We start from the raw sequence: 51,639 nt of genomic DNA on the forward strand, positions 1-51,639 counted from the left end.
GGGTCCTGGGAGAGTAGGACGCCGCCAAGCACAGATAACCACTGCCGATCTTTCGGCGGTGGTTTTTTGTTCATCCTATCATTCTGCCGGATTTCAATTTTACACTTGCTTTATATCGGATTATGTGATATTATATTTTTTGTTGTTCAAATGATATGGCCCGTTGGTCAAGGGGTTAAGACACCTCCCTTTCACGGAGGTAACAGGGGTTCGAATCCCCTACGGGTCATTTGCTAACGACGCGGGGTGGAGCAGCTCGGTAGCTCGTCGGGCTCATAACCCGAAGGCCGCAGGTTCAAATCCTGCCCCCGCAATTTATTTCCCCAAAGTGAAGGTATGCTTTGCAGCGTATTCCGATTCCTTTCCGGGGATACTAGAAACACCTTTGCCTCTTGGAACCGTGGTGTAGAGGCCTAACATGCCTGCCTGTCACGCAGGAGATCGCGGGTTCGAATCCCGTCGGTTCCGCCATTTAAGTACAACCCCATAGCAGTAAGCGGACGTGGCTCAGCGGTAGAGCATCGCCTTGCCAAGGCGAGGGTCGCGGGTTCGATTCCCGTCGTCCGCTCCATTTTGCGCCCTTAGCTCAGCTGGATAGAGCGTTTGACTACGAATCAAAAGGTCGGGAGTTCGAATCTCTCAGGGCGCGCCATTTTAATCATTCAACCAGTGTTCCAGCTCCTATAAGGAGCGGAGCACTTTTTTGTTATTCCGGCAAATCCGATGTACAAGGAGGAGGTTCTGCAATGGGTAAGGTAACGGTTGTAGGCAGTGCGGCGATGGATTTGACGGTGCATGTCCATAAGCGTCCGGCAGCCGGTGAGACAGTAATCGGCAGCCGGTTGTATTTGTCGCCCGGAGGCAAAGGGGCGAATCAGGCGGTGGCAGCAGCCAGGCTTGGCGCTGAGACCTTTTTTGTGGGATGCATAGGCAAGGACGGCTACGGCGAAATGATTCGCCGCAATCTCCTCTCGCAGGGTGTCGATGTCTCATGGCTGGAGGATACCGATGCTTGCGGGAGCGGGACTGCGCACATTACGTTATCCGAGGCGGACGGCGACAACAGTATTGTGGTGATCCAAGGAGCGAACGCGCTGGTAAATCCGGATTTGGTGAAACGGGCTGCCGTGCGCCTGAAGGAATCGGATGTAGTGCTCATTCAAAATGAGATTCCTGCCGATGCCATTGATTCGGTACTGGACTGCTGCCGCACCTGCGGAGTGAAGACGATTCTAAACCCGGCGCCCGCCGGAGGGCTGGCTCCGGAAACGCTGCTGAAGGCCACGTGGGTCATTCCGAATGAACATGAACTCCATGTCTGGTTCCCGGAGCAGAATTTGGAGGACGTGCTAAAGGCTAACCCCGGGCAGATGATTGTAACCTTGGGCGAGCAGGGCGCAGTCTACTGGGAGAAGGACGCGGTTGTCCGCATCCCATCCTATAAAGTTGAAGCTATAGATACGACTGGAGCGGGAGATACCTTCGTGGGAGCGCTCGGGGCGGCGTTAAGCGAAGGCCAGCCGATCAAGGAAGCTTTGAGGTTCGCGAATGCTGCCGCTGCTCTGTCTGTTCAACAACTGGGAGCACAAGGCGGCATGCCGGTCCGGGAAGAGGTGGAACAGTTGCTGAAAGGGTAGAAGATACGCATATTTTGTCAGCGGCAGGGCACAATTTAGGAAAAAGCAGAATGAAGGGATGTTCATGTTCCACGCTTTTAGCCTGAAAAAACAGCTCTGGCGCCGTTGGAAACGGTGGAAAAGTGCTCCCTGGGTGGGAGCCTGCTGCGCCTGCGCTTCGATTCTTCTCTTTGCCGGGCCCGGAGCCTGGATCCCGGAACGCATGACGAGTCTGCTGGAGACGCGCCGTCTGCCGGAAGCTTCTCTCATGGAGAATGGCCCCGCTGCCGCTGTCTTCCTGCAGGAAGCTCTGCCTCCTGCGGACGAGTCCGGCGGCCCTGATGCCAAGGTCTATGAAGAAATCAGACAAGTAATCGGAGACGATGCCGCCGCGAAGCGGCGTGTGCACTACCGGACGGTGTACGCAAACGGTGAAGAAATCCGGACAGAGCCCGGGCTGCTTGATTCGAAATTCGTTCTGCTGCTGATGGAGCGGCATTCCGACTGGAGTCCCCGGTTGTCTGAAGACGGAGATGTATGGCTGGAAAAGCGGATCGATGACCTGTCGCCGGGCTGCAAGAACAATGCTTATATCGGCATTGATGCGCTGGGGCGGCTGACTCTGTTCCAAGGGCCGCCGCGCCGGGACAGGGCGCTGCGGACGTTTTACGAAATCGATCAAGGGGCGCTCAAATCTTCGCTGCCGGAAGAAATGTGGAGGCAACTGAGAGAAGGGATTCGCATTCAGGATGCGGATGAATACCGGAGCGTATTGTCGACCTTCAGCGATTACGCCCGGGACGGGTCGGAACAGGCGCTGTATGGGCAGCCCGGTCTGCGGAGAGATTGAAGCGCAGTGACGCAGAAGGCGAACAGCCGTGTCTATCGCACGGCTTTTTTGCTGTGTCCGGAACGGAAGCGGCGGGCAGAATTCGAAAGTTTATCCACCCGCTCGGGTGGATTTTTGCTATAATGAGTGAAAGGAATACATATGTTCGCTTGTGGGACGTATGCCGACAGAGGAGAGTACATCCATGCGTATTTTGGGAATTGATCCGGGACTGGCCATTGTCGGTTTCGGTTTTGTGGATAAGAACGGCAGCAAGCTGACGCCGGTTCAGTACGGCTGCATTCAGACAGAGGCGCATACGCCGGAGGCGGAGCGCCTGTCGCATGTCTATGACGGCATGATCCAACTGATTGACCGGTACAAGCCGGATGCGGTGGCGATGGAGAAGCTGTATTTCAGCCGCAACGTGACGACGGCTCTTCCGGTGGCGCAGGCTCGGGGCGTGCTGGTGCTGGCTGCGGTGCAGCGGGGACTGCCGCTGTCCGAGTATACGCCGATGCAGGTGAAGCAGGCGATTGTCGGATACGGAAAGGCCGAGAAGAAACAGGTCCAGGAGATGGTGCGCATGTTCCTGAAGCTCAGCCAGATCCCGAAGCCTGACGACGTAGCGGACGCCTTGGCGGTGGCGGTCTGCCACGCGCACTCTTACACGCTGAATTCGAAGATAAATGAGGTATTGGGACGATGATTGATTTTTTGCGGGGAACGGTTGAACATCTGGAATCCGAATACGTAGTGATCGAGGTGCAGGGCGTCGGCTACCGGGTCTTCTGCCCTAATCCTTTTGCGTTCGCCAAGAAGGAAGGCCCGGTGACCGTCTATACACACCATCATGTGCGGGAGGACGCGATTCTGCTGTTCGGCTTCCCGACGCGCGAAGAGCAGCGGCTGTTCCGCAAGCTGATCGAGGTGTCGGGGATCGGTCCGCGGGTGGCACTGGGCATCCTGGGCGGCGGAACGCCGGATCATGTGATCTCGGCGATCTATCAGGAGAATGTGACGTTCCTGACGAAGCTGCCCGGCATCGGCAAGAAGACGGCCCAGCGGATGATTCTCGACCTGAAGGACAAGCTGGACGGTCTAAGCGGTATTACAATGCAGACGGGATTGTTCGCGGCGGAACCGGAAGCCGGCAATGCCGAGCCATGGCAGGAAGCCAAGGACGGCCTGCGGGCTCTGGGCTATACGGAGAGCGAGCTGGACCGCGTATGGTTGACGCTGAAGAAGAGCGGGGAAGACGCGGGTTCGGTCGATGTTCTGATGAAGAAGGCGCTCAAGCTGCTGTATGTGGCGAAGTAGTTCGCCGGACCGGCGGCGATTTCATAGGAAGTGGAGCGATGAATGATGGAGGACCGGATCATATCCGCGAATTTGATGATGGAAGACCAGGCGGTGGAACTCAGTCTGCGTCCCCGCTATCTGGCTGAATATATCGGACAGAACCAGGTCAAGGAGAACCTGAAGATTTACATTGAAGCGGCCAAGATGCGCAAGGAAGCGCTCGATCATGTGCTGCTGTACGGCCCCCCGGGTCTTGGCAAAACAACGCTGGCGAACATCATCGCCAACGAGCTTGGCGTCAATCTCCGGACCACGTCGGGTCCGGCGATCGAGCGGCCCGGCGATCTCGCTGCGCTGCTGACGAATCTGCAGGAGGGCGATGTGCTCTTCATCGACGAGATTCACCGGCTTCACCGAACGGTGGAAGAGGTGCTGTACCCGGCGATGGAGGATTTTGCGCTCGATATTATGATCGGCAAAGGGCCGAGCGCCCGTTCGGTCCGGCTGGACCTGCCGCCGTTCACGCTGGTAGGCGCGACGACACGGGCGGGACTGCTGTCCGCTCCTCTGCGCGACCGCTTTGGCGTGGTCAGCCGCCTGGAATTCTATTCCGTGGATGAGCTCAGTTACATTATTTCCCGGGGCGCCGATATTCTCGGCGTCGAGATGGTCGGAGACGCTGCCGACGAGCTGGCGCTGCGCTCGCGGGGGACTCCCCGTATCGCCAACCGGCTCCTGAAGCGGGTGCGGGACTACGCACAGGTACGGGGCGACGGCATTATTACGCCGGAAGTGGCGGGCGAAGCGCTTAAGATGCTTCAGGTTGATCCTAGGGGCCTGGACAGCATTGACCACAAGATGCTGTATTCAATGATAACGAGCTTCCGGGGCGGTCCCGTCGGATTGGATACCATAGCTGCGACCATCGGCGAAGAAAGCCAGACCATTGAAGACGTCTACGAGCCTTATCTGCTGCAGATCGGATTTCTTCAGCGTACGCCGAGAGGAAGGATCGTCACTCCGGCAGCCTATCAGCATTTGGGACTTCCCATGCCGGAGCAGAACGGCTCTTCCGGCCGTTAATAACGGATTGACCATAAGGAGGACAAAGGATGGAAGCAGGACGCAGAAAACGCGGCATAAGACGCGCCGGAACACTGCTGCTCGGTCTGGCGGTAACGGCGGGAATCTTAATCCCGTCGGCCGGGACAAGTCTGGCGGCCGGCGCCGACATTCGGGTAGCCTTATATGCCGATCTTGGCAGCAAATATAAATCGACGACGCCCTTCGTGACGCTCCAGTCCGCACAGGGCTGGAATCTGGCCGAAGCGGGAGGCGGAGCGGCGCTTCTCCCGGTGGCCGCCACTGCGAAAGTGCGAATCAGCCTGGATACCTACCGGGTCAAAGTCCTGGAGACGGCGAGTTGGTCCGAAGCTGCGGCTGCGGCGAAGATCCTGCAGGGGACAAGCGATAAGCCGCAGCTGTTCCGCAGCGCCAAGAACGGCGGGACGGTCTATCAGCTGTACACCGGGCCTTACGCCAGCGAAGCGGCCGCCAAGGATGGCGCGTCCCGTGTTGCCGCATCCGGAATCTCGCTTCCGGGCGGACAGACGCCGGCCGTCCGCGGCGGCAAGCATTTGTCGGCCGGCAGCTATCCGACTCTGGCGGAAGCCGATGCGGCCCGCCTGACCCTGGCTGCGTCGGGACTGGATGCCTGGACGGCAGCAGTGCCCGGCGACGGTGCCGCCCGTTATGAGGTATGGGTCGGCGAAGCGGCCAATGAAGCCGACCTCGCGGCAGCCAAAACGCTGCTTCAGCAAGCGTTCGCCCAGCTGCCGCTCGTCAATTCCGGCAGCGGAATTCTGGTGAGAACCGACAGCGGAGGTGACTGGAGCAGCGAAGTGCAGCTTCCACACTACCAGATCTCGGGCAGTGGAGCGGCCTTTGCCGCGGCCGGCAACGAAGCCGGTATCCAGCTGGCCGAGCGCTCCAAACGGACATACCGCGGAGATATAGAGCTAAGCAGTATGAACGGATCGCTGGCGGTCGTTAACGAAGTTCCGCTGGAGCAGTATCTCTATGCCGTTGTAGGTGGAGAGGTGTCGGCAAGCTGGCCGGAAGAAGCGCTCAAGGCACAGGCGGTAGCAGCCCGGAGCTATGCTCTGGCACAGGGCAACCGGTTCGACATCGCCAATGTGGTAGACACGACGCTGAGCCAGGTCTATAACGGAATCGGAGCGGAATCGGCCTCGATCATCAAGGCGGTAGATGCCACAGCCGGCGAAGTGCTGATGAGCGGCGGCAAAGTGGTGGAGACGGTCTTCTCCTCCAATGCCGGCGGCGTTACTGCCGACCCGTCGGAGGTATGGGGCAGCGGCAGCGGTTCGGTATTTGCGAGCGTGGACAGCTCGGGTGACGCTGCGGCTTCGGCCACCGCCAAGAAGTGGTACTATGTACTGCTCCCGAGCGGAGCGTCCGGATACGTGCGGGAAGACAATGTGAAGCTGACCGGCACGAAGACAGCGGGGGGCTTGGCCAAGCTTACGGCAACGGTGAATGATGTCAATGTGCGGCCGCTCCCTGTCGTTCAGAGCGGAGTATCCCCCGTAGGCAAGATGAATGCCGGGGAGACGGCGGTGGTGCTGAACCAGACGCTGGAATCCGGCAGCTACAGCTGGATCAAGGGACCGTATACGTCAGCCGAAATTCTCAAGAGCCTTAGCGGGAAGACGGGCAGCACGCTGCCGTCCTCCATTACGAACCTTCAGGTGACCGGACGCGGGCCTTCCGGTCGGGTCGTTCAGCTCAAGGCCAACGGAACCGTGGTCGAAGTGAAGTACCCCGATTTGTTCCGCTCGGCGCTCGGCGGACTGCCGAGTACACGGTTTGATATTGTGCCGGCGGCCAGTTATACTGTACTAGGCGCCGATGGCAAGACGGTTACGGCCGGAAGCTCCCCAGCCCAAGGCGTATTGTCGGCTTCCGGGCTGACGACGGGCGGTGGCAACGGAACGGTCATCTTGAACGGCGGGGGCGAGGCCCGTGTCGTCGAGAAATCGCCGGGGTTCTATTTTATCGGCTGGGGTAACGGCCATGGCCTGGGCATGTCCCAATGGGGCGTGAAGGGTATGGCGGATGAAGGCCGGACGTACCGGGATATTTTGCAGCATTATTTTCACAATGTCACGATAGTTAAGGAATGAAGATACAGATGAAAGTGGATTTGTATGATTTTGATTTGCCGGAGTCGCTGATTGCGCAGACCCCGCTCAAGGAGCGCAGCGCCTCCCATCTGCTGATGCTGGACAAGTCGACCGGCAAGACGGAGCACGGGGTCTTTACGGATATTGTCGATCGGCTTCAGCCCGGCGATACGCTGGTGCTGAACGATACGCGGGTCATTCCGGCCCGCTTGTTCGGCGTGAAGGAAGACACGGGCGCCAAGGCGGAAGTGCTGCTGCTTCAGAATCTGGGCGAGGACCGCTGGGAGGCGCTCGTGAAACCGGGCAAGAAGCTCAAGACGGGCTCGGTTATTGTGTTCGGCGACGAACTGAGCGCGGTAGTCGAGGAGGAAGGCGAAATGGGCGGGCGGACCATCCGGTTCCGGTACTCAGGGATTTTCCAGGAGATTCTGGACCGGTTGGGAACGATGCCGCTGCCTCCTTATATCAAAGAGAAATTGGACGACCGTGAACGTTATCAGACGGTCTATGCCCGTCATGAAGGATCGGCGGCGGCGCCGACGGCGGGTCTTCATTTTACGGAAGAGCTGCTGAAACAGATTGATGCCAAGGGAGTGACCCTTGCTTATATCACGCTTCATGTAGGGCTGGGAACATTCCGGCCGATGTCGGCGGAGACGGTTGAAGAGCATGTCATGCATGCCGAGTATTACAGCCTGTCCCCGGAAACGGCGGAGGTGCTGAACCAAGCGAGAGCCGAGGGCCGACGTATTGTTGCTGTAGGCACTACCTCCTGCCGGACGCTGGAGACGGTGGGCACCCGCTTTGGGAAGAATCCGCTGGAAGCTTGCAGCGGCTGGACCGACATCTTCATCTATCCGGGGTATGAGTTCAAACTGGTCGATGCGCTGATTACTAACTTCCATCTGCCGAAATCAACGCTGGTCATGCTGGTCAGCGCGCTGGCGGGACGCGAATCCGTTCTGTCCGCCTATCGGGAAGCGGTTGAGATGAAGTACCGGTTCTTCAGTTTCGGCGATGCAATGTTCATTTATTAAGCTTAAGAGCTAGAGGATGGTTGACGAAAATATGGCAGCAATTACTTATGAACACATCAAGACCTGCAAGCAGTCCGGCGCCCGGCTGGGCCGGGTTCACACCCCCCACGGCGTGATCGAGACGCCTTGCTTCATGCCGGTGGGCACACAGGCGACCGTCAAGACCATGAGTCCCGAGGAACTGAAGGCGATGGATGCCCACATCATTCTGAGCAATACCTATCACCTCTTCCTGCGCCCGGGGCATGAGATTGTGCGCGAAGCCGGAGGCTTGCACAAGTTCATGAATTGGGACCGTCCGATTCTGACGGACAGCGGCGGCTTTCAGGTATTCTCGCTCGCTGAAATGCGCAAGATTTCGGAAGAAGGCGTTCATTTCCGTTCCCATTTGAACGGAGACAAGCTGTTCCTCTCTCCGGAAGTGGCCATGGAGATTCAGAACGCGCTGGGTTCCGATATCATGATGGCGTTCGATGAATGTCCGCCGTATCCGGCGGAGTATGAGTACGTGAAGAAATCAACCGAGCGGACGTCCCGCTGGGCCGAGCGCTGTCTGAATGCCCACGGCCGGAAGGAAGACCAGGGGCTGTTCGCAATTGTACAAGGCGGTATGTACGAAGACCTTCGCCGTCAGAGCGCAGCAGATTTGACTTCCATGGATTTCCCGGGGTATGCTATTGGTGGACTGAGCGTAGGGGAATCGAAGGAATTGATGTATGAAGTTCTGGATTATACCGTGCCGCTTCTTCCCGGGAACAAGCCGCGTTATTTGATGGGCGTAGGTTCGCCGGATGCGCTTCTTGAAGGCGCTATCCGCGGGGTAGACATGTTCGATTGCGTGCTCCCGACCCGGATTGCCCGTAACGGTACCACAATGACGAGCCAGGGAAGACTGGTTGTCCGCAATGCTCAATATGCCCGTGATTTCGGGCCGCTTGATCCGGAGTGCGACTGCTATACATGCCGCAACTATTCGCGCGCCTACCTGCGCCATCTGATTAAGGCGGACGAGACGTTCGGACTGCGGCTTACGACCTATCACAACCTTCATTTCCTGTTGAATTTGATGCGCCAGGTGCGCCAGGCGATTATGGAAGACCGGCTTCTGGATTTCCGCGATGAGTTTTTTGCGCAATACGGGTTAAATGATAATCCGAAAGGTTTTTGATATTTTCGTGTTGTCGGTTTATCTGTAGAAAGGGGGGAAAATGATGTTCCAATATGCGAGTACACCTACGGGGGGCAGCAGTTCGATCTATGGATTGATCCTGCCGTTTGTTCTGATGTTCGTGGTCTTCTATTTCTTGCTGATTCGTCCGCAGCAGAAGAAGACCAAGAACCGCAACGCTATGCTGAAGGCGCTGTCCAAAGGCGATAAGGTGGTGACCATCGGCGGCTTGCACGGCACGATCGTAGAAATTACCGACGATATCGTGATTTTGAAGGTTAATGATGTGACGAAGCTTACCTTTGACCGGGGGTCTATCAGCCACTCGATTACGGAGAGCAACTAACTTCTAATAACGGACAAGTTCCAGCCAGCTCAGAATTTATTCTGGGCTGGTTTTTTTGCGTTTTACGGCATGGAATGAACAGAACTTGAAGTTTTGAATTGTTTTTAGGAAAAATCAGTAAATATTTATATGATCAAAAGTAACCAAGATAATCTTTTAAATATAGGAATTAATATAATTTAATTTGAATTAAAGGAAAAAAATGTTTACAAATAATTCGGCGAGTTTTATACTATCCCATGTAGTGAAAAAAAGTACAAATATTGAAACGATAACCATATTCCGTGATGACGAGGTATTCTACGATGAATGGTCTTTTTGTAAAAAAGGATCTCGGGTTGCTTAAACGATGTCTGGCCTATCTAACCGCCTACAAGATTAAAGTAACGGCAACCTTTCTGTGCATTGGCGCCTCGTTGGCTCTGCAGATTGTTCAGCCGTGGTTGATCGGGAAAGCTATCGGGTTTCTCTTCACGAAGAATCTGAATCAGCTTGGCCATATGTTGATCTATCTTTTTGTGGTGGAACTCGGTGTGGCGAGTCTCAGTTTTCTTCAATCCTATTTATTCTCCTCCTTAAGCGAGTACATCATCTATGATCTGAAGAATGATATGTTCCAGAAGATCATTGAGCTACCCGTGAAATTGTTCGATCGCATGAAGGTTGGGGAGTTGATTTCCCGTCTCCAGGGAGATACGGCCATTGTAGCCGATATCCTCACCAATCAGTTCATAAATACTGTGATTGATATTCTTAAAGTACTGATTATGAGCTTTGCCGTGTTTCGGATCAGCCCTCTTTTATCTCTAATAGTAATCGCAAGTTTTCCTCTCACCCTCTTCATATTCACGTATTCAGGCAAAAAAGTACGTCTGCAGAGTCAGGAACTGGCGAAGTGCAATGACCACTACTTTGGAAATCTTCAGCAATCCATTGCTGGGGTCAAGGAAATCAAGAGTCTGGGGATCATTCCCAATACCCTCTATCAATTCCGTAGGTTGGGGCTGAACCTTCGAACCAAGAACATCACCATAAATGTAATCAGCACAATGGCCAGATCATTGTCTCAAGTCATTTCTTTTGTTTCTCAAATTGCCATTATTGCGTTGGCTGGCTATCTGATTGCAAAAGGCAAGCTTCAGATTCCATACTTCATCGCCTTCCTATCCTATTCCGGTCAGCTAACATCTTCGCTGATGAACTTGACACAAGTCAGCAGTACTTTCCAGAGAGCAATGACTTCGCTGGAGCGAATTTTTGACCTGCTCGATGACTTCGGAATGCAGAAAGAGCGATTCGGACCGATCAACAGTCCTATTGAAAAGGGAGCCATCGCATTTCGGAATGTTTCCTTCGGCTACGAAGATCAAAGGAAAATTCTGCATCATTTGAATTTCTCCATTCCAAGCAACTCGATAACGGCAATCGTAGGCAGCAGCGGCAGCGGCAAATCCACTCTGATGAATCTGCTCCTACATTTCTACGGAGTGGATGAAGGGGAGATTCAAGTGGATGGCGTTAATCTCAATGACTACTCCGAAGCTGTAGTGAGAAGGCATATCTCCATTGTCCATCAATCTCCCTATCTCTTTAATTCTTCGTTCTCGGAGAATATGCGGGTAGCCAATGCCGACGCTACGGAAGAAGAAATGATCGCGATATGCCAGAAGATCAATATTCATAATTACATCACCAATCTGCCCGATGGTTACAACACGATCATTGAAGAGAATGGGGCGAATTTATCCGGCGGACAGCGACAGCGGGTCGCAATCGCAAGAGCGATGCTGAAGAAATCCAAAATCATTTTGTTCGATGAAGCCACGTCTGCTCTGGATAACGAAACCCAGCAGTCGGTTAAAGATTTAATCCAACAGATCGCTTCCAATCATACGGTAGTGGTCATCGCACACAGGCTCTCCAGCATCATAGACGCCGACCAGATTCTGGTTATTGAGGCAGGAAGATTGGTGGGACAAGGTACCCATCGCAGTTTGCTGGGAGAGAACGCCACTTATCGAAAATTGTATGAGCACGAGCTGGAGTATTCAGCGGAATTAATCAGTTGATATATCTTCCCGGGATCATCCCAGGAATTTATATACCTTGCATTTCATTAAGAAGAAGGGAGGAAAAACGAATGAAAAAGCTTCACAAAAAGAACTTTTCGCATACCCAAACTATTGAGGCCTATGCAGACTGCAGCATGTCCTGCGCCTGTTATTGTCCGACCTGCAGTTGTTCGGGATGGGATTGGATTCACTGGAGCGATACCAAGGTAACTTCCAACAGTATTGCTCAGAACTATACGCCTACGGCAACCGCTCAAGTCAGATAATCAGACCAACACTGGGGTCGATGAAGAATTATGTTCATACGGCCCTGGTGCTATCTAAATGTAAGCAAAGGAGATAGAACTGTGGCGATGGAATCCGATAAACCGCTCATCTATTCGTTTGAGAATATGAACCGTTTTTATTTTTTTGATGTGAACACAAATAAAATTATTAATATAGATGAAGAGACCTACAAAGCTTTAAATGATCCTGATCCTGCACGTGCGGACGAGCTTCCCAAGGTTGGAAGGCTCAAAAAGGAAGGGTTTCTGTCCAGTAACCGTGTCGAGAAAATTGTTCATATCAACAGTGGAATGCTTGAGGAAATTCTAGGTTACAATTTGCGGAAGATTATTCTGCAGGTTACGCAAAACTGTAATTTTAGATGCAATTATTGTGTATATTCAGGTTCTTATGTTAACCGGACGCACAGCAACAAAAGAATGGATTTGGCTACTGCACTGAGCGGCATAGATTTTCTGATCGCCCACTCCAAGGATTCCAAGGAAATCGACATCGGTTTCTACGGCGGCGAGCCGCTGCTGGAGATTGACTTGATTACAAAATGCATGGATTACGCAATCGAAGCAGCCGAAGGGAAAAGCGTTACTTTCAGCTTAACAACAAACGGAAGTTTGCTGAACGAGACCAATGTTCAACGATTGCTGGGCTATAAGCTGAGAATAACGGTGAGCCTGGACGGCCCTCAGGAAATCCACGATAAGAACCGGACCTTTGCGTCCAACGGTTGCGGTACTTTTAACACAGTCTACCGAAATATCCAACGGATTGTGGACAAGTACCCGGAAATCAAAAGAAATCTCTCCTTCTCCATGGTAATTGATCCCGCTGCACAGTTTAATTGCCTGGACGAGTTTATAGCGGATCAAGACGAGTTTTTTAGTGAATCGGCGGTTCTCGGAAGCTTTATCTCCAATGTATACCGGGAAGATGAACAACTGCAATTCAGCGAAGACTTTGTAGGGCAGTGGGAATACAGCAAGTTTAGATTTTTATTGTTTATGCTGGGAAAAGTGTCGGCCGCCAATAACTCGCAATTGATTCGCGCTGCCTACCGGGAACATTTTGACTACATCAGCAATTCGCATCGTAATGTCGCACCGATGGCTCAGGAAGACCATCATGCAGGACCTTGTGTTCCGGGACAGATCCGCTTGTTCATGAGTGCAGACGGCAACCTTTATCCTTGCGAGAGAGTCAGCGAAACCTCGGATATTATGAGAATTGGAACGATTGAAGACGGTTTCTACCTGGATAAAGTGGAGGAACTGCTGAATGTCGGAAAGTTAACCGAAGAGAGCTGCAAGGATTGCTTTGCCTTCCGCAATTGCCGTATTTGTGCTTCCTTATCTGATGATGGCACCAAATTGAGCAAAGAGACAAAGCAAAAAGCCTGCCAGGATGTTCGATTCAATGTGGATGAAATGCTAAGGGATGTCTGCACGCTGAAAGAATGCGGATTTACCAAAGATATGATTCAGATGAGAACCGGATTTTAAAGGAGCGAGAAGACTTGAATAAGGACAGAGTATTAGTATTTCCCTATGATCTGCAATTCACTCCTTTACTGAGACAGAAGAGCTTTGTTGACAGATATGCGTCCATTCGACTCTGTTCATTGCCAGGCTGGGGCCTGTGTGAACGGGATGCAGGTTATGCGGACGGTGGGGAACCCTTGAATCTGGAGGTCGAACAGGATTTCGAGGGGGTACTGGGGGAGGTCGATGCCGTCATTTTTGCCGACGCTGACAATCGGTATCATTTCGAAGAGATGATCTATCCGAAGATTCTCGCAGCCATTGCGGCTAAGAAGAAGATTGTGACCTTGCTTCCGCTCGGTGAGAAGCTGGAGGAAATCCGAATCAAGTGCGATGAGAACGAGGTTATGTTCAGAAGCTATGTCCATGGACCGGAACAGGAACCGGTTGCCGATTATATCGCGCAGATGAGACAGGAAGAGCGAAAAGACATCATGGATTCTAGAACCCCGATTCTGGCAGTGATCGGTTTGGCGGAACACACCGGAAAGTTTCAGCTTCAATTGGCTCTCAAAGCCAGTTTTGAAAAGCTGGGATACAAAATTAGCGTGATAGGTTCGCGTTCCTATTGCGAATTCCTTGGATTCCACTCCTTTCCTTCCTTTATGAAGTCTGCGATGAGCGAGACCGACAAGGTGCTGTGCTTCAACCGCTATATCAAAGAGATTGAAGCGAAGGAGCAGCCGGATCTCATTATGGTTGCTGTGCCTGGCGGGTTCATGAGATATAACAACAAAATCATTAATGATTTCGGGATTACGGCCTATGAAGTATTTCAGGCGGTGGTGCCCGATGCCGTCGTGTTGAGTTTGTTCCATGAGAAATACAATGCTGATTTTATCAATGAGCTTCTGCAATCGACCAAGTACAAGCTCGGACTTGAAGTCGATGCGCTTCATCTTTCCAACCGGCAAATCGACTGGGTGGAGATGACCAATTCCAAACCGGATTGCATCAGCACACTTACAATAAATCCGGAATATTTGAAGAAGACGGTTGAAGAGTGCTCAGCGCAATCCCCTATTCCGGTCATTAATCTGATGGAAGAAGGCGACGAAGAACGTCTTGCCGGGCTGATCGTCGATAAGTTGTCAGAGGCCGAGATGGCCGTGCAATTTTAATTAACAGGAGGAAGATCAGGATGGGGATTGCCAGCCAGAGACAGGATAAGAGCCTTGAGACCATCGCACAGACGGTCGAGGATTTGATTAACAACAAGCTGCGTATAAATACGAGTGAGTGGTCCGATAAGTACGACCAGAACTTTCTGGACTCCAAAACGCAGTTCCGAGCCAGACATTTGCTCATGCTCTATTTCGAAATTGAACAACGCTTTGGCATTGCCATTCCGGAAGAAGATATTGTTTCGGGGCGTTTTTGCACCATCCGGCAGATTGCCTCCATACTCGTGAGAGAGTTAGAAGCCAAGAGCGTCTGATCATGCCGGAGCAGGTGAATCTATGTATCATCGACGATGGTGTGAACGCGGAGCTATTGTCTATGGGACCTCTTACATTCAACAAAGAGGTGACTGCGAAAGGCTGCCGCGTTATCGAAAGGGCCAAGGGAGATCCTCCGGTTCTGAGCCACGGTACAGTGTGTGCAGGGATAATAAATTTGTATGCGCCGTCTGCCAGGCTATCGAGTATTAAAATCTTGCAGGCCGGAAGCGATCCGACAGGTTCGGTCAATCAATTAATCGCGGCCTTATACTGGTGCGCGGAACATGACATCCGAATTGCGAACCTGAGCCTCGGAAGCACCTGTTACAGAGATTTTGAACCTATTACTCGCTGTATTAATGAAGTAACCGCCAAAGGGTTGATTGTTATTGCCGCCGGCCATAATAATCAGCTTTTTACTATGCCTGCCAGTCTGACTAATGTGATCGGCGTAAAAAGCGCTAAGCTCCCGGCCTCGACCTATCAATTCGATCCTTATCCGATGGATGGACAGGAAGTGAGGACAAGCGGAGAGCATACGCTGATTGATCGAGGCGGGAAGAAGATAGAGACGCAGAACTATAACAGTTTCGCGGCTCCGTATATAAGCGGTCTGGTGTATCACATGATCGGTGAGAATCCGCATTATCGAGTCGAAGAAGTGAAGAAGGAGCTTCACGACCGTGCAGAAGAGAGCGTTCCGAAAGCATATAATCCCTTTCTATGTGTAAATCGGGATTGGATGAGTGTGAAATCAGCAGCTCCAAGGGAGAAGAAGATCTGGGATGAGCCATTGTACGTGGAGCAATTGACTCGATGGATGAACGAAGGGGAATGCCAAGGCAGCTGCGAAATACCGGTTCTATCCATAGTGGGAGCCCGGGACACCGAGTGGATCGGGCAACTAGGCGAGTTGTTCTGTGACGACGGGTATTTCGCAAAATGGGTAACCCCTTACCCGCAACAAGGATACTCGAGTGCGGAGTATTTGCCGCCGGGAACCGATCCTGGCCGTTATTTTCAATTGTTGGTCAAAAAGTACGGATGCGATCTCATCCTGTATGACAACAGGCTGTCTTCCGGACCGCTGTCCTCTTATGACTATGATGTCGTCGTCGATTTAAGCGCAGTTCCCGTCCGAATCAACGGAAGACCTGTTAAGGGCGGAATGAAGAAGATATACCGGCATTTGCTTGGAATCCTGACGGACTAATCTATTCTTCATAAGAATAGGGTCTGCGGGATTTCAGCGCCTTGCGCTGGACTTGAAAGTCCTTGCTCTGGAGCGTCACCTTGGCGAGCTTCATGGCCAGAGAGGAAGCAGTAACTGCCAGCACAGTACCGCCCAGCATATCCATTAGCCAGTGAATGCCCAGGTAAAAGATCCCGAAGATAATCACCGCAGCGGTCACGGTAGTAATGGCGATCCAGCGGCGGTTGCCTGAACGCCAGGCCAGCAGGGCCATCGTCATTGAGATTGCCGTGTGCAGACTGGGAAAGCAATTATTCAATCCAGACAGCGCCCGGTATTCCTGCTCGAAATTGGGGAATACGTCCAGCATCAGGAAGCGGACCCCGGCCGGAGCGTAAGACCAGGCCTCATTGACCGGGAAGAACAGGAAGAACGGAATGGCGATTGTATAGATAATGATGACCGCATAGCAGGTCGCATAGACCATCAACCGGTTCTTGTTATTGAGGTAGACGCCGATTGAGGCTGCAAGTACGGATTGGAGCATAAAGACATAGAAAAAGACGATGACGGGTGTCAGCCAGGAGGCATAAAAAAGGTCCTGGAAATGACGGACGAAATGTCCCTCAAAACCGAAAAACAATCCGGTGTAATCCGCCGAAAGGTTCATCTTTGTCTCAAACTGCAATTCATATTTGTTCAGAACCAGCACGCCGAACATACAGACGAACAGGACCAGGAATTTGTAGGAATGAAGCATTTCCCGGCCCATCTGAACCAGTGCCAGAAACGGATTGCGAAGGGTGGCCAGCCAGATCAGCAGGATGACGCAGACTACGGTGAAGATTACTACAGTATTCATGGAATGGTACAGCAAAGGGATCAAAGCCTCCTTGATAGCCAAAACAGCAGATGAGGACAGTGTACCACAATTTCCAGGAGTCGGTTTCGATTTTTCGCAGATTAACTTAGGCTTTCTGAAAATTCACACCGAACATTCCGCCAAGCGCTCCGATTCCGCCGGCTGCGGCAACCAGCAGGGCATCCAGCGGAACCAGCTTGCTGTCCAGCGCAAGGAATCCGATCAACAGAATCAACACGCCATAAATTAGCCCGGTCAGGCTCCCCTGATACCAGCCTTTGCGATCGGTTCGGTTCCCTGCTCTCCAGCCCCCAAGCATAGCGGCCACGGCATGGACCACATACGTATAGACGGAGAGGTCCTGTTCACTCAATCCGCTGCTCCACAGCAACAGGGACAGAACCAGAGCGCCAAGCAGCATCCAGGTAAAGGACCGGCAAAGACCGGATAGAACAGGATTTCCAATCTTCCATGAGAAAAGACGGCGCAGCATATACATAGGCTTTCCTCCTTTATCGACTCACCATCGTTCATCTTCATTCTATGGGGCAGCTTGCCCCATTAGTACAACCCCAGAGCGCGGAGAGCGAAAGATTGCCAGGAATTGATACGGAAGCTTCGGAATGCCTGCGGCAGGGCCAGGCCAGAATAAAGGGAGATTCCCATCCACATTTGAATGCGCGAGGCTTGTGAGAAGCCGGCGGAACAAAGGAGAGCGAAGCAACTATGTTTCGGCACCTCGGAGCCCTTGTGTTACTGACCTTGCTGATGTATTCCTTGATTCTCCTGAGCATGCGCATTATGGGGAAGCGCGAGATCGGCAAGCTGTCGGTGTTCGACCTGACCATCTCCATTCTGATTGCGGAAATTGCCATCTTTGTTATCGAGGACCCCAGTCGTCCCTTGTATGAAGGGCTTGTTCCCATGGCAACGCTCGTACTGACCCAGGTCCTGCTCGCCCTCATCAGCCTGAAGAGCCGAAGACTGCGCCTGTTCATGGACGGCCGTCCCAGCATTCTGATCGCCGACGGCAAAATTCAGAAGAAGGAGATGCGGAGACAGCGGTACAACCTGGACGACCTGCTTCTGCAGCTGCGCGGCCAGAACGTTTCCAGTCCTGCAGATGTCGAGTTCGCCATTCTGGAGACAACCGGGCAGCTTACGGTGATTGAGAAGAACGGAAGCTTGTCTTCGTCCAATCAAGCAGGCAACAGCGGCAAGAATGCGGAAGGGGCTTCCAAATCGGGCATGGCTCCGGCCCGCCTCACCCACGAGGTGAAGGGGCGAATCCGGTATGAGGGACTGCCCATCCCGCTGATCATGGACGGCAAAGTAGAGGATGATAATCTGGAATTGATCGGTAAAACCCGGTTCTGGCTAAGACGGCAGATTCGGCAAAAGGGAGCGCAGGATTTCCGCGATGTCTTTCTGTGTTCGATCGACCATAAGGGACATCTGTATGTCGATCACAGCCGGTCCCGTTAAGCTAGCGGCGTCTGGGCCGCGGCAGCCGGCCCAGATCGCGGGGGGAGAGCAGGCCCGATAACAGGGCAATGCCGATATAAAGCGCGCCTCCGGCGACGGCCGGGATCAGAAACCGGACAGCTTCAGGTCCGGGAAGGGCGAAATGCGAAGACATGTACGTCATGCCGGCAGCCATGATGACCATGGCTGCCGCGATGCGCAAGAGATCGCTCAGGCGCAGCTTGAGCGACAGCAGCGAGACGACGCTTGCGCCGTGAAGAAGCGTGACCAGTACGCTGTTGACAATGATGGCGAGAATGGCCCCGGTGATCCCGTACTCCGGACGGGAGGCGAGCAGAAAGATGAGCACAATTTTCACGACCGCGCCGATCAGGGTATTCATCAAGGCGCGGCCGGGCCGGTCCAGAGCCTGCAGCGCGGCTTGCAGAGGAGCCTGGACGTAGAGCAGGACGGCGAATGGCGCCATCAGCCGCAGCATGGGCGCGGTCTCAGCACTGCCGTAGAGCAGCCGGCAGAGCGGCTCGGCCAGCACATACATAATTACCGCGAACGGAGCGCCCGTGACCAAGGCCAGACGAAGGGCCTGATGCATGCGCTTGTGGACGGTTCGGTGGTCTCCCCGGGCGGTAGCCTCCGAGAGGGAAGGGACCAGAGAAACGGCTAGTGAACTGGTCAAGGCGCTCGGAAGCAGCAGCAGGGGAATAACCATGCCCTGGAGCGCTCCGTACTGGGCGGTCGCAACCGAAGTGGCCACTCCTGCCAGAGCCAAGCTTCGGGCTGTAACGATGGATTCCAGCAGGTAGGAGAACGAACCTACGAGTCTTCCCGCGGTTACCGGCACCGAGATGCGAAGAAGGCGGCGAAGCGTCCGGGGAGAGGGATTTTCTCCAGCGGATGCTTTTGGCGTGTCTGCCGGTTCTTTGGGAGTAGCTTCTCCCGGGGCGCTTCTGAAGTACTGAACGAGCAGCACGAGCATCCCGGCAATTTCACCGGCTGTCACGCCGAGCATGGCTCCTGCAGCCGCATATTCGATTCCTTTGGGAAGAAGAGCGAGCGACAGCCATAGCATGAAGACAATGCGGGCAACGGTCTCCAGTACAGACGACAGCGCCGACGGAATCATATTCTGCTTTCCCTGGAAGTAGCCCCGGTAGACCGCCGAAATCGACACAATGGCAATCATGGGCGACATGGCAATGAAGGTGTAGTAGACCCGCCCGTCGGTCAGGATGGACGTGGAGACCCAGGACGCCGCGAGAAAGGATACCAAGGTAAAGAACACGCCCAGCCCGAAGCTGAGTCCAAGGGCGGTACGGAGTACGGATTTGGTGCGTTCCGGGTGATTGCCGCTCTCCGCTTCGGCTACCATTTTGGCGACGGCCAGGGGCAGCCCTCCGGTAATGACGGTCACTAGAACCAGAAAAAACGGATACCCAAGCTGATACAGTCCTACTCCTTCGGTTCCGATGACCCGGGGCAGAACGATTCTCGGGATAAATCCCAGCATGCGGTTGATCAGGCCAGCGGCAAGCAGGATCATGGTTCCCTGGATAAAACTCTGTTTATGCGATTTCTTCAAAAGGCATCCCTCTTCCGCTGGTAATGAACGGCAGCCCGACAGGTCTTCTGTATGATATGCGCCGAACTCGGGCGGACATGACCGGCATGTACGACAAATTTGCGGGATTCAGGCAGGATACCCCGTGAAGAGGTCGAATGTAATAATGGAATCACGCACAGTTAATGCATCTGGACAAGGGAGGCTAGGGACACATGGAACCGGGACGCGAACACGAGGAGCTCAGCCGAGAGTTGGAGGACATGTGCCGCAGCAAAGCCGAGGAGTTCCGGCTGCTGGGATACGAATATGTGAACGCCCGGGACATTTGGGAATACGTCAGCCGCAACTACGCGAAGGAGGGGACGCCGCCGCTATACCGGGTCGTTAACGATATCTATTCCCTCAAAGCGAATGCGTATATGAACTATTTGACAATATCGGCCTATAAAGGGCTGTAAAACGGCAGCAAGGTCAAATTTTCATTTTGCAAACGGCTTCACCAAGGCGTAAAGTAGAAGGGTGACGCTGTGGACAGCGGCAGCCGGCCGGGAGCCCTGAGGCTTGCTTCCTTCAGGCGAGTGGCCGGTCTTTCTTTGAGCTGTCCGCAGGCGAATCGCCACAAGTGTCAATGTCTGCTTGAATTGACGCTCTTTTGGCACGTGGCTATAATAGGAATATTGAAGTTATGAAAGGGGAACTAGCAAGAGCATGAAACGATTCTTGAGCTTCATCCTTACCGTGCTCGTCCTAACGGCGGTCATGGCAGTCAGCACCCCCGGTCTGCTCGACAAAGTCCGCCTAGGCCTTGACCTGAAGGGCGGATTTGAAATTTTGTACCAGGCTTCGCCGATGGAGAAAGGCCAGGAGATTACACGCGCCTCTCTGATCCGAACGGCCGAGAGCTTGGAGAAACGGGCCAACGTACTGGGAACAAGCGAGCCTGAAGTGACAACCGAAGGCACCGACCGCATCCGGCTGAAGATCGCCGGCGTAACCGATGAGGCGGAGGTTCGCAAGAAGATGAAGGAACCGGCCCAGCTGACGTTCCGCAGCGCTGCGCCAGGCGACCCTGAAGGAACCTTCAGCAAAATTGAGCTTGTGGGCAGCGACTTTGTAGAGAACGCGGCTACTATCGGCCGCGACAATCTCAATAACATCGAAATCAGCATCAAGGTTAAGGATAAAGATAAATTTGCGGAAATTACGAAACGTCTGCTCGGTCAGAGACTGGCCATTTATCTCGATGATGTGCTCTTGTCCGACCCGCCGGTAGTCCGGGCGGTTCTGACCGACGGCAAAGCTTCGATCTCCGGCAACTACAGTCTGAAAGAAGCGCGCGAGCTGGCGGATACCATCAACCTCGGCGCCCTTCCGCTGAAGCTGACGGAGAAATACTCCCAGAGTGTGGGTGCAACGCTCGGCAAGCAGTCGCTGGATGAGACAATCCGGGCCGGTCTGGTCGGTTCCGTCATCATTCTGCTTTTCATGATTATCATGTACCGGATTCCCGGTCTGGTTGCCGGATTTGCGCTGATTGTTCATACCTGGCTTCTGATTCTTGTGTTTGTGTTGGCGGACTTTACTCTAACGCTCCCCGGCATTGCGGCCTTTATATTGGGCATCGGGATGGCGGTTGACGCCAATATCATTACCAATGAGCGCATCCGGGAAGAAATGCGCAACGGCAAGAGCATTATGTCTTCGGTTAAGGCAGGGAATAAAACTTCCTTCCGTACCGTCATGGACTCCAATATCACGACGATTATCGTAGCGGCCGTTATGTTCGCATTCGGTACCGGCGCGGTAAAAGGCTTCGCTCTGATCCTGATTGTCGAAATTCTGCTCAGTATCCTGACGAACCTCTATTTTGCCCATTGGATGCTCGGAGTTTTGGTTAAATCCGGCAAGCTTGCGAAGCCGAAGCAGTTCGGGGTAAAGGAGAGTGAAATCAGTGCGCTTTAAGAAAAAAATGGACTTTGTCCACTTGAGCAAATATTTTTATATCTTTTCTGCGGCTCTTACCGTTCTGGGGATTGTATTCCTCGCCATCTTCAATTTGAATTACAGCGTTGATTTCAAGGCCGGGTCCAATGTCGACGTATCGCTGTCCAAGAATTTGACCTCGGAGCAAGTCAAATCGGCGCTGCAGCCGCTGAATATCGGCCATGACCCGGAATTGACCACAGGCGAGAAACGCGTCAATATCCGGTATGACTCGGTGCTCTCCAGTGATCAGGATGCCGCCATTCAAACGGCCATCAAGAAACTGGACAGCCAGGCTTCCTTCGAGATCAACACCGTGGATACCGAAATGGCGAAGGAGCTTGCGCGGAACGCAATCTATGCTGTTCTGCTGGCTTGTATCGGGATTATCATCTATGTTAGTATCCGCTTTGAGTGGAGATTTGCAGTGGCCGCCATCGTGGCGCTGCTCCACGATGCTTTTATGGTAGTCGCGATCTTCTCCATCTTCAGGCTGGAAGTGGACTTGACCTTCATTGTGGCCGTGCTGACGATCATCGGTTATTCGATCAACGATACGATTGTTATCTTTGACCGCATCCGGGAGAATCTGCGATTCGGCAAGCAGAAAACGTATGAAGATCTGAAGAATCTGGTCAACCAGAGTGTCCAGCAGACGCTGATGCGTTCCTTGTATACGGCTTTCACCGTATTCATTGCAGCTTTCTTCCTGATGGTGCTCGGCAGTGAATCGATTCGGATGTTCTCGCTGGCTATGGTTATCGGTCTGCTGTTCGGCGCCTATTCTTCCATCTTCATCGCCAGCCCATTGTGGCTGGTCCTGAAGAAAGGGCAGAAACAGAAAGTCAAGAGCAAACCGGCCAAAGCCTAAACATAAGCAGACAAAGCCGCGTCCAGCAACGACGCGGCTTTGAAGCCTCTTGGCATCGGCGGGCAGAAGGCGTCTGGTCCGCCGCCAGGCAGGATTGACAGGAAAGTGGCAAGGAGGGAACCGGATGGGCACTGGACAGCTGCCTCATGGCGATAAAGTGAAATGGACAGGGATATGCAGTGATCTGTCTTTGGCGATCGGCAAGGGAATTGCCGGGTATTTTACAGACAGCAAGGCGCTGCTCGGAGATGCCCTGTACACCGGAGCGGACGCCGCGACCCGGTTCGCGGAAGTGTTCCAGAAACGAAATGGAAAAGGAAGCTCACCAAGGGCGCGTTCTCTTGTGCGCGACGAGAAGAAAGGCGCAGAGCCGCTTCTTGGGATTGTGCTTGCTGTTCTTATTCTGATGGGCGGACTGCAGATTGCTTTCTCTGCGATCCGCGAATTGAACCGCGGACATATGTCTGCCCCGAGCCAGTATGCGCTGCTGGCGGTCTTCGTTCCGCTGCTTATCCGGGAAGCGGTATTTCAGTACCAGTACCGCTATTTCCGCAAGCTGGGCAATGGCAGCCATGCGGATTATGCGGACAGTCACCGGTACAGCATCTATACGTCGCTGACGGTCATTCTCGGCATTGCGCTGGCTATGCTGGGCGGATACCTCAATCTGCATCCGCTGCTCTATATGGACCCGATAGCCGGACTGCTGGCGGCCTGTTTTGTTCTTCGCAAAGGCTTTATGATGATCCTGATTACTACGCAACGCAAAGAAACTCAAGAGCTTCCTCATGAGGATGCGGTGAGTTTCATAGATACGGTTCAAAAGGTACACGGCGTTATCCGGGTAGAGCAGATGAAGGCTCTGGAACAAGGACGGCATGTCAATCTGCAATGCACCATCAGCGTCAATCCGCGTATTTCGGTGGCCGAAGCGCATGAAATTGCCGATTGTGCCAAGAAGCTGCTTCAACACCGCTTCGTACACGTCGGGGATGTGCATATGGATGTCGTTCCTTATGATCCGGGATATCCATACAAAACGAATTACGAACTGACCGACAGCGAGATGCCGACTCTGCTGCAGTAGGGAAAGGCTTGGAAGAGAAGGTGAAAGACAATGCTGCGTTCAAAGTCGACATGGAAGATTCCGCCCGCTGATGCTGCTGCGGCTGCGAGACTGTCCAAGGGATTGGCGGTTTCTCTGCTGATGGGACAGCTGCTATCCGCGCGGGGAATAACCCGCCCGGAAGATGCGCTGTCATTCATGGAGAGTGAAGGCGGACATGATCCCTTTTTGCTCAAAGGGATGAAAGAAGCGGTTCCGCGGATTCGCAGGGCGATTCAAGAGGAAGAACATATTCTGATCTATGGCGATTACGACGCCGACGGCGTATCCAGTACATCGCTGATGATTTATCTGCTCCGTCATCTGGGGGCTTCATTCGATATTTATATTCCCCATCGATCCAACGAGGGGTACGGGCTGCACAACCACGCGATTGACTGGGCGCTGACCCAGGGCGTGTCCCTGATTATTACGGTGGATACCGGGATAAGCGCATGCACCCAGATTGCTTATGCCAACGAACGGGGCATAGAGGTGATTGTAACCGATCACCATGAGCCGCCGGAGGAGCTCCCTCCGGCTTATGCTCTGATCAATCCGAAACTTCCCGGCTGTCCGTATCCTTTTAAGGGACTTGCGGGGGTAGGGGTTGCCTATAAGCTGGCGGAAGCGCTGCTGGACGGCGATGTTCCTCCCGAGTGGACCGAGATTGTGGCTATCGGAACGGTTGCGGACCTCATGCCGCTTACCGGCGAGAACCGGGCCTTGGTGCGCCGCGGAATCGAGAGCATGCGCAGCTCCCGGTTCCCGGGAGTCCGTGCTCTGCTGGAAGTGAGCGGAGCTTCTCCCGGTGCAGTGAACTCGGTTCATATTGCTTTTGGCATGGCGCCGCGCATCAACGCCAGCGGCCGGCTCGATCACGCCGGGAGAGCCGTCTCTCTGCTGACCGCAGAGCATATGGAAGAAGCGGTTCAGCTCGCCGGCGAATTGGACATGCTGAATAAGGAACGCCAGCATGTTGTAGAGCGGATTACGGAAGAGGCGGTCGCCCGGCTGGAAGCGCTGGAGGCCCTCCCGCCGGTCATTGTGCTTGCGGGCGAAGGGTGGAACGTCGGAGTAGTCGGCATCGTGGCTTCCAAAATCCTGGAACGGTATTACCGTCCGGTCATTATCCTCGACATTCATCCCGAGACCGGGATGTGCAAAGGCTCGGCCCGTTCTATACCGGGCCTGGACATTTACGCGGCGCTGACTTCATGCCGCGAGTGCATGGATCATTACGGCGGCCATCCGGCAGCGGCAGGCATGAGCCTGCACCGCGACCGGCTGGAGGAGTTCGCGGCGGCGCTTGCCGCCTACGCCTCCGAAGTGCTGGAGCCGGAGCATTTCGTGCCGGTCACCGAAACGGACGGCGAGATCCCTCTCGGAGCGCTGACGCTCCGGGCCGCTGATGAGCTGGACCGGCTGGCTCCTTTTGGAATGGGCAATCCGCTTCCGCGATTTGTCATCCGGGGAGCAGTCGTCAAGGAAGCCCGTACGATGGGCCAGGGCAACCGTCACTTGAAGCTGGCTTTGCAGCAAGGGGGAGACGTGATTGAGGCAGTGGCTTTTGGCAGAGGGGCGCTGATGGATCTGCTTCCTGTCGGCACTTCAGTCGATGTGCTGGCCGAGCTGTCGGTAAATGAATGGAACGGCATGCGCAAGCCGCAGCTTATGGTGCAGGATCTGGCCGTGCCGGAAGCCCAGTTCTTTGATTTCAGAGGCTCGGCTTCGGCCTTCGCCAAGTCCCGACGGTTGTTCGAACTTCTGCAGTGCGGAGAACCGGACCGAACCGCCGTGGCCATTGTCCGGGGAGAGAGTGCCCGGCAGGGCAGGGACTGGGAAGGATTCGAGCTGTGGCGATATGACAATAACGGCAGTCTTCATCCGCTTCAGGCAGGCAAGAAGGAAGCGCCGGCTGCTCCGTCGCTGCTCTGTCTGCTGGATATGCCGGAGTCGCCGGAGGAGCTGGAGGCGATTCACCGGCTTTTTCCTGAGGCCGAGAATGTAGCGCTGCTGCATCCCATCCGTTCCGGACGGGAGCGTCTGCAGCCGCCTTCGCGGGAAATCTTCAAGCTGCTCTATCAGCAGCTGGCCGCATTGACTGCTTCGCCCTTGCCTGAACGCGAGGTGCTGGCCGCGCTCTGCCGCCGCTGCTCCCTGAATATAAGGATGGTGGCCAGCATGCTCGATGTGTTCGAGGAGCTGGAGTTTATCCGCCGGGCCGACGGGCAGATTACCTTTGTCGTGTCGCCGGCTTCCCGGAGCTTGACGACTTCATCCCATTATCAGCGGCTGGGGCAGATGGCTGAAATGGAGCGTGTCTTCATGGAGGGCAGTGTACCGCAGCTTCGAGAGTGGCTGAGGGAACGTCTCTACCGGGTATCGGTGTCTTAAGGGATACCGGTAATGCTAGTTTCAAGGAAGCGTATGCTATGCAAAACTTAAGATTATGCTTCCGAAGCAGTTTTGCCGGAGAAAGCTCAAGGAAGCGTATGCTATGCAAAACTTAAGATTATGCTTCCGAAGCAGTTTTGCCGGAGAAAGCTCAAGGAAGCGTATGCTATGCAAAACTTAAGATTATGCTTCCGAAGCAGTTTTGCCGGAGAAAGCTCAAGGAAGCGTATGCTATGCAAAACTTAAGATTATGCTTCCGAAGCAGTTTTGCCGGAGAAAGCTCAAGGAAGCGTATGCTATGCAAAACTTAAGATTATGCTTCCGAAGCAGTTTTGCCGAAGAAAGCTCAAGGAAGCGTATGCTATGCAAAACTTAAGATTATGCTTCCGAAGCAGTTTTGCCGAAGAAAGCTCAAGGAAGCGTATGCTATGCAAAACTTAGCCTATGCTTCCGAAGCAGTTTTGCCGAAGAAAGCTCAAGGAAGCGTATGCTATGCAAAACTTTTAGGAGGAATCAACTTGGACTTCAAAGAAATCATTCGGGTCATTCCCGATTTCCCGCAGGCGGGGATCAGCTTCAAGGACATTACGACGCTGCTTATGGATGGGGGGGCGTATCACCAGGCCATCGACGCGCTGCGGGAGCGGGTAGCTCATCTTCAGATCGATCTGATTGCCGGACCGGAAGCCCGCGGCTTTGTAATCGGCGCTCCGCTTGCTTACGCCCTGGGCGTCGGCTTCATCCCGATTCGCAAGAGCGGCAAGCTCCCTTACGAGACCATTGAGGTCGGCTATGACTTGGAGTACGGCAAGGACCGGCTGGCTATGCACACCGATGCGGTCAGACCGGGCCAGAACGTGCTGATCGCCGATGACCTGCTGGCAACGGGCGGTACGATTTCGACTGCGGTTAACCTGGTCCGCCAGCTTGGCGGCAATGTGGTCGGGGCGGCGTTCCTGATCGAACTGGAAGAATTGAACGGACGGGCGAAGCTGCCCGACGTAGAGATTATTTCGCTGCTCAGCTACGACGCATAAGCGGGCCGATATTTTCCGGGAAATAAGAATTTCCCATAACAAAAGCCGAGGTGTCCGTACAACGTACGAACAACCTCGGCTTTTGTTTATTGCGGACAGACCAAGATTCGCCGGAACCGGCGGCTAACCGCGGTTATACATCGGAAGCTTTGGCCTGCTCCAGTTCTTCCTGGTCGTTCGACCAGCCGAGCGCCTGGAACAGTCTGAACAGGAGAGACAGAACGATGCCGACGATGGTGGCGAGAGCCATGCCCTTCAGTTCCACGCCGTAGATGACCAGCTTCGTGCCGCTGATGCCGACGACCAGAACGAGAGTAGCGAGAATCATATTGGTCGGTTTGGCAAAATCGACTTTTTGCTCCACGAAGATTCGCAGACCGGAAGCGGCAATGACGCCGAACAGCAGCAGAGAGACGCCGCCCATAACGGCAGGCGGAATGTTGGAGATGACCGCAGAGAACGTGCCCGAGAACGAGAGCAGGATAGCAATCACGGCTGCGCCGCCGATCACGAATACCGAGTAGACCTTGGTCAAGGCCATGACGCCGATGTTCTCGCCGTATGTCGTATTCGGCGTGGAGCCGACAAAGCCGGAGAGAATGGTAGAGATCCCGTTCCCGAGCAGCGAGCGGTCAAGGCCGGGGTCCTTGGCAAGGTCTTTGCCGACAATATTGCTGGTAACGAGCAGATGGCCGATATGTTCAACAATAACGACGAGAGAAACGGGAATAATGGTGAGAATGACCTTCCAGTCGAACGAAGGCGTCGTAACGGTCGGCGTATCGAAGAAATGGGCGGCCGAGATGTTGCCGGTGTTGACGGCGCCGAGGAAATAGGCCAGCACATAGCCGGTTACGATGCCAATGAGGATATGAATGATTTTTGGGAATCCGCGGAAAAGAACCGAGCCCAGTACGGTTACACCAAGCGTAACCATGGAAATCGTGATGGTCTTGGGGTCCGGCGACCAGTCGGGTGATCCGTCCGTTGAGATTAATCCTGCCATGCCGGCGGCCACCGGAACAAGCTCCAAGCCGATAGTAGCGACAATAGCGCCCATCACCGCGGGAGGAAATACAACGTCGATCCAGGCCGTTCCGGCGAACCGGACAATGAGAGCAACGGCGACAAAGATAATGCCGGTTACGATAAAAGCGCCGAGCACGAGCGAATAGCCGTGGGAATGGTCGTTCTTGTAATTCAGGAGTACGGATGTGACCGGAGAAATGAAAGCGAAGCTCGAGCCCAGGTAGGCCGGGATTTTTCCTTTGCAGATCAGGATATACAGCAGGGTGCCGATGCCGTTCATCAGCAGAATCATCCCCGGATCGACCCCGAACAGGTTGGGCACCAGGACGGTGCTGCCGAACATGGCGAACAGATGCTGCAGACTCAGCAGAAAACCGGGTCCCAAAGGCAGCTTCTCATTGACTTGAATTTCGCGTTGCAAACCATTCACTCCTCATCATGTTATGGATCATAACGTTCTCTGTGCGCCAAAGCGCCTTTATCAGCTTAATGAGAACCTGTCCATTTGACAACTGTCTTTTCGCGTATTCTGTGAAAAATATTCGATAAAACGGTCGGCGGGACGCCGTTTTTCCAGTGCCTGGCAAGTGTTGACGTAATCAGGTGCAAGCGTCATAATTATAGACAACTTAAATTCCGGCCCCGACGGGGCATGACGGATTTATTATAGAAAGGAAACGGACACGACACGTATGGGCATAGAGCGTTTACTGGAAAAGGCCGGGGCCTACATACACGATAAGGATCTGCACCGGATTCGCGAAGCGTACGATTTCGCCGATCAGGCCCACCACGGGCAGGTGCGGAAATCGGGAGAACCCTATATTCTGCACCCGCTGGCGGTAGCGGAGATTGTCGTGAGCATGGAGATGGACGTCATCTCCATCATCGCGGCGCTGCTGCATGATGTGGTAGAGGATACTACGGTATCCCTGGAACAGATCCGGGAAGCGTTCGGAGATACCTGCGCCATGCTGGTGGACGGATTGACCAAGCTGGAGCGCATCCGTTTCCGCTCGAAGGAAGAACAGCAGAACGAGAATTACCGCAAGATGTTCATCGCGATGGCCCAGGACATCCGGGTCATTGTGATTAAGCTGGCCGACCGGCTGCACAATATGCGGACCCTGAAATATCAGTCGGAAGAGAGCCAGCGCCGGATTTCCTATGAGACGCTGGAGATTTTTTGTCCCATCGCCGACCGGCTCGGGATTTCCGCGATCAAGTGGGAGATGGAGGACATTGCCCTCCGTTACTTGAATCCGCAGCAGTACTACCGGATCGCCAATCTGATGCACAAGAAGCGGGCCGAGCGGGAACAGTTCATCGACAGCGTCATCGGTCGCATCCGCACCAAGCTGGAAGAGATGGGGATTGAAGGCGACCTTTCGGGCCGTCCCAAGCATATTTACAGCGTCTACAACAAGATGAACACGAAGAACAAGCAGTTCAACGAAATTTATGACCTGCTGGCCATTCGGATCATTGTCGATAATATCAAGGATTGTTACGCGACGCTCGGCATTATTCATACGCTGTGGAAGCCGATGCCGGGACGCTTCAAGGACTATATTGCCATGCCGAAGGCCAATATGTACCAGTCGCTGCATACGACGGTGGTGGGACCCGGAGGGGAACCGACGGAAGTTCAGATCCGCACCTGGGAGATGCACCGGACGGCCGAGTTCGGCATCGCCGCGCACTGGGCATACAAGGAAGGGACGGCGGGTACGGCCCCCAATCCCGAGAACCGGATGCCTTTTTTCCGCGAGATTCTGGAGCTTCAGCATGAGGCGAAGGATGCCTCGGAGTTTGTCGAATCGCTGAAGATGGATTTCTTCTCCGACCTGGTCTTTGTGTTTACGCCAAAAGGCGAGGTTATCGAGCTGCCGGCCGGCTCCGTTCCGCTCGATTTCGCTTTCCGCATCCATACCGAGGTCGGCAACCGGACCATCGGCGCCAAGGTCAACGGACGCATCGTGCCGCTTGACCACAAGCTGAAGACCGGAGATATTGTCGAAATTCTGACGTCGAAGCATTCCTACGGACCGAGCCGGGACTGGCTGAAGATCGCCCAGTCTTCGCATGCGCGAAGCAAGATCAAGCAGTGGTTCAAGAAAGAGAAGCGCGAGGAGAACGTCGAGAAGGGCCGGGAAGCCATCGAGCGGGAACTGAAGCGGCAGGGCTTCGAGCCGTCCGACTTCATGGCCGACGACAAGCTGACCGAAGCGGCCAAGAAATTCGCGTTCAATGATATTGAAGACATGCTGTCGGCCGTCGGCTTCGGCGGAATTACGGCGGCTCAGATCGCTACGAAGCTCACGGAGAAGATCCGCAGAGAGCAGGAGGAAGCGGCCAACCATCTGGAGCTGACGCAGGAGATCAAGGAGATTAAGGCTCCGGCGGAACGCCGGAACCAGCCGACGAACGGCGTCCGTGTCAAGGGAATCGACAATCTGCTGGTTCGTTTTGCGCGCTGCTGCAATCCGGTGCCGGGCGATGATATCGTCGGCTACGTAACGCGCGGCCGCGGCGTCTCCGTTCACCGCACCGACTGCCCGAACATTCGGGCCGAAGGCGAGGGGGAAGAGGCCGAACGGGTCATTGAGGTGGAATGGGAAGAGAGCGTGGAAGCGAACTACAGCGTCGACATCGAGATTACCGGCCATGACCGCAGCGGCCTTCTGAATGAAGTCCTGCAGGCGGTGTCCGAGAGCAAGACGAATATCTCGGCGGTGGCGGGCCGTTCCGACAAGAACAAGATGGCGATGATCCATATGACGATTCTGATCCGCAATACCGATCATCTGCATTCCGTCGTCGAGAAAGTCAAACGGGTCAAGGATGTCTACACGGTTCACCGGATCATGCAGTAAGCGGGAGGAAGAGAGATGAGAGCGGTTCTGCAGCGCTGCAAGGAAGCGCGGGTTGCCGTAGACGGCGAGGTTATCGGCGAGATCGGCGAGGGGCTGATGGTGCTGCTTGGCGTGACGCACGGAGATACGGAGAAGGATGCGCAGTATGTCGCCGCCAAGATCGCCGGACTGCGGATATTTGAAGATGAAGCGGGCAAAATGAACCACAGCGTCATCGACGCCGGCGGATCGGTGCTGTCCGTGTCGCAGTTCACCCTGTACGGGGACTGCCGTAAGGGCAGACGGCCGAACTTCATGGCGGCCGCCCGGCCGGAAGAAGCCGAGGCGCTCTATGAGCGCTTCAACGCCGAACTGGCCGCAGCGGGCCTTCCGGTGCAGACCGGACGGTTCGGCGCCATGATGGAGGTGTCGCTGGTCAATTCCGGCCCGGTGACGCTGATTATAGACAGCAGGGATTAAGAAGAACAAGAGAGGGTCCGTATTCCGAAGAGGAATGCGGACTTTTTTTGCGCCGGATAGCGGGCAGCCGGTTGGGACAGGTTATAGAATTATAAGGATGTCCCATTCGAAGAGAAGGAGCCGGTGTGCGATGCATGAATCAAGAAGAGCCCAGATCCGGCGGGCGCAGGCGGCGGAGCTGACCTGCTGGAGAGAAGCGGCGGCGCAGGCGGCGGAAGAGAGGCGGCAGGCGCCGGAAGCCTGGCCGAGTCTTCGCTGGCTGGCCGTGCCGCGTTCGTGAGCAGAGCCGCCTTTTGGCCCGTGAAAGTGCTTATAAAGGGAACGGAGCGGGTAATAGAAGAACGAGACCTTAGAACAACAGGAAGGAGAGGGAACTCTCATGAGCAAGGTAGCATTTTTGCTGTCCAGCGGCTTTGAAGATTCGGAAATGAAGGTGCCTTATGACGGAGTGACGGGCGCCGGACACCAGGCGGACATCATCGGCCTGAAGCAGGGCGAGAAGCTGGTAGGAAAGAAAGGCGAGGCCGTCTATACAGCTGACAAGGCGATTGCCGACGTGCAGGCGGGCGACTACGACGCAGTTGTCATTCCGGGCGGATCTTCGCCGGAGAATCTGCGGCTTGACAGCGAAATTCTTCGTTTCGTCAAGGAGGCGGACGGAACAGGCAAGCCGATTGCGGCGATCTGCCACGGACCGCAGATCCTGATCAGTGCCGAACTGCTGAAAGGACGGACGGTCACCTCGTATCCGCCGCTGCAGGACGATGTCGTCAATGCGGGAGCCCAGTTCAAGGACGAAGAGGTCGTCGTGGACGGCAACTTCATTACGTCGCGGACGCCGAAAGACGAACCGGCTTTTGTGCGCGAGATTCTGAAGGCTTTACAGCAGTCGGCGCCTTCACGCTGAAGCAGCGAAGAGGCATCGGCCGCTTTCTATAATATTCTGGAGGAGGCCAAGATCATGAGCAAACATATTCAAGCCTATTTCAGGTCCGAAGACGAAGCGGAAGGCGCCAAGACCGCTCTGCTCGGCTACAGGACAGATTCTCTGGAAATGTCGCCGCTGACGGAACCGCTTGGACAGGGGCGGACGCTGCTGGTGCCGATTATCCCGTACAACAGCGCCAGCATCGGCGGGACGGGAATCGGTTCCTCCTATAATGCTCCGGTGGGGCCTATCGTCGCTGCGGCGGCGACTGCGCCGGATGACCAGGTGGACGGACGCGATTCGGTGGACAAGGATCATGTGATCGCACCCGGCAGAGAGTATACCGATGCGGATCTCAGCGAACTGCATTATGTCATGAGCTTCCGGATCGGCGATGCCGATGAGGCGGATATTGTGAGCGCGCTGCGCAGCAAGAACGCGTTTGTCGAAGTGCTCGATTAGTCAACAAAGGCCGTCCTGCGGGACGGCCTTTGCGTATGGAAGAGGAATGGACGCTTGAATATTAAGCGCTTTCTTTATTGTAATGTTCCCGTAATATAACGATCATGTTTCTTTAATATAGCCGGTTTATAATAACAGCATGACCCCCTTTTTTATAATATATGTGATGGACCTTCAGCGGTATGCTGAAGGTCACTTTTTTTTGCAGAGGCTTGATGCTTGACTATGACGCGGTGTTCCGCTAAAATCGAACAATATACGTAATAGCTGTTTTGATGACGGGACCAAGTAATTCGCCCCCACATCCCCAGAGAGGATTCCCGCTTGCTGGAAGGGAACCGTTGATGAGCGAATGAATGACTTCCCCGAGAACGCACGGCGAACGGTGTCCGCAACCGAATGAGCGGGCCATTCAGTAGCCGCGGCGCGTAGGCGGGCGTTAACCGCTACTGAAGCGGAGCAAGGGGTACAGCGCAAGAATCGGCTGGCCGCGGTTCCGGAATGTGGGTGGCACCACGGGAGATAGTCGTCAACGACCATCCCTCGTCCCTAGTTGTGATACACAACGGGGATGAGGGATTTTTTGATTGCAGAAGGAGGAAGCTAGCTGTGGCAAAAGAACGATTCGAGAAGCCGACTGGCACACAGGATGTGCTGCCTGGCGCGGCGGAGAAGTGGCAGGCGGTAGAAGAGAAAGCGCGCGATCTGTGCCGCCGGTTCAATTACCGGGAGATCCGGACGCCGATGTTCGAGCATACCGAGCTGTTCGAGCGCGGCGTCGGCGAGACGACCGATATTGTGGAAGGCGAAATGTACACCTTCAAGGACAAGGGAGAACGGGATTTGGCGCTTCGTCCCGAAGGAACGGCAGGCGTCGTCCGCGCTTATGTGCAGAACAAGCTGTACGGGGAGCCGGATGTCAGCAAGCTCTACTATATGGGGCCGATGTTCCGGTACGAGCGTCCGCAGGCCGGCCGCTACCGGCAGTTCCACCAGTTCGGCGTTGAAGCCTTCGGGGCTGTCGATCCCGCCATCGACGCCGAGGTGATCTCGCTCGGCTACCAGTTCTGCAGAGACCTGGGCCTTGCCGGGGTACGCGTGGAGATCAATTCTGTCGGCAACGCCCCGAGCCGGGCGGCTTACCGGGAGACGCTGCTGGGCTTCCTCCGGCCGATGAAGGACACGCTGTGCGCGGACTGCCAGCGCCGGATGGAACGCAACCCGCTGCGCGTGCTGGACTGCAAGGTGGATCAGGCAAAGTTCACGGACGCGCCGTCCATTCTCGACAGCCTTGATGAGGAATGCACCATGCATTTTGCCCGGGTGAAGGCTCATCTGGATGCAATGGGCGTCGACTACTCCGTCAACACCCGGCTCGTCCGCGGTCTGGATTACTACACGCACACCGCATTTGAGTACAAGGCTGAAGGGATCGGCTCGATTGATACGGTCGGCGGCGGCGGACGGTACAACAGTCTGGTGCAGGAGATCGGCGGGCCGGATCAGCCGGGCATCGGCCTGGGCATCGGATTGGAACGCATTCTCCTTATTCTCGAGCACCAGGGGATTGAGCTGACCAAGTCGGCGCCGCTGGATGTCTATCTGGTTGCGCTGGGCGAAGCGGCGGATACCGAAATCTCGAAGCAGCTGTTCGTGCTGCGGAGCCGGGGCATCTCGGCCGAGCGCGATTATCTCGGACGCAAAATGAAAGCCCAGATGAAATCGGCGGACCGGCTTGCCGCCCGCTACACGGCCATTCTGGGCGAAGACGAACTGCAGCGCGGCGAGATCGCGCTCAAGGAAATGGCGACCGGCGATCAGAAGACGGTCAAGCTGGAGGAATTGGCGGAGCATCTGAAGCCGCAGGCTTAGGCTGCTGTACCGCGATTTTATATAAAAAAGGGGTAGATCAAGGATGAAAAGAACTCATAACTGCGGTCAACTGACTCAGGAGCATATCGGACAGACTGTAACCCTGAACGGCTGGGTGCAGACCCGCCGCGACCTCGGAGGCGTCCTGTTCATCGACCTGCGGGACCGCAGCGGTCTGGTCCAGATCGTCTTCAATCCGGCATATTCCGGCGAAGCGCTGACCACGGCAGACAAGGTTCGCAGCGAATACGTGATCGCCGTAACGGGAACCGTCGTTAAGCGCGATCCCGAGACAGTCAATCCGAACCTGCCGACAGGCGAGCTGGAGGTCCGGATTACAGAGATTGAAGTGCTGAATGCGGCCAAAACGCCGCCGTTCTTCATCGAAGACGGCGTAGAAGTCGACGAGACGCTACGCTTGAAGTACCGCTACCTCGATCTGCGCCGTCCGGAAATGCAGAAGACGCTGCTGCTCCGCTCCAAGGCGTCGAAGGTATTCCGCGACTTCCTCGACGGAGAAGGCTTTATCGACGTGGAGACGCCGATCCTGACCAAGAGCTCGCCGGAAGGCGCCCGCGACTACCTCGTGCCAAGCCGCGTACATGAAGGTGAGTTCTTCGCCCTGCCGCAGTCGCCGCAGATCTATAAGCAGCTCCTGATGGTCAGCGGCGTGGAACGCTATTACCAGATCGCCCGCTGCTTCCGCGACGAGGATCTGCGGGCCGACCGCCAGCCGGAATTCACCCAGGTCGACATCGAGACCTCGTTCCTGGACCAGGAAGATCTGCTGGGCATGATGGAACGCCTGATGCAGCGCCTGTTCCGCGAGACGGTCGGAGTCGAGTTGGAACTGCCGTTCCAGCGTCTGACTTACGCGGACGCCATGGGCAAGTACGGCTCGGACAAGCCGGACCTGCGCTTTGGCCTGGAGCTCGTGGAGATGAACGACATCGTGGCAACAAGCGGCGTCAAGGTGTTCGCCTCCGTCATCGAGAAGGGCGGGGAAGTGAAGTGCCTGAATGCCAAGGGCTGCGGCACCTGGCCGCGCAAGGAGATCGATGATCTCGGTCCGTACGCCGCGCGTTACGGCGCGAAGGGCCTGGCCTGGATTCAGGTGAAGGAAGGCGAATTCCGCGGTCCGATCGTCAAGTTCATGTCGGAAGACGAAATCGCCGCCATCAAGGAACGCACCGGCGCCGAAGACGGCGACCTGCTGCTCTTCTCCGCCGATAACAAGAAAGTGGTCGCCGACGTGCTCGGCGCGCTGCGCCTGAAGATCGGACGCCAGCTCGGACTGATTGACGACAGTGTATTCAAGTTCGTGTGGGTGACGGATTTCCCGCTTCTCGGCTACGACGAAACGCAGAAGCGCTATGTGGCGGAGCACCATCCGTTCACGCGGCCGCGCGAAGAAGATCTGCCGCTGTTCGACACCGATCCCGGTTCAATTCGGGCCCAGGCCTATGATATCGTGCTGAACGGCTACGAAGTCGGCGGCGGTTCAATGCGGATCTACAAGCGCGACGTTCAGGAGAAGATGTTCAAGACTCTCGGAATGAGCGATGAAGTGGCCCATGACAAATTCGGTTATCTGATGGATGCCTTCGAATACGGCACGCCGCCGCACGGCGGCATCGCCTTCGGTCTCGACCGTCTGGTCATGCTCCTGGCCGGCCGGAGCAACCTGCGCGAGACGATCGCTTTCCCGAAGACGGCCAGCGCTACCGATCTGCTGATGAACGCACCGTCTACGGTGGAGCCTGTCCAACTGGAAGACCTGCACATCAAGCTTGCGCTGAAGCCGGCCGCAGACAAGAAGCCGGCCCAGGCCTAAGGAGGAACGCCCTTATGCTGCATCAGTTCTCGCGGACCGAGCTGGCTATCGGGCCGGAAGGTCTGGAGCTTATGAAGAACAGCACCGTGGCCGTGCTGGGCATCGGCGGCGTCGGTTCCATTGCCGTCGAAGCGCTGGCCCGCACGGGCATCGGACGCATCATTCTGATCGACAAGGATGCCGTCGACATTACCAATATCAACCGCCAGATTCATGCCCTGACGACGACCGTCGGGCAGAAGAAAGCGGACTTGATGGTGGAGCGGGTCAAGCTGATCAATCCCGAATGCGAAGCGATCGCGCTGAATATGTTCTACACCGAGGAGACGTACGAGGAGCTGTTCAAGTACAAGCTGGATTATGTCATCGACGCTTCGGATACGATCTGCTACAAGATTCATCTCATTAAGGAATGCCTGGCCCGCAAAATCCCGATGATCTCCAGCATGGGCGCGGCCAACAAGATGGACCCGACGAAGTTCCAGGTTGCCGACATCTCCAAGACGACCATGGACCCCATTGCCCGGGTCATCCGGCAGAAGCTGCGCAAGGACGGCATCAAGAAGGGCGTCAAGGTGGTCTTCTCCACCGAAGAGCCGATGAAGCCCCGGCAGGACGTGACGGACAAGATTGTCTCGCCGAATGCGCCGGATATCCGCAAGGCGAAGCAGCCGCCGGCAAGCAACGCCTTTGTGCCGCCGGTCGCCGGTCTGATTATGGTGAGCGTAGCCGTGCGCGAGCTGCTGGAGCGCGGCGGAATCCGCCTGTAAATTTAGGCGCCGCTCAGGTATAGAGTTGCCGAATTACACGCATACAGGAATAGTAGGGGGCGAGTCGCCGGTAACCGGCGGCTCGTTCTTTTTGGGAGGGCCGCCCGGGCCCGTGTTTGAACCCTGGCAGAACCGGGTAATGAGCCAGCGGAATTGTATCGGAGGTTATTCTAATGACAAGCCATTTTTGGCGCGGCCCTCTCGGCCTGCAGGCAGAGGACAACTGGAAGCGGGAGTGGTCGGCAGGCATACTGTCGTACTTTGCATCCGTCTATATTGTCATGGTCAACGCTAACATTCTCCACGACGCCGGCATGCCGCTGCGGGCCGGTATGGTCGCGACCCTGCTGACCTCCATCGCAGGCTGCCTGCTGATGGCTTTTATCGGCAAAACGCCCATCGTCGTGGTGCCCGGCATGGGCATCAACGCCTTTTTTACCTATACGCTCGTCCATTCCATGCAGCTCGATTGGCGCGAGGCGCTGACCGTTGTCGTCATATCGGGGGTGCTGTTCGCCGTTGTGGCGTTTACTTCGCTCTACCGGATTCTCAGCGATGCCATTCCGCGGAATCTGCAGCATGCCATTACCGTCGGCATCGGACTCTTCCTAACCTTCATCGGACTGCAAAAAAGCGGGATCGTCATTGCCCACCAGACGACGCTCGTCGCCATCGGTCACTTCAGCGACCCAAAGGTCCTGACCTCCTGCCTGACCCTTCTGCTGGCGCTGGTGCTGTTCCTGCGCGAGACCAAGGGCGGGCTTCTGATCAGTATGCTGGCCGGGACCGGTCTGGCCTATCTGCTGGGAGCGGGACACACCTCAGGCCGGGTCGAAGCCGGGCATATCTTCACCGGTTACGGCGGCGTATTTGCCAGCATGGGCTGGGAGCGGTTCTTCAGCCTGGTCTTCTGGATTGCCGTCTTTCTGCTGCTGCTGATCATCGTCTTTGAGAACATCGGGCTGATCGCCTCGCAGACAGAGCTGGCCGGCAAGCCGGAGCGGTTCAAGAGCAGCCTACGGGCGCTCTCGCTGGCCAATATTCTGGCCGGGATCTTCGGGAGCAGCCCGGTTGTAGCCGCCGCCGAATCGAACGCCGGCATCGCCGCAGGCGGACGCACCGGGCTGACCCCGCTCGTGACGGGCATTCTGTTCAGTGCGACCTTCCTGTTCATTCCGCTGCTGACCTACATCCCCGACAGCGCTATTGCTCCGATCCTCATCGTCATCGGCGGACTCATGGTCCAGAGCGTGCGGGTCATGGATTTCTATGACCTCAGCGAGCTGTTCCCCGCATTCCTCGTCATGGTCATGATTCCGTTCACCTACAGCATCGTGGACGGCATGGCGTTCGGTTTCATTACCTACCCGATCGTCAAGCTGGCGCTCGGCCGCCGGCATGAGGTGCCGCCGGCGCTGTACGTGATCGCCGGACTGTTCCTGGCGAATTTTATTCTGCACGCGATGCTGTAGAGCGGCAGCCGCATCCATGCGAACCGTCCCTTGGAAGAGGGGCGGTTTTTATTTTTGAAGCGGGATGCGGGCTTCCGGAGCTTAGTTGGTGTCTTTTACAGAAGGGGCTTCACAGCCTTCCAGCCCTCCGTCCCGATCTTGTGCCACAGCGCTGACTTGGCTTCTGAATCGAATAGGTCGACCGAATAGCCGGAGGTTAGCTTGAACGGCTTGATATAAGCGCTCTGGTCTTCGGCGACCGCGTACATATAAGAATCGGTGTGGGCAACCTTGCCTGCTGAATCGTAGGAGCACTGAAGCACATAGAGTCGGTCAATCTTCTCGGTCCCGGGAATCTTCGCTACCGGCACGGCTTCGCTGATCTGATGGGCAACGGTGTCCAGCTTCGCCGTATCGGAGATGATATCAATCAACTCCGGCTGTGCCCGTGTAGACTCTGTTCGGTACAGTGAAACATCAATCATGGAGAGCGGCGGCGAGGATGAGCTGTGACAGGCCGTAAGCATCAAGATACAAAGAGCAAGAGTGATCGTTCTTCCAAATATGATGTTCGCGCCTCTTTTCATATGAACTTATTCCTGAACCGACAGTCAGGCTCAGCCTCCTTGCTCCGCAACACAGATCGAATCCAAATAACCCGTAAGTACGGCGGCAATCCGCTCCTTCGATAAGCGTCCTGGTTCGAGGTAGGCATGCATCGCGAGACCGTCGACGAGCGAGTACAGCGTCTCGGCTGCCAGCTCCGGATCCGTTCCCTCGCGCAGCATGCGCACCTCGGACAAGTAAGCGATAAGGCTCTGCATCCCGGTCCGCATCTCCTGCTGAACGCCGAGCGTATCCGCTTTGGGGCCGAGCGAGAACACATAGGCCAGCCAGACATCCATTTCCGCCCGCGTATCCTCGCTCCAAGGCACCACTTCAAAGAGAAGATTCAGCACTCTGGTCTTCGGAGGAAGATCCGGCCGGTCATTCGCGGTGATACGCAGGAGCGCCCGTTCCCGTACGAGCTGCATGGCATAGGCAATCAGATCCTCCTGGGTCGAGAAATAATGCCTCAGCGCGCCGAGCGACATGCCGGCCTCCTGGGCAATCCCGCGCACTGTCGCACCTTTCATTCCTTCCCTGAGTATGACCCGCCAGGCAGCGGCGGCGATATATTCTTTTTTCTGTTCATGATTCACGATTTTTGGCATGTGTTCATTGTAGCACATCGGCCCGGTTTATAAAATACAGTTGTATTGCAAAGAGGGGCGTGATATAATGACAGCGTTAAAAAGCACAAGTGTATTGGAAAGGGGCATGGATTTTGAACTTCATTGTAGGATCGATGATTGTGTGTGAAGCCGCTTTTTGGGTATTCATTATTCTTGGACTTCTTCTTCGGTATGTGCTTGGGAAGAAGGGGTTGGGAATGGCGCTGCTGTCGTTGACGCCGGTGCTCGATTTATATCTGCTGGTCGTCGCAGGCGTCGATCTCTATAACGGCGCGACGGCGACGCTGGCGCATGCCCTAGCCGCGGTGTATATCGGCGTGTCGATCGCATTCGGGAGAAGCATGATCCGCTGGGCGGATGAACGTTTTCGGTACTATGTGCTCAAGCAGGGAGAGAAGCCCGTGAAGCGGTACGGGATGGACTACGCCATACAGGATATGAAAGGCGTGCTCAGGCATGCCGCAGCCTTCGTTATCGGAGCGGGACTGCTGGTCTTCACCGACTGGGCGGTGGGCGAGGCGTCCCGAACGGAACTGTTGATTCAAACGGTATGGAAGTGGATGCTGATCCTTGGCATTGATTTTCTCATCGGCGTATCCCACTTTATCTGGCCAAAAAAGCAGAAGCCGGTCTGATCCATCCGAGCAGGGCGGCATGTAACGGGACATGAAAATTCATTCATGCCAAAGAACCGCCCCAAGAACCAGGGAGCGGTTTTTTTGGCGTGAGTTACGCCTTTCCGAATTGATATTGGCATATTTTCACTTGTTGTGATATGCTGGATACCCTTTTGCTGAAGCCAACGCAAGAAGCCTACTCGTACGCAAAACTAAGCGTATGCTTTCGAAGCGAGTTTGCTGAAGCAATGCCGGAAGCTTAATCAGCGCAAACTAAGCGTATGCTTTCGAAGCGAGTTTGCTGAAGCCAATGTAAGAAGCCTATTCGTACGCAAAACTAAGCGTATGCTTTCGAAGCGAGTTTGCTGAAGCAATGCCGGAAGCTTAATCAGCGCAAACTTTTAGGAGGTAACTGATTTGGAAGAGACATTTCAAAGTGCCTATCAAGAGGAACAGAGCAGGCTGGATGCGGTGCTGAACGAGATTGACACTCAACTCGAACGGCTGCGGAATACGCCGGTCTATACCGGACACGACTACACGGAGCAGGTGCTGGAAGGCATCCGCGAGGAGCGCCGGAACGCGCTGGCCAAGTTGCGGCAGGAGCCGTACTTCGGGCGGCTGGATTTCCAGGAGAACGGCGAAGGTCAGCGCAAGGCGCTGTATATCGGCAAAATCGGCGCCGACCGCGACGAAGCCGGCGACCACCCGATGGTGATCGACTGGCGCGCTCCGGTGGCGAGCCTGTTCTACTCCTTTACCGGCGGCCGGGAACCGATCAGCTATGAGACGCCGGAAGAAGGCCTCATTGAAGGGCTGGTCTACCTCAAGCGGAACGTGGTGATCCGCAAGCGGATTCTGGAGCGCGTGGCCGACACGTTCGACCGCGAGAGCGACGGACCGGCGGTCTCGGACGAGTTCCTCGTCTACCGGCTCGGCGAGAACAAGGACAACCGGCTGCGCGACATTGTCTCGACCATCCAGGAGGAGCAGGACCGGATTATCCGGGCGGCCAAGAATACCGCGCTCATCATCCAGGGCGTGGCCGGCAGCGGCAAGACGACCGTGGCGCTGCACCGGCTCGCTTTTTTGCTGTACCAGTACAAGGAGCAGGTCACGGCCGAGAAAATGATTATCTTCGCGCCCAACCGCATGTTCCTCGATTACATATCGGATGTGCTTCCCGAGCTCGGCGTCGGCAATATCGCCCAGAGCACCTTCGCGGACTGGGCTTCGGAGGCGCTTGGCGTGGAGCTTGCGCCGGATGCGGCCCAGGAGACCTACGACCGCTGGTTCAAGGGAACCGGCCCGATGCCGGTTCTGACGGAAGAGACGCCGGCCCGTTTCAAAGGCTCGACGGCACTCGTTCCCGTTATCGAAGAGGCGGTGGGGCTGCTGGAAGAGACGGCGGTGCCGGAAGGCGACTTCTCGCCCTGGGACGGCAAAATCCTGCCGCGCCGCATGATTCTCGACTGGCATGACCGGGAATATGCGCCGTATGCTCCGGCCCGTCGCAAGGAGCGCGTTCTCGCGCGGATTCACCGCTGGATCGAGATGGAGCTGAAGAAGAGCCCTTCCGCCGCTGCGCTCAAGGAACGGAAGAAGAGGGCAGCCCAGCGCGAGAAGGCGTACGCGGCGAAATGGCCGAAATACGAGCCGGCAGGCATCTACCGCATGATCTTCCGGGCCGCCAAGGTTCCGGCAGGCTGGCCGGTCGAAGCGCCGGACGCCATCCCCGCTTCCGTCCTGAAGGACACGCAGAAGGCCCTGAAGAAAGGGCTGCTCCGAGAGGAAGATCTGCCGCCGATGCTTTATATTCACTATCTGCTGAACGGTGACGAGAGTATCCACCGGTTCGACCATGTCGTCATCGACGAGGCGCAGGATTTCTCACCGTTTCAGATCTTCATGCTGGACCGCTATGTGAAGGGCCATTCCTTCACCATTCTCGGCGATCTGTCGCAGGGCATCCATGCCTATCGCGGCGTCCATGACTGGTCCGAAATGAGCGGTTTATTCGACCCGTCCGACACCGCTTACCATGCGCTGACTCGCAGCTACCGTTCGACCATGGAGATCATCGAGTTCGCGAACGGGATTCTGGCGCACGGCGTCGGAAGCGGGCTGCTGGCGGTGCCCGTCTTCCGCAGCGGCAGCCCGGTGCGGCTGATCCGTTCGGAACCAGCGGCGACCGGATCGGCCGGCGGGCCGGCTTCGGGAAGCGGCAATGGAAGCGATGCGCCGCTGCCCGACGCTTCCCCGCGCGTCCGGGTCATCGCCCGGGCGCTTGCCGAATTGTCCGGCCGGGAGTACCGGACCGTGGCGGTGCTGACGCGAAGCCTTGCGGACGCGGAGGCGCTGCATGCCGAACTGCTGCCCCGGTTCCCCGGGCTGAACCTGATCGACGGCGGCATGACGGAGTACAAGGGCGGACTGTCCGTGCTGCCGATCTATCTGTCCAAAGGACTTGAATTCGATGCGGTTCTGCTGGCCGACGCCGACCGGGAGCACTACGGCGAAGCCGCCTGGGATGCCAAGCTGCTGTACGTCGGCTGTACCCGAGCCCTGCATGAGCTCTGGCTGCTCGGCAGCGGGGAGCTGCCTGGCGCGCTCAAGGCCGCAGCCGGCGCGGTAGAGACGGCGGAAGGCTGGCCGGAAGCGCAACCGGAAGCCTGACCTTGACAATTTGTTACATGAGACGGAACTTTGGTATGTCTGACCGATCGGCCCCCCTTCTATAATCGAGGCATAGGCTTCTACCCGAAATAAGAGGGGTTAACGACCATCATGAATACACCGCTAAACGCCAAACGACCATTGTCCGCTGTAACCCGCCTGCTTCATTCGCTCCAAGCCAGACTCACGCTGTCTGTGCTTGCCGTTGTGCTCCTGACAGTATCTCTGCTGTCGGCTGTCGTCTACACGCGCACAAGCCGGATTGTAGAGAATCTCGTCCATCAGAATGCCGGCCAGACGATCAGCCAGTCCCGCGCCCAGCTGGACATGCTGCTGGGGCAGATGACGGAGGTCGGGGCCCGGCTGCAATCCGACCAGGAGCTGGTCAACCGGCTGAATGCCCTGTCCTCGCCCGGAACCGGTGCTTACGAACGGGAGCAGGCCGCCTCTGAACTGACCGAACTGATCGGTTCCTATGCCTCCTCCAACCGGAGCATCGGCTCCATTACCCTGTTCTCCGCCGACTTGGCGAAGACCGTCTCCACGGTCAGTACGGAGATGATCCAGCCGGGAGTCAGCGGCGACAATCCGGCGGAGAAGCGGGAGCTGGGCTGGCTGGCGGACCTTGCCGGACAGAAACCCGGAGTAACGCGGGTGCTTCCTCCGCGCGCAGAAGGCTTTGTCAGCAAAGCGGCCGAGGCCTCTCAAATTGCCATAGGCCGGGTACTCAATAATCCGATTACCGGCCGAACGATTGGCTACGCCTTGATAGAGGTTCCCCTGGATACTATCCGGTCCGTTATGGACGGTCTGTCTTTTGGCAAAGGCGGAGCCATTCAAGTAGTTTCAGCAGACGGAACCCTTGTCTATGATGCCGATGCTGCGCTCGCCGGAGAACACTACGCACCTTCGCTTCCGGCCGTACCCGAAGCGGAAGGCCAGAAGGCCGGCAGCTATGACGGCAAGGGGGTGGGCGGTGAGAAGTCGCTGTTCCTGTATGAATATATGCCGCTCTCCGGCTGGTTCCTCATCGGAAGCATTCCCCGTCAGACGCTGCTTCGGCCGCTGGATACCATTGTTCAGGCCTTTGCCTGGGTATCGGCCGGCGGGCTTCTCCTGTCGGGAATCGTACTCGGACTGCTGATCCGCCAGAGCCTGGGCCGGCCGCTGAAGCAGCTGACAGAGCTGTTCCGCCGAGGTGCGGAAGGCGACCTGAGCCTCCGGACGGATTTCGACCGCAAGGATGAGATCGGCGCGCTGGGCGGCAGCTTCAACGCCATGATGGATCATTTGTCCCGCTTCGCGGAGCAGACACAGCGCTCGTCTGAAGAGATGAGACGAACCTCGGGGAAGCTGACCGGTTCGGCCCGCAGTTCCCGCGTCGGGGCAGAGAGTATCGCAGCCGCAACGGAGAACATCGTCCGCGGCTGCGAACGGCTCGGCGGCGATGCGGAGCAGATGAACGGCCTGGTCGGCGACTTGTCGGCCCGACTGGAGGAGATGGCCGGCCGGAGCGGCGAGATGGCCGCAAGGGCCAGGGAACTGGACCACGCCGTGATTCAGGGAACGGATTATATGCAGGTGCTGACGGAGAAGACGGTCGGCGCGGAGACGATGTCCGCCCAGGTCCGGCAGAAGGTCTGGTCGCTGAGAGACAGCGTACTGTCGATCCGTCAGATGCTTCAGCTGCTTCAGGATATGGCGAACAAGACCAATATCCTCTCGCTTAACGCTTCGATTGAGGCGGCCAGCGCGGGCGCTGCGGGAAAAGGCTTTGCGGTGATTGCCGGCGAAATCAGAAGCTTGGCCGATCTGTCCAGGACGAACCTCGGCCATATCCGGGTTCTCATGCAGCAGATTACCGGGGAAGCCGATGAGGCCGCCGGGCTGGTGGAAGAAGCGATGCCCCTGTATGAATCCCAGAAAGACGCCGTCCAGGCGACGAATCATATTCTGAATGGAGTCCGGGATACGATGAACGTGTTCCTGAACGGGCTGGAGCAGGTTACAGCTTCCATGGAGCAGCTCCAGAACTCCCAATCCATACTGGGCGCAGCGGCTGCGAATATCGCCATGGTTACGCAGGAGACGGTAGCCATGTCCGAAGAGATGGCGGCCGTCGGCCGGGAACAGATGGCGGCCGGTTCGGAGATGGAACGGATGTCGAAGCAGCTCGAGAATCTGTCCGGCGTGCTGTCGGATTCGGCCATCCGCTGATCCGAAAGGGCGGTAGCGATTGATTATAACTGTTTTTGGGCTGGAGTCTCTCCGCGGGTTATGGCTTAATATAAAGTGTCCGGCCGGACGATAACCAGCGGAAAGGAGGCTGAAGGGCAATGATTTCAGTGAACGAGGTGATTTCCGTCTAACAGGCGGAAATCCGTAAGATGAGGGGGCCGAGAGGCTCCCTTTTTGCTTAAAAGACAAGGGCATGCTGACGCGCCGTTCTGAGGTGGACGCGGCGCAGGCCTGCTCTGTATAATATAACCAATCAGCGAACGGAAAGGAGGCAGGTGGCGATGGATATTCTGGTCTGTAAGACACTCGGACCCTTGGGCATGCACCTGTTAGAGGAGGAAATCAGGTTTGAGTTATGTGAACGGGCGGGATGTGCTTCCCCCTGGCCTGCTGGAGGAGCTGCAGGATTATATTCAGGGTGAACTGCTCTACATCCCCAAGAAGAGCGAACAGCGCGTCGGCTGGGGCGAGAAATGCGGCTCCCGGGGCATGATTGCGCGCCGGAATGAAGAGATCTACGGAATGTACCGGAGTGGTTCTCCCGTGCCGGAGCTGTGCCGGCGTTATCATCTGTCGGAAGAGAGCATCCGGAAGATTGTCTCCAAAATGCGGGCCCTCGCCGCAGGCGGCCGGTCCTGACAGAAGAGCAAGGCAAGAGCATGACTTCTTTCGACGCGGGTCTTACCGCGCGGGAGAAGTGATGCTCTTTTTCGCAGAACCTTCCTCCGGGTATGGTATGATAGAAAGAGCGGCTGAACCAGACTATACCCGTTTGAGGAAGTGAACGCATGGATTTATTCTCATTCAACGATGGAACCGGGGAAGGAGCCGGCGACGGCCGCCTGCTCGCGGACCGGATGCGGCCGCGAACTCTGGATGAATATATCGGACAAGAGCATATTGTAGGCCCCGGCAAGCTGCTGCGGCGGGCCATCGAAGCGGATCAGGTCTCGTCGATTCTGCTGTACGGGCCGCCGGGCTGCGGCAAAACGACGCTGGCCCATATTATATCCAACCAGACCCGGGGCGATTTTGTGCGGCTGAACGCCGTCGAGGCCTCCGTCAAGGACGTACGCGAGGTAATCGACCGGGCCCAGACGAACCGCTCGTTGTACGGCACGAAGACCATCCTGTTTCTGGACGAGGTGCACCGGTTCAACAGCTCGCGCCAGGATGCGCTGCTGCCGGCGGTGGAGAAGGGAACGATCATCTTCATCGGAGCAACGACGGAGAATCCCTTCCATTATGTCAACGGCGCCCTCATGAGCCGCTCGACGCTCTTCCAGCTGGAATCGCTGACCAAGGCACACAGCCTGATCGCCATGAAGCGGGCGCTGGCCGACAAGGAGCGCGGGCTTGGCTTCATGGACCTTCAGGTGGAGGAAGAGGCGCTGGACCATATCGCAACCATGGCGAACGGCGACATCCGGCGCGCGCTGAACGCGCTGGAACTGGCGGCGCTGACGACCTCGCCGGAGGAAGGCGGGAGCGTGCATATCACGCTTGAGGTGGCCGAAGAATCGATCCGGCGGCCGACGGTCAAGGCGGACGAGTCCACGCAGTACGATGTGCTGAGCGCTTTTCACAAAAGCATTCGCGGCTCCAGCGACGCCGCGCTCTTCTGGTTCCTCTATGCCGTCGAGAAGCTCGGCATGGACCCCCTCGTGTTCCTCCGCCGGCTGATTGCGGCGGCGAGCGAGGACATCGGCCTGGCGAACCCCCAGGCGATGATCCAGGCGACCAGCGCCCTGGATGCCTACCGGAACAACGGCTGGCCGGAGGCGAAGCTGAACATTGCCCAGGCGATTCTGTTCGCCGTCGAGAGCCCGAAGTCCAATGCGGTGTACACCGCCATTGCCCGGGCGACGGACGCCATCGGGGAACTGAAATCGGCGGAGGTCCCGATGCATCTGCGCGATACCCATTACAAGGGGGCTTCGGCGCTCGGTCATGGCGGCTACAAATATCCGCATGATTATCCGGGCCACTACGTGAAGCAGGAGTACCTGCCCAAGGCCATCGCCCGCCGGGTCTTCTACCAGGCGAGCGAGCAGGGCAACGAAGCGAAGATCCGCCATAATCAGGCGCTGCGGCGGGGACGTCCGCCGGAGAGCGGAGAATAGGCGGATAATTCGGAAAGAAGGAATATAAGGTGCGCAATTTGCTGTATCTGGCGCTTGGCGCGTTCCCCGGAGCGCTCTGCCGCTACGGATTGACGCTGGCTGTGCCGGCGGGGACAGGCGGCCTGCCGCTGCCCGTTCTGCTGATTAATTGGATCGGCTGCCTCTTCCTGGGCTGGTTCTTTGCGGTGTCGCCGAAGTCCGGCCGGATTCCCGCCAGAGTGCGGCTGATGATCGGAACGGGCTTTACCGGAACGTTCACCACCTTCTCGGCCTTCACGGTTGATTCCGTCAAGCTGCTCGAAGGCGGAGAGGCAGGAACGGCCCTGCTCTATATGCTGCTGAGCCTTGCCGGCGGAATTGCGCTCTCAGCCGCCGGCGTCTGGCTGGGCAAGCGGACGATGCGAGCCGGGAGGGCGGCCGGATGAACCTCTTTGGCATCGGCATCGGCGGAGTCATCGGAGCCGCCTGCCGCTATGGGCTCGGGGGCTGGATCGGCCGGCGATTCGGCAACGCTTTTCCGTGGGGAACGCTGTTCATTAACATCCTGGGTTCCTTCATCCTGGGCGTTCTGGCCGGGGCGGGCGATCTGATCCCCCGCGGCTGGTATCTGACGGCCGGAACCGGCTTCTGCGGCGGCTTCACCACGTTCTCCACCTTTGGCTACGAAACGGTGACCCTGCTGGAGAACGGACGCTATGGCCGGGCGGCGGCTTACGCGCTTCTGTCGCTGGCGGTCGGTCTGCTCGGAGCGTGGCTCGGGCTGAAGACGGGAAGGACGCTGTAAGCGAAGAGCGTGTATGGGAAGTCAGAGCGTGCAGAGCAACCCGACGAATCGGCGCTTGCTCCCTCAGAGGCGAAGCGGACCCGATATGCCTATCTCATGCAGCTGGCCGACGGCAACCGGATTGACCTGACGCTGTGTCCGGCTGCCGAGGCCGCCCGCTGGAATGACGGCGATACACTTGCGGTTGTCTTGCTGGACAAGGACAGCCTGCTGCAGGAGCTTCCTGCTCCCGGCGACTCTCTCTACTGGATCAAGGAGCCGGGCGAAGCTGAATTCCGGGACTGCTGCAACGAATTTCGCTGGGTCTCCACCTATATCGCGAAGGGACTCCGGCGCAGAGAACTGCTCTATGCGCTGGACCATCTGATCTGTATGTCCGGCCAATGCTTATCCGCATGCTGGAATGGCGGGCCGGAATCCGGGAAGGGTTCTCGGTCAGCACCGGCAAGAACGGCAAGTACCTTGACCGCTATACACCTGCGGAAGACTGGAACCGGCTGCTGGAGACTTATCCTGAAGCGAAGGAGGAAGCCATCTGGAGAGCGCTGCTGACCGCCGGAGAATTGTTCCGCCGGACCGGGCAGGAGGTGGCCGAAGGACTGGGCTTTCGGTATCCGTTGGAAGAGGATGTAAGCGTGACGGCTTATCTGGAGCAGATGTATGAGGGGAAAGGGTAATCTCCCGCTGCAAGTTGACAAAACAAGGCCCCTGTGGCCCGAGCGAAACGCTCGGACCACAGGGGCCTTGTTGGTTGAGGGCGGCTGCATGGCAGTCCGCCGCGGATTGCCCATGCAGCCGACGCTTCTCCGGACACCTGACGGGCCTGCCGGAATGTGGGCTTACGTCAGCGGAACCAGCTTGTCCGCCGATTCAATCGTGCCTCCGCCCAGGCATTCTTCGCCCTGGTAGAAGACGACGGCCTGGCCGGGCGTAATGGCTTTCTGCTGTACGTCAAAATCCACCTGAACCGTTCCGTCCGTCCGCCGGCTTAAAGTTACGCCCTGATCGGGCTGCCGGTAGCGGAATTTGGCCGTGCAGCGCAGAGGGCCGTCCGCCAGCAGGTCCCGGCCGGAAGTCCAGGCTACGCCCGAAGCAACGAGGCCGGTGGAGTAGAGGCTGGGATGCTTGTCTCCCTGCACCACGTACAGAATGTTGCGCTCCAGATCCTTGTCGGCCACGAACCATGGTTCGCCCGTTCCCGATCCGCCGATGCCGAGGCCCTGCCGCTGGCCGAGCGTGTAATACATGAGCCCGTCATGCCGGCCCTTGACTTCGCCGGTCGCGATGTCTACCATCTCTCCGCCCTTCGCAGGCAGATAGTGGCTCAGAAACTCGCGGAAGTTGCGCTCGCCGATGAAGCAGACGCCGGTGCTGTCTTTCTTCTTGGCGGTATAGAGACCGGCTTCTTCCGCAATCCGGCGGACTTCCGGCTTGGGCAGATGCCCGATCGGGAACATGGCCTTGGAGAGCTGGTCCTGATTAAGGGCATTCAGGAAATACGTCTGATCCTTGTTGGCGTCCACGCCGCGAAGCAGCCGGAAGACGCCGTCTTTTTCCACGACCCGGGCGTAATGGCCGGTCGCCACATAATCGGCGCCGAGCTGGAGCGCCCGGTTCAGGAATTCGCCGAATTTGATCTCCCGGTTGCACATGACGTCCGGATTCGGCGTCCGTCCGGCCTTATACTCATCCAAGAAATACGTGAACACCTTGTCGAAGTATTCTTTCTCGAAATTGACGGTATAGTAAGGGATGCCGACCTGCTCGCAGACGCGGCGGACGTCTTCGGCGTCCGTCTCTGCGGTACAGACGCCGAACTCGTCGGTGTCGTCCCAGTTCTTCATGAAAATACCGATGACGTCGTAGCCCTGCTGCTTCAGCAGCAGCGCCGTTACGGAAGAATCCACGCCTCCCGACATGCCGACGACCACCCGTGTGTCCGCGATTGCCTTTGCCACAGTATCACCATCTTTATCTAAATTTGTGTCCGCCTGTGGAATACAAACGGTCCGAAAGTTGCGACTTGCTTTCCCCCTGTTGTCCGGGATATGATAACATAAACAGAGAGTATATATCGGAATAGATTGAAATACGACATTGCCTTCAAGAACAATCCATTATACTATACTCAGCCACTATTTTGAAAGAGGTGTTCCTTTGAAGATTTCAACTAAAGGACGATATGGCCTGACCATCATGATGGAGCTGGCCCTGAAATTCGGCGAAGGCCCGACTTCCTTGAAGAGCATCGCCGAGAAGAACGGGCTCTCCGAGCATTATCTGGAGCAGCTCATCGCACCGCTGCGCAACGCCGGACTCGTCAAGAGCATCCGGGGCGCCTACGGCGGTTATATCCTGTCCCGCGAAGCCGCGCAGATCACGGCCGGCGACATTATCCGCGTCCTGGAAGGCCCGATCTCGCCCGTGGACTTCACGGAAGAAGACGACCCGGCCAAACGCGACCTCTGGCTGCGCATCCGGGACAGCATCGCCGACGTGCTAGATTCTACCACGCTGCTGGACTTGATCTCCTTCAAGGAAGAGGAGCAGGTGGATAATTATATGTTTTATATTTAACCCCGCTTCGATAGGGGTTCTGTTCAACGCAAGCGAGCAGCCATTCTCCACTGACAGGAGAATGGCTGCTCGCTTTTTTCTTATCTACATTCTAGAGTGTCTTCGCCTAGCTAATTAAAAGAAAGTAACAAGGGGATAAATAACAACAAAAATGCAGAAAAAAAGATGACTTTATATTTTTGGTGGTCAAGACCCCATTTAGTGGACATTGAAAAAAACACCTAGGTTGCAAGCTGGCGTCGGTACTCTACTGGCGTCAGTTTGTTTAATTTACGCTGTGGTCGTCTTCGGTTGTAAAACCGTATGTATTTCTCGATTCTTCTTTGTGCCTCAGCCATTTTTCGGATATCATAAGGATAGAGTCCTTCCGTTTTGAG

General features: G+C 56.1%; 47 protein-coding genes, 5 tRNA genes and 1 pseudogene. 45 read left to right on the top strand and 8 right to left on the bottom strand.

What is annotated here, in order from left to right:
* Positions 1-157 precede the first annotated feature (157 nt).
* The 20 genes from RBI05_RS17585 (at position 158) to RBI05_RS17675 (ending at position 16,051) form a co-directional block, all read left to right on the top strand.
* Positions 158-229 (top strand) — tRNA-Glu (locus tag RBI05_RS17585).
* 11 nt (positions 230-240) lie between these two features.
* Positions 241-314: transfer RNA gene (locus tag RBI05_RS17590), tRNA-Met, on the top strand.
* A gap of 80 nt (positions 315-394) precedes the next feature.
* Positions 395-471 (top strand) — tRNA-Asp (locus RBI05_RS17595).
* Between the two features lie 25 nt (positions 472-496).
* A tRNA-Gly gene (locus RBI05_RS17600) sits at positions 497-571 on the top strand.
* A 4-nt stretch (positions 572-575) separates the two neighbouring features.
* Positions 576-652: transfer RNA gene (locus tag RBI05_RS17605), tRNA-Arg, on the top strand.
* A gap of 94 nt (positions 653-746) precedes the next feature.
* The gene (gene rbsK / locus RBI05_RS17610) at positions 747-1,637 is read left to right on the top strand and encodes a ribokinase (protein WP_310552006.1); all 891 of its coding nucleotides are present in this window, start codon (positions 747-749) and stop codon (positions 1,635-1,637) included.
* A gap of 64 nt (positions 1,638-1,701) precedes the next feature.
* Positions 1,702-2,466: a BofC C-terminal domain-containing protein gene (locus tag RBI05_RS17615; protein WP_310552007.1), complete on the top strand. Its 765-nt coding sequence runs from the start codon at positions 1,702-1,704 to the stop codon at positions 2,464-2,466.
* Positions 2,467-2,650: 184 nt separating this feature from the next.
* Positions 2,651-3,154 (top strand): crossover junction endodeoxyribonuclease RuvC, encoded by a 504-nt coding sequence (ruvC, locus tag RBI05_RS17620; protein WP_150457027.1) that lies wholly within the window; start codon positions 2,651-2,653, stop codon positions 3,152-3,154.
* Complete coding sequence (ruvA, locus tag RBI05_RS17625; RefSeq protein WP_150457026.1) at positions 3,151-3,765, top strand: Holliday junction branch migration protein RuvA; 615 nt, start codon at positions 3,151-3,153, stop codon at positions 3,763-3,765. Before ruvC ends, ruvA begins: the two co-directional genes overlap by 4 nt.
* 45 nt (positions 3,766-3,810) lie before the next feature.
* Complete coding sequence (gene ruvB, locus RBI05_RS17630; protein ID WP_150457060.1) at positions 3,811-4,830, top strand: Holliday junction branch migration DNA helicase RuvB; 1,020 nt, start codon at positions 3,811-3,813, stop codon at positions 4,828-4,830.
* Positions 4,831-4,859: 29 nt separating this feature from the next.
* Positions 4,860-6,950, top strand: a complete 2,091-nt coding sequence (locus RBI05_RS17635; RefSeq protein ID WP_310552008.1) for a SpoIID/LytB domain-containing protein — start codon at positions 4,860-4,862, stop codon at positions 6,948-6,950.
* An 8-nt stretch (positions 6,951-6,958) separates the two neighbouring features.
* Positions 6,959-7,987, top strand: a complete 1,029-nt coding sequence (gene queA / locus RBI05_RS17640) for a tRNA preQ1(34) S-adenosylmethionine ribosyltransferase-isomerase QueA (protein WP_310552009.1) — start codon at positions 6,959-6,961, stop codon at positions 7,985-7,987.
* A gap of 31 nt (positions 7,988-8,018) precedes the next feature.
* Positions 8,019-9,155: a tRNA guanosine(34) transglycosylase Tgt gene (gene tgt / locus RBI05_RS17645; RefSeq protein ID WP_310552010.1), complete on the top strand. Its 1,137-nt coding sequence runs from the start codon at positions 8,019-8,021 to the stop codon at positions 9,153-9,155.
* 43 nt (positions 9,156-9,198) lie between these two features.
* Positions 9,199-9,501, top strand: coding sequence for a preprotein translocase subunit YajC (yajC, locus tag RBI05_RS17650; protein WP_310552011.1), 303 nt, complete (start codon positions 9,199-9,201; stop codon positions 9,499-9,501).
* 305 nt (positions 9,502-9,806) lie between these two features.
* Positions 9,807-11,570: an ABC transporter ATP-binding protein gene (locus RBI05_RS17655; RefSeq protein WP_310552012.1), complete on the top strand. Its 1,764-nt coding sequence runs from the start codon at positions 9,807-9,809 to the stop codon at positions 11,568-11,570.
* 71 nt (positions 11,571-11,641) lie between these two features.
* Positions 11,642-11,839: a CLI_3235 family bacteriocin precursor gene (locus RBI05_RS19320; RefSeq protein WP_408638345.1), complete on the top strand. Its 198-nt coding sequence runs from the start codon at positions 11,642-11,644 to the stop codon at positions 11,837-11,839.
* An 87-nt stretch (positions 11,840-11,926) separates the two neighbouring features.
* Complete coding sequence (gene ccpM, locus RBI05_RS17660) at positions 11,927-13,357, top strand: Cys-rich peptide radical SAM maturase CcpM (protein WP_310552033.1); 1,431 nt, start codon at positions 11,927-11,929, stop codon at positions 13,355-13,357.
* Positions 13,358-13,371: 14 nt separating this feature from the next.
* Positions 13,372-14,517, top strand: a complete 1,146-nt coding sequence (locus RBI05_RS17665; RefSeq protein ID WP_310552013.1) for a TIGR04066 family peptide maturation system protein — start codon at positions 13,372-13,374, stop codon at positions 14,515-14,517.
* Between the two features lie 20 nt (positions 14,518-14,537).
* Entirely contained in the window at positions 14,538-14,834 is a 297-nt protein-coding gene (locus tag RBI05_RS17670; protein WP_310552014.1) for a hypothetical protein, read from the top strand.
* Between the two features lie 2 nt (positions 14,835-14,836).
* Complete coding sequence (locus RBI05_RS17675; RefSeq protein WP_310552015.1) at positions 14,837-16,051, top strand: S8 family serine peptidase; 1,215 nt, start codon at positions 14,837-14,839, stop codon at positions 16,049-16,051.
* 1 nt (position 16,052) lies between these two features.
* On the opposite strand, the gene RBI05_RS17680 is transcribed toward RBI05_RS17675, so the two are convergent.
* Together RBI05_RS17680 and RBI05_RS17685 are read right to left on the bottom strand one after the other, a co-directional pair.
* Positions 16,053-16,916 (bottom strand): phosphatase PAP2 family protein, encoded by an 864-nt coding sequence (locus RBI05_RS17680; RefSeq protein ID WP_310552016.1) that lies wholly within the window; start codon positions 16,914-16,916, stop codon positions 16,053-16,055.
* An 82-nt stretch (positions 16,917-16,998) separates the two neighbouring features.
* Positions 16,999-17,391: a TIGR04086 family membrane protein gene (locus tag RBI05_RS17685; protein WP_150457021.1), complete on the bottom strand. Its 393-nt coding sequence runs from the start codon at positions 17,389-17,391 to the stop codon at positions 16,999-17,001.
* Positions 17,392-17,618: 227 nt separating this feature from the next.
* On the opposite strand from RBI05_RS17685, the gene RBI05_RS17690 reads away from it, so the two are divergent.
* Complete coding sequence (locus RBI05_RS17690) at positions 17,619-18,377, top strand: DUF421 domain-containing protein (protein ID WP_150457020.1); 759 nt, start codon at positions 17,619-17,621, stop codon at positions 18,375-18,377.
* A 1-nt stretch (position 18,378) separates the two neighbouring features.
* Here RBI05_RS17690 and spoVB read toward each other — a convergent pair whose 3' ends face one another.
* Entirely contained in the window at positions 18,379-19,917 is a 1,539-nt protein-coding gene (gene spoVB, locus RBI05_RS17695; protein WP_408638347.1) for a stage V sporulation protein B, read from the bottom strand.
* A 233-nt stretch (positions 19,918-20,150) separates the two neighbouring features.
* Between spoVB and RBI05_RS17700 the strand changes: the two genes are divergently transcribed.
* The 6 genes from RBI05_RS17700 to RBI05_RS17725 all read left to right on the top strand — a co-directional run bounded on the left by RBI05_RS17700 (position 20,151) and on the right by RBI05_RS17725 (position 27,331).
* Complete coding sequence (locus RBI05_RS17700; RefSeq protein WP_310552018.1) at positions 20,151-20,396, top strand: post-transcriptional regulator; 246 nt, start codon at positions 20,151-20,153, stop codon at positions 20,394-20,396.
* A gap of 250 nt (positions 20,397-20,646) precedes the next feature.
* Positions 20,647-21,900 carry a protein translocase subunit SecD gene (secD, locus tag RBI05_RS17705; RefSeq protein ID WP_310552019.1) on the top strand — a complete coding sequence of 418 codons (1,254 nt, stop codon included), beginning with the start codon at positions 20,647-20,649 and terminating at the stop codon, positions 21,898-21,900.
* Entirely contained in the window at positions 21,890-22,792 is a 903-nt protein-coding gene (gene secF / locus RBI05_RS17710) for a protein translocase subunit SecF (protein WP_150457017.1), read from the top strand. Before secD ends, secF begins: the two co-directional genes overlap by 11 nt.
* A gap of 124 nt (positions 22,793-22,916) precedes the next feature.
* On the top strand, positions 22,917-23,879 hold the full coding sequence (locus tag RBI05_RS17715; RefSeq protein WP_150457016.1) for a cation diffusion facilitator family transporter: 963 nt from the start codon (positions 22,917-22,919) through the stop codon (positions 23,877-23,879).
* Positions 23,880-23,909: 30 nt separating this feature from the next.
* Positions 23,910-26,294 carry a single-stranded-DNA-specific exonuclease RecJ gene (gene recJ, locus RBI05_RS17720; RefSeq protein WP_310552020.1) on the top strand — a complete coding sequence of 795 codons (2,385 nt, stop codon included), beginning with the start codon at positions 23,910-23,912 and terminating at the stop codon, positions 26,292-26,294.
* 518 nt (positions 26,295-26,812) lie between these two features.
* Positions 26,813-27,331, top strand: coding sequence for an adenine phosphoribosyltransferase (locus tag RBI05_RS17725; RefSeq protein ID WP_150457014.1), 519 nt, complete (start codon positions 26,813-26,815; stop codon positions 27,329-27,331).
* Between the two features lie 133 nt (positions 27,332-27,464).
* Here RBI05_RS17725 and uraA read toward each other — a convergent pair whose 3' ends face one another.
* Positions 27,465-28,781 carry a uracil permease gene (uraA, locus tag RBI05_RS17730; protein WP_150457013.1) on the bottom strand — a complete coding sequence of 439 codons (1,317 nt, stop codon included), beginning with the start codon at positions 28,779-28,781 and terminating at the stop codon, positions 27,465-27,467.
* Positions 28,782-29,052: 271 nt separating this feature from the next.
* Here uraA and RBI05_RS17735 point away from each other — a divergent pair, with 271 nt between their 5' ends.
* The 9 genes from RBI05_RS17735 (at position 29,053) to RBI05_RS17775 (ending at position 39,033) form a co-directional block, all read left to right on the top strand.
* Complete coding sequence (locus RBI05_RS17735; RefSeq protein WP_150457012.1) at positions 29,053-31,236, top strand: RelA/SpoT family protein; 2,184 nt, start codon at positions 29,053-29,055, stop codon at positions 31,234-31,236.
* A gap of 15 nt (positions 31,237-31,251) precedes the next feature.
* A complete protein-coding gene (gene dtd, locus RBI05_RS17740) occupies positions 31,252-31,695 on the top strand; it encodes a D-aminoacyl-tRNA deacylase (protein ID WP_150457011.1) in 444 nt (147 codons plus the stop codon).
* A 130-nt stretch (positions 31,696-31,825) separates the two neighbouring features.
* Positions 31,826-31,975: a hypothetical protein gene (locus RBI05_RS17745; RefSeq protein WP_191089471.1), complete on the top strand. Its 150-nt coding sequence runs from the start codon at positions 31,826-31,828 to the stop codon at positions 31,973-31,975.
* A 99-nt stretch (positions 31,976-32,074) separates the two neighbouring features.
* Positions 32,075-32,602, top strand: a complete 528-nt coding sequence (locus RBI05_RS17750; protein ID WP_310552021.1) for a type 1 glutamine amidotransferase domain-containing protein — start codon at positions 32,075-32,077, stop codon at positions 32,600-32,602.
* Between the two features lie 54 nt (positions 32,603-32,656).
* Positions 32,657-33,085, top strand: coding sequence for a hypothetical protein (locus tag RBI05_RS17755; RefSeq protein WP_310552022.1), 429 nt, complete (start codon positions 32,657-32,659; stop codon positions 33,083-33,085).
* A 609-nt stretch (positions 33,086-33,694) separates the two neighbouring features.
* Positions 33,695-34,957, top strand: a complete 1,263-nt coding sequence (hisS, locus tag RBI05_RS17760) for a histidine--tRNA ligase (RefSeq protein WP_310552023.1) — start codon at positions 33,695-33,697, stop codon at positions 34,955-34,957.
* Positions 34,958-35,000: 43 nt separating this feature from the next.
* A complete protein-coding gene (aspS, locus tag RBI05_RS17765) occupies positions 35,001-36,791 on the top strand; it encodes an aspartate--tRNA ligase (RefSeq protein WP_310552024.1) in 1,791 nt (596 codons plus the stop codon).
* A gap of 14 nt (positions 36,792-36,805) precedes the next feature.
* On the top strand, positions 36,806-37,561 hold the full coding sequence (locus tag RBI05_RS17770; protein ID WP_150457006.1) for a tRNA threonylcarbamoyladenosine dehydratase: 756 nt from the start codon (positions 36,806-36,808) through the stop codon (positions 37,559-37,561).
* Positions 37,562-37,734: 173 nt separating this feature from the next.
* Positions 37,735-39,033 (top strand): NCS2 family permease, encoded by a 1,299-nt coding sequence (locus tag RBI05_RS17775; protein WP_310552025.1) that lies wholly within the window; start codon positions 37,735-37,737, stop codon positions 39,031-39,033.
* 95 nt (positions 39,034-39,128) lie between these two features.
* On the opposite strand, the gene RBI05_RS17780 is transcribed toward RBI05_RS17775, so the two are convergent.
* Positions 39,129-39,446, bottom strand: coding sequence for a hypothetical protein (locus RBI05_RS17780; protein ID WP_310552026.1), 318 nt, complete (start codon positions 39,444-39,446; stop codon positions 39,129-39,131).
* Between the two features lie 183 nt (positions 39,447-39,629).
* Positions 39,630-40,244 (bottom strand): TetR/AcrR family transcriptional regulator, encoded by a 615-nt coding sequence (locus tag RBI05_RS17785; protein WP_310552027.1) that lies wholly within the window; start codon positions 40,242-40,244, stop codon positions 39,630-39,632.
* 95 nt (positions 40,245-40,339) lie between these two features.
* Here RBI05_RS17785 and RBI05_RS17790 point away from each other — a divergent pair, with 95 nt between their 5' ends.
* The 8 genes and pseudogenes from RBI05_RS17790 (at position 40,340) to RBI05_RS17825 (ending at position 49,362) form a co-directional block, all read left to right on the top strand.
* Positions 40,340-40,882 (top strand): hypothetical protein, encoded by a 543-nt coding sequence (locus RBI05_RS17790; RefSeq protein ID WP_408638346.1) that lies wholly within the window; start codon positions 40,340-40,342, stop codon positions 40,880-40,882.
* Between the two features lie 399 nt (positions 40,883-41,281).
* Positions 41,282-43,540, top strand: coding sequence for a HelD family protein (locus tag RBI05_RS17795; RefSeq protein ID WP_310552028.1), 2,259 nt, complete (start codon positions 41,282-41,284; stop codon positions 43,538-43,540).
* 111 nt (positions 43,541-43,651) lie between these two features.
* Positions 43,652-45,757, top strand: coding sequence for a methyl-accepting chemotaxis protein (locus RBI05_RS17800; protein ID WP_310552029.1), 2,106 nt, complete (start codon positions 43,652-43,654; stop codon positions 45,755-45,757).
* Positions 45,758-46,126: 369 nt separating this feature from the next.
* The gene (locus tag RBI05_RS17805) at positions 46,127-46,417 is read left to right on the top strand and encodes a CD3324 family protein (protein WP_150456999.1); all 291 of its coding nucleotides are present in this window, start codon (positions 46,127-46,129) and stop codon (positions 46,415-46,417) included.
* 149 nt (positions 46,418-46,566) lie between these two features.
* Positions 46,567-47,901, top strand: coding sequence for a replication-associated recombination protein A (locus tag RBI05_RS17810; protein WP_310552030.1), 1,335 nt, complete (start codon positions 46,567-46,569; stop codon positions 47,899-47,901).
* 29 nt (positions 47,902-47,930) lie between these two features.
* Positions 47,931-48,326, top strand: coding sequence for a fluoride efflux transporter CrcB (gene crcB, locus RBI05_RS17815; RefSeq protein ID WP_310552031.1), 396 nt, complete (start codon positions 47,931-47,933; stop codon positions 48,324-48,326).
* Positions 48,323-48,685 carry a fluoride efflux transporter CrcB gene (crcB, locus tag RBI05_RS17820; protein ID WP_150456997.1) on the top strand — a complete coding sequence of 121 codons (363 nt, stop codon included), beginning with the start codon at positions 48,323-48,325 and terminating at the stop codon, positions 48,683-48,685. The genes crcB (RBI05_RS17815) and crcB (RBI05_RS17820) overlap by 4 nt, the downstream gene beginning before the upstream one ends.
* Positions 48,686-48,694: 9 nt before the next feature.
* Positions 48,695-49,362 (top strand): annotated as a pseudogene (locus tag RBI05_RS17825) (aminoglycoside 6-adenylyltransferase).
* A gap of 162 nt (positions 49,363-49,524) precedes the next feature.
* Here RBI05_RS17825 and mnmA read toward each other — a convergent pair.
* Complete coding sequence (gene mnmA, locus RBI05_RS17830; protein ID WP_310552032.1) at positions 49,525-50,643, bottom strand: tRNA 2-thiouridine(34) synthase MnmA; 1,119 nt, start codon at positions 50,641-50,643, stop codon at positions 49,525-49,527.
* Positions 50,644-50,842: 199 nt separating this feature from the next.
* Between mnmA and cymR the strand changes: the two genes are divergently transcribed.
* Entirely contained in the window at positions 50,843-51,262 is a 420-nt protein-coding gene (gene cymR, locus RBI05_RS17835; protein ID WP_150456995.1) for a cysteine metabolism transcriptional regulator CymR, read from the top strand.
* A 221-nt stretch (positions 51,263-51,483) separates the two neighbouring features.
* Here cymR and RBI05_RS17840 read toward each other — a convergent pair.
* The coding region (locus RBI05_RS17840; protein ID WP_310550946.1) for an IS3 family transposase at positions 51,484-51,639 on the bottom strand (156 nt) is incomplete at its 5' end.

Source organism: Paenibacillus glufosinatiresistens (assembly GCF_031470375.1).
GTDB lineage: Bacteria > Bacillota > Bacilli > Paenibacillales > Paenibacillaceae > Paenibacillus_AQ > Paenibacillus_AQ glufosinatiresistens.

Bases quoted from the DNA above. Each gene is read 5' to 3' on its own strand.
- RBI05_RS17750 (WP_310552021.1), top strand. From the start codon at position 32,075: ATGAGCAAGGTAGCATTTTTGCTGTCCAGCGGCTTTGAAGATTCGGAA.
- RBI05_RS17755 (WP_310552022.1), top strand. From the start codon at position 32,657: ATGAGCAAACATATTCAAGCCTATTTCAGGTCCGAAGACGAAGCGGAA.
- ruvB (WP_150457060.1), top strand. From the start codon at position 3,811: ATGGAGGACCGGATCATATCCGCGAATTTGATGATGGAAGACCAGGCG.
- ruvC (WP_150457027.1), top strand. From the start codon at position 2,651: ATGCGTATTTTGGGAATTGATCCGGGACTGGCCATTGTCGGTTTCGGT.
- rbsK (WP_310552006.1), top strand. From the start codon at position 747: ATGGGTAAGGTAACGGTTGTAGGCAGTGCGGCGATGGATTTGACGGTG.
- RBI05_RS19320 (WP_408638345.1), top strand. From the start codon at position 11,642: ATGAAAAAGCTTCACAAAAAGAACTTTTCGCATACCCAAACTATTGAG.
- ccpM (WP_310552033.1), top strand. From the start codon at position 11,927: ATGGAATCCGATAAACCGCTCATCTATTCGTTTGAGAATATGAACCGT.
- RBI05_RS17810 (WP_310552030.1), top strand. From the start codon at position 46,567: ATGGATTTATTCTCATTCAACGATGGAACCGGGGAAGGAGCCGGCGAC.
- RBI05_RS17775 (WP_310552025.1), top strand. From the start codon at position 37,735: ATGACAAGCCATTTTTGGCGCGGCCCTCTCGGCCTGCAGGCAGAGGAC.
- RBI05_RS17615 (WP_310552007.1), top strand. From the start codon at position 1,702: ATGTTCCACGCTTTTAGCCTGAAAAAACAGCTCTGGCGCCGTTGGAAA.
- crcB (WP_150456997.1), top strand. From the start codon at position 48,323: ATGAACCTCTTTGGCATCGGCATCGGCGGAGTCATCGGAGCCGCCTGC.
- secD (WP_310552019.1), top strand. From the start codon at position 20,647: ATGAAACGATTCTTGAGCTTCATCCTTACCGTGCTCGTCCTAACGGCG.
- yajC (WP_310552011.1), top strand. From the start codon at position 9,199: ATGTTCCAATATGCGAGTACACCTACGGGGGGCAGCAGTTCGATCTAT.
- RBI05_RS17745 (WP_191089471.1), top strand. From the start codon at position 31,826: ATGCATGAATCAAGAAGAGCCCAGATCCGGCGGGCGCAGGCGGCGGAG.
- recJ (WP_310552020.1), top strand. From the start codon at position 23,910: ATGCTGCGTTCAAAGTCGACATGGAAGATTCCGCCCGCTGATGCTGCT.
- RBI05_RS17735 (WP_150457012.1), top strand. From the start codon at position 29,053: ATGGGCATAGAGCGTTTACTGGAAAAGGCCGGGGCCTACATACACGAT.
- ruvA (WP_150457026.1), top strand. From the start codon at position 3,151: ATGATTGATTTTTTGCGGGGAACGGTTGAACATCTGGAATCCGAATAC.
- RBI05_RS17635 (WP_310552008.1), top strand. From the start codon at position 4,860: ATGGAAGCAGGACGCAGAAAACGCGGCATAAGACGCGCCGGAACACTG.
- RBI05_RS17770 (WP_150457006.1), top strand. From the start codon at position 36,806: ATGCTGCATCAGTTCTCGCGGACCGAGCTGGCTATCGGGCCGGAAGGT.
- RBI05_RS17785 (WP_310552027.1), bottom strand. From the start codon at position 40,244: ATGTGCTACAATGAACACATGCCAAAAATCGTGAATCATGAACAGAAA.
- RBI05_RS17675 (WP_310552015.1), top strand. From the start codon at position 14,837: ATGCCGGAGCAGGTGAATCTATGTATCATCGACGATGGTGTGAACGCG.
- RBI05_RS17715 (WP_150457016.1), top strand. From the start codon at position 22,917: ATGGGCACTGGACAGCTGCCTCATGGCGATAAAGTGAAATGGACAGGG.
- RBI05_RS17690 (WP_150457020.1), top strand. From the start codon at position 17,619: ATGTTTCGGCACCTCGGAGCCCTTGTGTTACTGACCTTGCTGATGTAT.
- RBI05_RS17670 (WP_310552014.1), top strand. From the start codon at position 14,538: ATGGGGATTGCCAGCCAGAGACAGGATAAGAGCCTTGAGACCATCGCA.
- RBI05_RS17800 (WP_310552029.1), top strand. From the start codon at position 43,652: ATGAATACACCGCTAAACGCCAAACGACCATTGTCCGCTGTAACCCGC.
- queA (WP_310552009.1), top strand. From the start codon at position 6,959: ATGAAAGTGGATTTGTATGATTTTGATTTGCCGGAGTCGCTGATTGCG.
- dtd (WP_150457011.1), top strand. From the start codon at position 31,252: ATGAGAGCGGTTCTGCAGCGCTGCAAGGAAGCGCGGGTTGCCGTAGAC.
- aspS (WP_310552024.1), top strand. From the start codon at position 35,001: ATGAAAAGAACTCATAACTGCGGTCAACTGACTCAGGAGCATATCGGA.
- spoVB (WP_408638347.1), bottom strand. From the start codon at position 19,917: ATGATCCTGCTTGCCGCTGGCCTGATCAACCGCATGCTGGGATTTATC.
- RBI05_RS17655 (WP_310552012.1), top strand. From the start codon at position 9,807: ATGAATGGTCTTTTTGTAAAAAAGGATCTCGGGTTGCTTAAACGATGT.
- tgt (WP_310552010.1), top strand. From the start codon at position 8,019: ATGGCAGCAATTACTTATGAACACATCAAGACCTGCAAGCAGTCCGGC.
- RBI05_RS17700 (WP_310552018.1), top strand. From the start codon at position 20,151: ATGGAACCGGGACGCGAACACGAGGAGCTCAGCCGAGAGTTGGAGGAC.
- RBI05_RS17685 (WP_150457021.1), bottom strand. From the start codon at position 17,391: ATGTATATGCTGCGCCGTCTTTTCTCATGGAAGATTGGAAATCCTGTT.